Source organism: Micromonospora sp. NPDC051925, from assembly GCF_044548625.1.
Classification (GTDB): Bacteria; Actinomycetota; Actinomycetes; order Mycobacteriales; family Micromonosporaceae; genus Micromonospora.
This window is the reverse complement of record NZ_JBIUCH010000011.1, coordinates 174,029-231,699: the sequence shown is the minus strand read 5'-3', so window position 1 is coordinate 231,699 and position 57,671 is coordinate 174,029. Positions and strand designations below refer to the sequence as shown.

Below are 57,671 nucleotides of genomic sequence, written 5' to 3'. Positions count from 1 at the left end.
CCGGCCGGCCACGCTGAGCCAGTACGCGGCGTGGGCGGAGAGGTAGAGCCGGGCCTCCGGGTCACCCGGGGCGGCCCACTCCGGGGCGCTGCCGGCCAGCCTCGGATCCTCGTCCCAGCCGCCGTCGGGCAATTGCCGGGCGGCCAGCCAGTCCAGGGCGTGCCGGGCGGCCGGCCGGCCGAGCGCCCCGAGGTCGTCCAGCTCGGCGAGGCGGAAACAGGTCGCGTCGATGGACGGGACGTCACCGCCGAGGATGGCGGGCCAACCACCGTCGACGGTCTGCCCGACCTCGGCCGCGTCGAGCAGCTCCGGGGATACGGACGCGCCGGTGCGCAGCCGGGACAGCCGGGCGCGATCCACCGCGTCACCGTGCGCCACGACGAAGCCGATCGCGGCATCCAAGTCGACCACGGCGCAGACGCTACCGGCGCAGACACGATCCCGCCTCGGGGAATCGGTCGAGGTCGGGGGCGGTTCGTCGCCGCCCCCGACCCGGGCCGCCGGTCAGTACGCGGGCAGCGAGGGATCGATCTGCTTGATCCAGGAGAGCACCCCGCCCTGGACGTGCACCGCGTCGCGGAACCCGGCCGCCTTCAGCGCGGCGAGCGCCTCGGCGGAGCGGACCCCGGACTTGCAGTGCAGCACGAGCTGCCGGTCCTGTGGGAGCTTCGCCAGCGCCTCGCCGGAGATGATCTCCCCCTTGGGGATCAGGGTGGCGCCGGGAATCCGGACGATCTCGTACTCGGCGGGCTCGCGGACGTCGATCAGGAAGATGTCCTTGCCGGCGTCCTGCCACTCCTTCAGCTCGGCGGCGGTGATGGTCGAGTCGACCACCGCCTCCTGGGCCTCCTCGGAGACCGCGCCGCAGAAGTCCTCGTAGTCCTCCAGCAGGTCGGTGACCGTGGGGTTCTCCCCGCAGAGCACGCAGTTCGGGTCCTTCCGGACCTTGATCTTGCGGTACTCCATCTCCAGCGCGTCGTAGACCATCAGCCGGCCGACCAGCGGCTCGCCGATCCCGGCGAGCAGCTTGATCGCCTCGTTGACCTGGATCGAGCCGATCGACGCGCAGAGCACGCCCAGCACGCCGCCCTCGGCGCAGGACGGCACCATGCCGGGCGGCGGGGGCTCCGGGTAGAGGCAGCGGTAGCAGGGGCCGTGCTCGGCCCAGAAGACCGACGCCTGACCGTCGAACCGGTAGATCGACCCCCAGACGTACGGCTTGCCGAGCAGCACCGCCGCGTCGTTGACCATGTACCGGGTGGCGAAGTTGTCGGTGCCGTCGACGATCAGGTCGTACCCGGCGAAGATCTCCCGGACGTTCTCCCGGTCCAGGGCGGTGTTGTGGATCTCCACCTGGACCAGCGGGTTGATCTCGCGGATCGACGCGGCGGCGGACTCGGCCTTGGACCGGCCGATGTCGGAGACGCCGTGGATGACCTGGCGCTGGAGGTTGGACTCGTCGACGGTGTCGAAGTCGATGATGCCGAGCGTCCCGACACCGGCCGCGGCCAGGTACAGCAGGGCCGGCGAGCCGAGGCCACCGGCGCCGACGCAGAGCACCCGGGCGTTCTTCAGCCGCTTCTGCCCCTGCACCCCGACGTCGGGGATGATCAGGTGGCGGGAGTAGCGACGGATCTCGTCAACGGTCAGCTCGGCGGCGGGTTCGACGAGCGGGGGCAGCGACACGGTGGACTCCCCGGGATCGGCTGGTGGCGAACCGGGCCATTGTTGCTCGGCGGACCACCTCTCGGCCATGAGCAGGGACACCCCGTCCGACATGCGGGAGCGGGAATATCTCAGCTGCCGGGGACCAGGTCGCCGGAGTAGCGGAAGCCGTCGACGTACGGCCAGGCGTTCGCCACGCAGCCGTCCAGCCCGTACGTCTGCTGTTGCATCACCGGGGCCGGCTCGCCGGGGCCGGGGCAGGACTGGTGCTCCTCGCCGAGTTCGTGCCCGACCTCGTGGTTCACCACGTACGTCCGGTAGACCGCCAGCGGCGCCCCGTAGTCCGGCACGGCGTCCATCCAGCGCGCCAGGTTGATGATCACCCGTCCGGGTAGCCGGCAGGAGGTGTATCCCTCGGTGTCCAGCCCGCCCTGGGCGCACATCCGCTCGGAGGTGGCCGGGGTGGCCAGGTAGATGGTGAAGTCGGCGGCGGCGACCTCCGGCACCCGCTGGAACCGCAGCTCGCCGGAGCGGATCCAGCTGTTCGGGTCGCCCAGCGTGTCGTCGACGGCGGCGGCGAACGCGTCGACGTCCTGGCCGGTGTCCTGCTCCACCTCGATCCGGTAGCGGCGCAGCGGGCCGTCGAAGCCGTACACCTCGGAGCGGCCCTCGGCGGCGGTGAAGCGGCCGGGTCCGCGGCTCGGGTACCCGGCGGCGATCCGCGCCCCGGCCCCCGCCCCGTCGGCCATCCGCCCGGCGACCGGCGCCGGGGTGCTCGGCCGGTCGTCCGGGCTCGGCCGGTCGTCCGGGTGCAGCGTGACGAAGCTGCCCACGCCCACACCGAGCAGGGCAAGGCCGAGCAGGGTGGCCCGGCGGCGGCGACGACTGCGGCGCGATCCGGGGTGACACCGCTCGGCGCGTGATCCGGGGTGACGCGGCGCGGGCCAGTCGGCGGCCAGTTGCTTCGGGCGCTCGGCGGGCGACGGCTCCGGCCGGTCGGCGGGCGATGGCTCCGGGCACTCGGCGGGTGCGGTCGGGGTGTTCACCCGACCAGCATGGCAGACCAATCGGACATATGCCTGCTATTGCCGCAGATTACGAGAACATGTTTCACATCCCCCGGAAGTGCGCAGCGCGCCGGAAGAGGTTCAGAGCGCCGGCCCGGTGTACCGCCTCCCGTCCAGGTACGGCCACGGATTCGCCGTACAGCCCCGCAGGAACAGCGACTGCTGCTGCATCACCGGCGCCGGCCGGCCCCGCCCCGGACACCCCTCGTGGTGGTGCCCCAACTGGTGCCCCACCTCGTGGTTCACCACGTACGTCCGGTACAGCGACAGCGGCACCCCGGCCTGGACGAAGTGCGGCACCGACGTCCGCCACCGGTCCAGGTTGACGATCACCTTCCCCGGCGCTCGGCAGGACGTGTACGGCCGACCACCGACCCGGATGTCCACACCCCCGGCCCGGCACAGCCGACCCGCCGTGTTCCGGGTCGCCAACTGGACCGTGAAGTCGTACGGCGCATTCCCCGGCACCCGGCGCAGCCGCAACCGTCCGCTGTCCACCCAACTACCCGGCCCGGCCAGCGCCGCCTGCACCTGGTCGGAGAAGGCCCGGACGTCCTCGCCGGAGCCGTCCTCCACGGCCACCCGGTACCGCCGCAGCACGCCGGCCCGGCCGAGCGTCGCGCCGGCCCGGTCGTCGTACCGGAAGGTGCCCCGGCCGGTCGCCGGCACCGGCCCGGACAACGCCAACGGCGGCACCGTCGTCGTCGGGACCGAACCACCGGCCAACTCGGGTGCCAGCACGCCCAACGGCGTGGCAAGCCCGGCCGCGCCCGGCGAACCGACCGGCCCCGAGACGTCGGCGACACCGGACGCCCCGGGGTCGCCGGGGGCACCGGCCGACCCGGGGACGTCGGCGGCTCCCGGGGCGTAGGCGACACCGGAGGATGCGGCGGAGCCGGTCGGACCGCCGGACGTCGTCACCGGCCGGGCGACCAGCCGACCGGCACCCGGCCCGGACCGGGCGGTGACCGCCAGTCCGCCGGAGACCGCCAACAGCAGCACGACCGCCAGCACCATCGGACGCCACCGGCCGGAGCGGACAGCCCAGAGCCGGGGAGCGACGGACAGACGGCGGGTGACGCGGGCCGACCGCGGACCGCGACGCAGGAACGCAGACATCCGGCTCAGCTTGCCACGTCGGGCTGCCACGCCGCGTCACCACCGCACTCCGGCGAGTCGGCCACCTCGGCGAGCAGGTGCAGCACCGCGCGGGCCACCGTACGCGGCACCTCGAGCTGCGCCACGTGTCCGACGCCGGCCAGCATCATCAGCCGGCTGTCCGGGATGATCCGGGCCGTCTGCGGCGCCACCCGGACGTCCACCAACCGGTCCTTCATGCCCCCCACCACAAGCGTGGGCGCCTGGATCGCGGCGGCGATCCGCCACAGCGACCCCGGCCCCGGCAGGTACGAACGCAGGAAACTCGCGACCAGACCACGGAACGTGCGGACGTACGCGGCGGCGTAGTGGGTCGCCTCGTACCGGACCCGGATCTCCTCCAGCGCCTCCTGTCGACGCTGCTCGCTGATCCGGCTCAGGTCGGCGACGCACGCCTCCATCGCCTGCTGGGCCATCACCTCCGGGGCGAGCTGGGCGAGCCGCCAGGCGGCCAGCCGCTCCCCGCGCGGGATGGCCAGCAGCGGCAGCATCCGCCCCTGCAACGAGCGGCCGAAGTTCAGGAACGGCAGGGCCGGCGAGATCAGGGTGAGGGTACGCACCAGGTCGGGCCGACGACCGGCGACGTACACCGAGACCGCTCCGCCCAACGAGTTGCCGAACAGGTGCACCGGGCCCCGGCCGGAGTGCTCGATCCAGCGCACCACCCGGTCGGCGAAGGCCGGGATGGTGTACCGCAGCCCCGGCTCGCTGCGTCCGAAGCCGGGCAGGTCGATCGCCTGACCGTCCAGGCGACCGGCGAGCAGGCCGGCCAGGTCCGTCCAGTTCTGCGACGAACCACCCAGCCCGTGCACGTACAGGGCCGGCTCCGCGTCCGGCCCGGTGGCCGGGGTGTCCCGGACGTAGGTGATCGTGCCGTCGAGGCGTACCGGCCGGCCGGGCCAGGGTGGGGGCAGCGCGTGCGGGGGCAGGTGTTCATCGGGCCAGAGGGCGGCGCGCTTCATACCGGCAGTGTTCCCGCCCGTCCCCGTGCCGACAATCGGCCGTCAGGCGAGCAGCGCTTCGAGGCGGCGGTTGACCGCCGCCAGGGTCGCCCGGACCACCGCCTGGCGCGGATCCCCGGCGACCAGCGCCGAACCCGCCAACTGCTCCACCCAGCCGTCGCAGACCAGCAGCACCACCACGGTCGCCACCTCGCAGTTGCCGAACGGCACCACGGCGGCGTGCTCGACGAAGCAACGCCCCCGATCGGCGGTGCGCTCGGCGAGGCGCAACAGTTCGTCCACGGCCGCCGCGGCGGCCACCGCGCAGAGCCGCAGGACGTAACCGTCCACGGCCGGCCCGGTGGCGTGCCCGGCGGCCGGCTCACCGGCGGCGAGCAGGCGCACCTCGACGGTGGCGTCCAGGCCGAAGGTGCTCACCTGGACGTGGTCGATCACCACTCGGGGCCCCGGCACACCGCCGGTGTCCAGCGGTCGCGAGGGCGCGGTCTCCGTCGTGGTCATCTGCCCACCCGAGTACGACGCGTTGAGCGTCGCCGGGCTGCCGGTGGGCGGCAGCAGCGAGGTCGGGAAGGTCTCCTCCACGCTGGCCCGACCCCGGTGGGTGGTCGGCTGTCGGCGTCTCCGGGGCCCTCCGGACACCGTCGGTGACTGCTCGGCCGGCTGCTCCTCGCCCTCCCAGGCCGATCCGTCAGCGGGGGATTCCCCGTCGGCCCGACCCCCGGCGGCCGGTCGCTGCGGTCCGGGTCGGGCGGCCGGCCGCTCCTCGACGGGGGACGGCGGCGCGGCGGACGGCTCGGCGGCGCGGGCCCGGCCGGTCGGTGCGCCGCCCCGGTTCGTGTCCCGGCGTTCGGCCTGGATGCTCTCGTCACGGCCACGCGGGTCACCCGGGCGCGGCTCGCCGGTACGGCGGCGCAGCGGCGGCGGCACCGGGGCGCTCGGCTCACCGGCCAGGTTCTGCGGCGCCGCGGCGAGGCCCATCCGATCCTGGAGCAGGCGGGCCACCAACCGGCTCACCTCCGCCGGGTCGGCCCCGTCGGACAGGTCGAGCCGCAGGCTGTGCGCCCCGGCCGGGGTACGACGCAGCGCCGCGTCCCGGACCCCGGCCACCTCACGTACGGCGTCGAGGATCTCGTTGACGTCGAAGCCCTCGGGGCGTTCCCGCGGCGGGGCGGGCTCGTCGTCACGGCGCAGGTGGGTGGCGATTCGGGCGAGTTCCGGGGTCTCGGCGGGGGGCTCCACGGCTGGCGGCTCCGGCACGACGGGCACGTCCGGCTCGGCGGGGACGCGCTGCGGCAGCACCGCCGTGCCCCGGTCCGGCCTCCGCTCGTCCACCACCGGCTCGGCCGTGGTCTGCGGGTCAGGGGCGGATCGGCGGGCCGCGTAGGGGGGTGCGCTCGTCGGGGCGGGCGCGGGCGGGATGTGGTCCAGGCGGCGTGGCCCGCTCGTGGCGGGGGCACCGACGGCGGATACGGAGGTCTCCGGCGGGTGGCCGGGAAGGTCGGTGGAGGCAGCCGGCTCGGTCGGCACCGACCGGAGTCGGAACGGCTGCTCGGCGCGACCGGCCGGTGGGGCGACCGGTTCGTCCCGGGGGAGCCGGAACGGCTGATCGGCGCGACCGGCGGCCGGCAGACCGGTGCCCCGTTCGCCACCGGAGGCGGACGGCTGCCCGACCGGCTCGTCGCGGCGAGGCAGGGGCAGGGGCAGCACGCCGGCCGGCTGGTCACGGGGGGCGGGCGGCATACCGGACGACTCCTCACGGGACAGGGGCGGCATACCGGCGAACGCGTCGTGGGGCGAGGGCGGCATGCCGGGCAGTGTGTCGGCAGGTCGGCCGATGGTCCACCCGGGCTGTTCGGCCGGCCGGTCCGCCGCGCGCACCCGCTCCGGTGCGGGCAGCTCACCCACCGGCCGATCACGATCAGGCCGCTCGGCGCGGTCGGACCAGCCCCGCTCGGAGCGCTCCGGTCGACCACCGCGGTCCGACCAGTCCCGCTCGGACCGGTCAGCCCGATCGGACCAGTCCCGCTCCGACCGGTCGGTACGGCCCGACCAGTCCCGCTCGGGCCGGTCGGCGTGATCGGACCAGTCCCGCTCGGCCCGGTCAGGGCGATCGGACCGGCCCCGCTCGGGCTGTTCACGGTCGCGGTCGGGGCGGTCGGACCAACCGCGATCGGGGTGATCGGTGCCGGGGCGGCCCGGGACGGCCCGGTCGGCGGTCGGGTCGACGGTCGACCGCTCCCGACCGGGCCGACCGGCCGTCGGCGGTACGGGCTCCGGCGCAGCCGGTGAGGTGGCCGGTTCGGAGCGGGTCAGCTCGTACGGGCGGGGTACCTCCGAGCGCACCGGCTCGTACGGGCGGGCGGGCTCGGCGCGCACCGGCTGGTACGGGCGGGCGGGCTCGGCACGTACCGGCTCATAGGGGCGGGCGGGCTCGGCCGACCACTCGGCCGCGCGTTCGGCACGGGCCCGTCGGCCGGCCGACGGGTCCTCGTCCCGGGACCAGGAGGGCGCCCAGGTCCCGCCCCAGCTCGGCCGGTTCCAGCTCGGACCGGACCAGTCCGGCTCGTCCGTCGCAGCGGCCGGCCGACGCTCGGCGGACGGCTGCTCCCCGCCGCGCGGCTCGACACCGCGCTGCTCCCCTCCACGCTGCTCCACACCGCGCTGCTCCACTCCACGCGAATCGACACCGCGCTGCTCGACTCCACGGGGTTCCACACCACGGGGCTCGGCTCCACGGGGCTCGGTGCCGGCGGTCGACTCGCCCGGGACGAAGCGGTCGGAACCGGCGCGCGGTCCACCCTCGGCGGGAAAGCGGTTGCTCCAGTCGCCGGGTTCGTCGGTCGGGGACGGCTCGGCCTCGCCCCGGTCGGGGGCGTGGAAGCCGGGGGTCACCTCGAATCCGGAGGCGGCCGTGCCCACCGGGGGGACCTGTACCGCCGGTGGGGCCGAGGAAGGGATGTTCCCTTCGGCCCAGCGGCCGGGCCGGGTCGCGGCGGGATCGTCCGAGGAATACCGGGCGGTCTCCGGATCGTGCTGCGGTTCGGGCGAGGGCGCCGGCCGCTGGGCCGGGACGACCAGCCGGTCGCCGTCGGCCATCCGCGGGTCGTCGGCGGGGTAACGCGGCTCGCCGGGCGGGGCGCTCACCGGGCGACGCAGAGGGGTCGGAAAATCCGGTGCCGAGTCGTGACCATTGCGGTGGTCCCGACCGTTGCGGGGGGCGTCTCCGCCGGCTGGTGGGGTGGTGAACGGCGCAGGCAGGTCACCGTGCCGCGACGGCGGACCACCCCAGCCCGCAGTGGGGTCGGCCCGGTTCCACGGCGACGCGGCCTCCCGGTAACCCGGGGCGTCGGCCCCGCCGGACCACCCGGTAGCAGGTGCCCACCCACTGACGGAGCGGGCCAGGTCGTCCTGCTGACCCGTCCCGTCGTCATGCTCTCCCGGGGTGGCGGCACCGGGTTGCCCTGTTTCACTCACCGCGCGCTCCTTGGTCGCCCCCGCTGAGGCTACCGTGTGGTGACAGTGGCGATAAGTTACAGCGGCGGGCCAATTCCGGGGCCGGGGTGAGTGCCCTGACCGGTACGGGGTAGAAGTGCCGGCTGGAATGACGAAACTCGGAGGTTCCCATGACCGCTGTGGGGAACGGTGCGCAGACTGCCGGCCGGCCCACCCGGCTGCCCCGCTCAGCACGTCGTAAGCAGCTGCTCGCGGCGGCTCAGGAGGTGTTCGTAGCGCAGGGGTACCACGCCGCCGCGATGGACGACATCGCCGAGCGGGCCGGGGTTTCCAAGCCGGTGCTGTACCAGCACTTCCCGGGAAAGATGGATCTCTACCTGGCGCTGCTCGACACGCACTGTGACGCCATCGTCGCCAAGGTTCACGACGCGATGCGCGGCACCAACGACAACAAGGAGCGGGTCGGCGCATCGGTGCGCGCGTACTTCGACTTCGTCGACCACGAGAGCGAGGCGTTCCGGCTCGTCTTCGAGTCGGACCTGCGCAACGATCCGGCGGTCCGGCAACGGGTCGAACGGGTGGAGCAGGGCTGCATCGCGGCGATAACCGACACCATCATCTCGGACACCGGCGTCAGTCGGGCACACGCCGAGCTGCTCGCCTCCGGCCTGGTCGGCGCAGCCGAGACCGCCGCCCAGTTCTGGCTGGCCGGCGGCCGACAGGTACCGAAGGCCGAGGCTGAGGCACTGGTCGCGGCGCTGTCCTGGCGGGGCATCGCGAGCTTCCCGCTACAGGGTGAGTCGGCCTGAACATCCCGCCCCGAGATCGGATAGCCTTCCGATCGGCGGCTATCTCGCCCACCTGAGGAGGCACAGTGGAGGTCAAGATCGGCGTGCAGTACGCGCCGCGCGAGCTGGTTCTGGAGAGCGCGCAGTCGCCGGCCGAGATCGAGCAGATCGTGACCGACGCCTTCGCCAAGGCCGAGGGGACGCTGTCCCTGACCGACGAGAAGGGTCGACGGGTCATCGTGCCGGTCGGCAAGGTCGCCTACGTCGAGATCGCCGAGGCGTCCCCCCGCGCGGTCGGGTTCACCGTTCGCTGAACCGGTCCGGTCCCTGCGGCGGGTGATCCCGCCGCGGGCCGGACCCGGCCTGCGGTGGCCCGCCGACCGCCTCGTAGCCGGCCATTCTCCGCCTGCCCGCTCTCCGGCCGCCATTCGGCGACTCAGCGGTGACTCAGGTCACATTTATCACCCCCGGCGAAAAGCCGGTCATCCAGGTCAGGGGCGTGTGCCGGCCTGCTCAGGTAAGATGAGGGAGTTGCCGTGGGCGCCGATCTGATCGAAGTCCTGCCCACGGCGCGCGTGCGGCCCGGTCCGGCTCGGCGATTTTCCGCCGCCGATCGCGTGGCCCGCGCCATACCGATCGCGCCCTGAGGACAAGACGGGGCGCACCACGAGAGGGCACCCCCAGATCCAGATGAGCGAACAGATTCTCGACCAACTGGAGGGCCAGGAGCTGGTCCCCACCGCCCCGGTCCGCCCGGAGGCCCCCACGTTCGCCGCGCTCGGCGCGCGGCCCGAGACCGTCGAGGCCCTGGCCGCGGCGGGCATCACCCGCGCTTTCGCGATCCAGGAGTACGCGCTGCCGATCGCCCTGCGCGGCACCGACCTGATCGGTCAGGCGCCCACCGGCACCGGTAAGACCCTCGGCTTCGGCGTACCGCTGCTGGAGCGGGTGTTCGCCCCGGCCGAGGGAAGCGACGGCGTGCCGCAGGCGTTGGTCGTCGTCCCCACCCGGGAGCTGGGCATCCAGGTCGCCAAGGACCTCGCCGCCGCAGGCCGGACCCGGGGCGTACGGGTGCTGCCGATCTACGGCGGCGTGGCGTACGAGCCGCAGATCGACGCGCTGCGCAAGGGCGTGGAGATCCTGGTCGGCACCCCGGGCCGGCTGATGGACCTGCAGAAGCAGAAGCACCTGCGCCTGGACCGGGTTCGTGCGCTCGTGCTCGACGAGGCCGACCGGATGCTCGACCTGGGCTTCCTCGACGACGTCGAGAAGATCCTGGCGATGCTGCCGGAGGATCGGCAGACCATGCTCTTCTCGGCCACCATGCCGGACCCGATCGTCACCCTCTCCCGGCGGTTCCTGCGCCGGCCGGTGACGATCCACGCCGGGCACACCGCCGAGACCGGCCCGTCGCCGCAGACCCAGCAGCTGGCGTACCGCACCCACTCGATGAACAAGATCGAGATCGTGGCGCGGATCCTCCAGGCCGAGGGGCGTGGGCTCACCATGATCTTCACCCGCACCAAGCGGGCCGCCGACCGGGTCGCCGAGGATCTCGACTTCCGCGGCTTCGCGGTGGCGGCGGTGCACGGCGACCTGGGCCAGGGTGCGCGGGAACGGGCGCTGCGCGCCTTCCGGGCCGGCAAGATCGACACTCTGGTCGCCACCGACGTGGCCGCCCGGGGCATCGACGTCAGCGGCGTCACCCACGTCATCAACTACGACTGCCCCGAGGACCAGGACACCTACACCCACCGGATCGGTCGTACCGGCCGGGCCGGGGCGACCGGTGTCGCGGTCACCTTCGTCGACTGGGACGACATGCCCCGGTGGCGGATCATCGACAAGACGCTCGGCCTGGACATGCCGGAGCCGCCGGAGACGTACCACACCTCCGCGCACCTCTACACCGACCTGGACATCTCGTCCGAGATGACCGGCACCCTGCCGACCGCCGAGCGGACCCGTGCCGGGCTCTCCGCCGAGGTCGAGGAGGACCTGGGCGGCCGTTCCCGCCGGGGCGAGAGCAGTGGCCGGGGCACCCGACGGGGCGAGGGCCGGGGCCGCAGCGAAGGCAGCGGTCGCGGTGAGAGCAGCAGCCGGGGCGCAGGCAGCGGTCGCGGTGAGCGTCGCCGGGGTCGCCCCGGCACCGACGCGCCGGACGCCGCCGAGACGCCCGTGGAATCCGCCGAGGAGGGCACCCGTACCCCGCGCCATCGGCGTCGCCGCCGGGCCGGCGAGGTGGTCGCGGGCGAGCCGACCGCGGTGATCGCCGGGGAGTCCGCCGACACCGCGCCGGGCACGGCCACCGAGCCGGCCGCTGCGGCCTCCGGGCCGACCGCCGAGGGCGAGTCGACCCGGCCCCGTCGCCGTCGGCGTCGCCGTGGTGGCGGCTCCGGCGCGGACACGCCGGCCGAGGCCACCGCCGACTGACACCGCACCACCGACATCCCCCGGGCCGCACGACGGTCCGGGGGATGTCGCGTTTCCGCCGGGTACGAGGCAGTGCGCGGCCCGCCGCCGGCCGATCCGTTCACGTCATCAGCGCCACCGCGCCCGGACGGGCCGCCCCGCCGCCGGCCGACGCCCAGACCACCGGCTCTGTTCCCCGGACCCACCTCGACGCCCTCGGGTACGGCGGGATGTGGCACCCGGTGCGGCGCGCGGAGCGGGACACGTCCGGGACACCCGGTGCGGCGCGAAGTAGGGGCACCGGGACACCCGGTGCGGCGCGGGACACCCGGCGACGGCCCGGTCGCGGCACCGGTCGGGCGGAAAGGATGATGGGACGATGCCGGAATCGCTGGACGCCGCCCTGACCGAGGTCCGGGCGTTGCTGCTCGACCCCGCCCTGACCCGTGCCGTCGCCGCCGGCCGACGCCGGGGACAGCGCCCCTCCGTGGTCCGTGCCGAACTACGCCCGGTCGCGCTCAAGGCCGGCCCCCGGCTGCAGATCTCCACGTCCGACGGCGTCCGGCCGTACACCCGGAACGTGGTGCCGGGCGCGGAGGCCGACGCGGCGGTCGACGCGCTGCTCGCCGAGCCGTTCGGCAACTGGCACGTGGAGACGACCGGGGCGACCCTCCAACTTCGGGTGACCAAGTCCGGCGAGGCCCAGGTGCACCGGGCCACGGCCAGCCGTCCGGCGGCCGGACCGGACGGCCACGACCGGGCCAAGGAGTACCTGCTCGACCCGGGCGACCCGATCTTCACGACGATCGGTGGCAGCGCCGCCAAACGACGGCAGGTGGACGCCTTCCTGCGCGCGTTGGCCGCCACCCTCCCCGACGATCTCACCGGACGGCTGCGAGTGGTCGACCTGGGCTGCGGCAACGCCTACCTGACCTTCGCCGCGTACCGGTACCTGACCGGTCGCGGGCTGGACGTGGAACTGGTCGGCGTGGACGTCCGGGAGGATCAACGGCAACGCAACAGCGAACTGGCCGAGCGCCTCGGCTGGGCCGACCGGGTCTCCTTCGTGGCCGGCACCATCGCCGACGCGGTGGTGGAGCCCGCCCCCGACCTGGTGCTCGCACTGCACGCCTGCGACACCGCCACCGACGAGGCGCTGGCCCGAGCGGTGCGCTGGGACGCCCGGTGGATCCTCGCCGCGCCGTGCTGCCACCACGACCTGGCGACGCAGCTCCGCGCCCGGCCGACGCCGGCACCGTACGAGCTGCTGACCCGGCAGGGCATCCTGCGGGAGCGCTTCGCCGACGTGCTCACCGACGCGCTGCGGGCCGGGCTGTTGCGGGCGCACGGCTACCGGGCCGAGGTGGTCGAGTTCGTCGACTCCCGGCACACCCCACGCAACCTGCTGATCCGGGCCCGCCGCGCGGGCACGGGCAGCGGCACGGGCAGCGGCGGACAGCTCAGCGAGTACCGGCGACTTGTCGACCAGTGGCAGGTCACACCGCGCCTGTCGACCCTGCTGGACGACCGGCCCACGCCACCGGATGGTGCGTGAACCGGGCTCAGCGACGCCGGTCGCCGCCCCGACCGCCGGGTCGCTCCCCCGGTCCCCGGTCGAAGAGCGAGGAGACCCGCTCGCGCGCCCCGCGCTCGTCGTCGGCGGGCGAGGTGGGGAACGGCACCACCTTGCCGGGCGTCTCGGCGTTGCCGGCAGCGGCGAAGGCGTTCCAGGAGATGTCGACCAGGAGCCGTTTGAGTTCGGCGTGCCGCGTGGCGGCGCTGTGTTGCAGGGCCAGCCGGACGCCGAGGACCACCCCCACCAGCGTGGTGGTGACGGCACCGGCGGCGGCCAGGACGTACGCCCCGGTCACCTCGTCACCGGTCGACACCAGCACCAGCAGCCAGCTCCAAAAGCCCAGGGCGAAGACCCCCGCCTTGGCGACGAAGAAGAGACTGACCGCACCCGGGCGGTGCGGCACCGGACGGGCGGGCGCGGCCATGCTGCTCCTCATCGGTGGTACGGACCGGGTCGGCGGATCCGCCGAGTTTAGTTGATGGAGGGCAACTGCCACTGCTCGCGATCGGCGGCGAACCGGCCACGACCTGCGCCGCTGACCCACGGCGACCCCGTCGTGGGAACCGGACGGACGGTCGGGGAATTACACCGACCCGGCGTCGTACTACCCTCGAAGGGCACACCGGACACCCGGCTCCCACCAGAAGGGGACGATCTCACCGGCATGGGTTCGACAGAGGTTTCACCACAGATGGCGTTCGCTCGCTTCGTGCGACGGGCCATCGACGACGCCCGTGACGAGCGGGGTTGGACGGTGAGCGACCTCGCGGCCCACACCGGTGTCGGCCGGTCCACCGTCTTCCGCTGGCTCGCCGGCGACTGGCAGGACTACCCCGAGCTGGCCAAGGTGCGCGGCTTCTGCGCCGCCCTCGACCTGCCGGTCGCGGCGGCCTTCCGGGCGCTCGGCCTGCCCGACTCGGGGCCCACGCCCCGCCGTCGCGCCGACGACGGCCCGGTGGAGGCGGACGTCCGGGTGATCCTCGATCGGCTGGCCGACCCGTCGGTGCCCGCCGAGGAGAAGCACCACATCCGCGACCTGCTCCGCTACCTGGCCCGCCGCCCGGTCCGCCGCGCCGGCTGAGCCGGCCCGGATCGGCCCGCCGGGGTCAGCGGACGGTGAGGGTGAACTCGGCGGTCCGCACCACGCCCGCCACCTGGAAGTCCAGGTACATCCGGTAGCTGCCGGGGCCGGGCGCGGTCAGCCAGAAGGTCACCGTGTCGGCGGCCGGCCCGGGTCCGGGGTGCACGTGCAGGTAGCCCAGGTCCCCCTCGCGGAGGGCGACCAGATGCCCGTACGCGCCGAGATAGCGCTCCAGGGTGGCCGGCCGTCCCGCCTCGTCCCGGACCCGGAACCGCAGCGGTACGGCGGCACCCACCTGCGGGGTGCCCGTGTAGTCGACGGTGAACCCGGCCGTGGTCGCGACGGTGGCCGGGGCGGGCAGCGGGCGGGGCGCGTAGTCCCCCGGTGCGACCAGGTCCACGCCCAGCGTGGCGGCGGTCTGCTGGCCGTCGTCGGCGAGCGCGGTGAAATCCGTGTACGCCCGCCAGACGCCCGGCTGCGGCAGGGTCAGCGAAATCGACCAGGTGCCGTCGGCGGCCATCTTCGGGTGCAGGTGCTGGAAGCCGGTGAGGTCACGGCGTACCACGACCAGGTGCATCGGCTTGTCGTGCACGATCGCGAACCGGGTGACCGGTCGCCGCTGGGCGTCCCTGATCTGGAACCGCAGTTCACCCGCCCGCCCGGCGACGAACTCCCCACCCGACGGGGTGAGGGTGTATCCGCCGGAGGTGACCGACAGGCCGGTGGCCCCGTCGCCGGCGGACTGCCCGGCGGTGGCGTCGTGCTGGTGCGCCCCGGTGCCGGGAGCGTGGGTGTGGTCACCGGCGGCGGTCGCGGCGTCCGCCACCGTGAGGTTGGCCGGTTTCCCGTTGGCCCGGCCGAGGCCGAAGCCGAGCAGGACGGCAAGCACCAGGCCACCCACCACCAGCGCCAACCGCAGCGTGGCCCGATCCGGGCCGACCGGCGACGCCGGCTCCGCTGACGGTTGCCCGGTGGCCGCCCCGCCCCCGGACAACGACCATCCACCGGGCGACCCCGGATCCCGGCTGCCCGCCTCCGGAGCCGGCCCGCCGAGGGCTGCCGACTCCAGGGCAGCCTGATCGGAAACCGGCCCGCCGGGGGCCGGCGACTCCGGGACATCCGGGTCGGGAACCGGCCCGTTGGGGGCTGCCCCGGCCCGCCGGGTGACGGATCGCTGGTCGGCCATCCGCCCACCGTACCGTCGACCCGGCCGGCAACCGGGCGACGGCCGGACACCGTGGCGACTGTCGCATTCCGGTCGGCCGGGGAACTCCGCATCGACCCGGCCCGCCGTGCAGAAGGACGGCCAGTGCACCGGATCGGCGGGCCTCACCGGCTGGCCGGGCAGCCGCCCGGAGATGGCGACCCGGCCGGGAAGGCAAGCCGACCAGGAAGGCGACCCGACCGGGAAGGCGACGGGTCAGCCGGCGACGGCGAGGGCGAGCGGGAGCACGTCGGGAGCACCGGCCCGGCGCAGCAGGCGGGCCACCATCGTCATCGTCCAGCCGGAGTCGACCAGGTCGTCGACGAGCAGCACGGGACCGTCCAGCCCGGTCAACGCCCCGGCCACCTCGTCGGTGACGGTGAAGGCGTCGTGCAGGGTGCGTACCCGCTGGGCGCTGTTACCGCGCGGCCCGCCGGCCCCGGCCGGGCCGGTCGGGGTGACCAGGCCGAGCAGCGGCAACCGACCGACCGTGGCGATCCGCTCGGCGAGCGACCCGACCAGGGTGGGGTGGCTGCGGGAGCCGACCGCGACCACGCCGGCCGGGCGGCGCGGCCACGGGTCGTCGCCGTGCGCCCAGGCCCGGAGCACCTCCACCACCGCCGCCGCCACGTCGTCGGGGACCGGGCCGTCGGCCGTGTCCGGGCCGACCAGGCCGCGCAGCCGGCCACCCCAGCCCAGGTCGGACAGTCGTCCCACGGCCCGACCGGGCAGCGCCTGCTCCGTCGGGGGAATCCGCCCCTTCAGCGGTACGCCCACCGCGTCGAGCCCGGTCGGCCAGAGCTTCTTGGGGGCGATCTGCACCCCGGGGCGGCCGAGGAAGGTCTGCGCGGCGGTCAACGCGCGGTCGGAGACCTCGGCGGTGAACAGTGGCGCGGCGCAGCGGTCACACCGGCCGCAGTCGCCCGCCCCGCTGTCGTCCAGGCATTCCCGCAGGTAACGCATCCGGCAGCCGGGCGTGCTGGCGTACTCGCGCATGGCCTGCTGCTCGGCGGTGCGGGCCTGGGCGACGCGCCGCAACCGGGCCTCGTCGTAGGTCCAGGGCTCGCCGGTGGCGAGCCAGCCGCCGCGCACCCGGCGGACCGCGCCGTCGACGTCGAGCACCTTGAGCATCAGTTCGAGACGGGTACGGCGCAGGTCGACGACGGGTTCCAGGGCCTGGGTGGAGAGCGGTCGGTCGGTACGCAGGGCGGCCAGCACGGCCCGCACCTGCTCCTCGGGCGGGAAGGCCAGCGAGGCGAAGTACCGCCAGATTGCGGCGTCCTCGACGCCCGGCAGCAACAGCACCTCGGCGTGCTCGACGGCCCGGCCGGCGCGGCCGACCTGCTGGTAGTAGGCGATCGGCGAGGGTGGCGCACCGAGGTGCACCACGAAACCGAGGTCGGGCTTGTCGAAGCCCATCCCGAGCGCGCTGGTGGCCACCAACGCCTTGATCTTGTTGTCGAGCAGGTCCTGTTCGGCGGCCCGCCGGTCGGCGTCCTCGGCCTGGCCGGTGTACGAGGCCACCGACCAGCCGCGCGCCCGCAGGAACTCGGCGGTCTCGGTGGCCGCCGCGACGGTGAGCGTGTAGATGATCCCCGAGCCGGGGAGCGCGTCCAGGTGATCGGCGAGCCAGGCCAGCCGGTGCGCCGGACTGGGCAGGTCGATCACGCCCAGCCGCAGCGACTCCCGGTCCAGGGTTCCCCGGAGCACCAGCACCTCGGGGCGTCGCCCGGCGGGGTGCGGCTCGGCGGGGTCGGAGTGCTGCCCGGGGTGCGGCTCGGCACGGTCGGAGTGCGGCGCGAACACCTCTGCGTCGACGCCGGTCTGCGGGACGGCCGTCCCGGCCCGGCCGGTCGGCTCGGTGCCGAGTTGCTCGGCGACGTCGCGGGTCACCCGTTCGTTGGCGGTGGCGGTGGTGGCGAGCACCGGCGTCCGCTCCGGCAGGTTGCCGAGGAAGGTACGCAGCCGACGGTAGTCGGGCCGGAAGTCGTGCCCCCAGTCGGAGACACAGTGCGCCTCGTCGACGACCAGGAGCCCGGTGGTGGCGGCCAGCCTCGGCAGCACGGTGTCCCGGAAGTCGGGATTGTTGAGCCGTTCCGGGCTGATCAGCAGGACGTCCACCGTGCCGGCGTGGATCTCGGCGGTGATCTCGTCCCACTCGTCGAGGTTGGCGGAGTTGATGGTGCGGGCCCGGATGCCGGCGCGGGCCGCCGCCTCCACCTGGTTACGCATCAACGCCAGCAGCGGCGAGACGATCACTGTCGGCCCGTGCTCGCCGCGCTCGCGCAGCAGTGCGGTGGCCACGAAGTAGACCGCCGACTTGCCCCACCCGGTGCGCTGCACGCAGAGCACCCGACGCTGGTCCACCACCAGCGCCTCGATGGCCCGCCACTGGTCCTCGCGCAGTCGGGCGTGCTCACCGGCGAGTCGCCGCAGCACCCCCTCGGCCCGCTCCCGCACCCCCACCCGCTCCCGCACCCCCACCCGATCCCGCACCCCCACCCGCTCCCGCACTCCCCACACCCGCCCCTGATTCCCTCCCACCCGCCATTCCTACCACCCTCGCCGGACGCCACGACCATCCGCAGAGTTGACCAAGAGGTTTACGTCATGATCCGCCGCTACGGTGACACAAACCTCTTGATCAACACATGACGGTTCAGTGTGTGCTGTGGTGGGGGTGGGTGAGGCGGTGGTCGAGGAGTGCGTAGAGGATGCCGCCGAACAACGGGCCCTGCGGGTAGCCGGGCCACCGGGCACCACCGTGACCAGCAGTGACAGGGTCAGGCCGGAGGTGGTGACGTGCGGGCTCGCCCCCACCGGCGATCAGGGAGTAGACCACCCCACCGGCCGAGGCGAGCCCGCCGGCCAGGGTGAACGCGACCAGCTTGAACCGGTACGGGTCGAGCCCCAGCACCCCGATCCGCCGCTCGTCGTCACGCAACCCGGCCAGCACCCGCCCGGTCGGCGACCCGCCGACGCGGTCACAACGGCTCACCGCCCCGGCTCACCCCGTCGACGGGCCACAGTCGCCGTCGTGGTCGGCCGGGCGCGGACACCGCCGGCCAGTCGCCAGCCTCCGGTCGCAGTAGACCCAGTGGCGTACGGACTGGGCGTCCTCCCGGGACACGGTCGTACCGCCCCGGTCGATGTCGGCCAGGAACCCGAGTGCCCGGGTGATCACCCGGGCGAATCCCCGCGCGGCGGCCAGATCCTCGGCGACCACCGGCAGGTGGACGACGAACCGCTCCCGGCTCACCGCCACACCCCCGGCTGCTCGACCACGAAGCCCCTGCGGTCGACCACCGCACGTCCGAGGTGGTCGACCACGGAGCCTGTCCGACTCACCACCGCACGTCCGAGGTGAAGTGGGTCCGCCAGGAGCGCAAGGCGTGCTTGATCCGCTGGTTCTCCTCCCTGGCTATGGCGAGATCCCGCCGGGCCGTCGCCAGGTCGGCGGCCACCCGGTGCAGGAAGGCGTGCACCTCCACCGGATCGAGTCCCCGCTTGACCAGGCCGAACCGTCGTTCCTGGACCTGTCGGGCGGTCAGCGGCCGGCACACCTCCGAGCGGTACCAACCACCGTTGCGCGGACGCTCCGGCCAACGTCGTCCGGACCGGCGACGCTGCTGGCGACGCCAGGGAATGCGGCTCCAACGGCCGGGCCACGGGTGGCGGAACAGAGACAGCAGGATGCGCATGGGTCACCTTCCGGGATCGGGTCCGTTCGCTGAGGTGGAAGGTGACCCGGCCCGCCGACAGGGGACGCGGACCGGGTCACCGGCCTCGGAACCGCAGCCCTGTGCGGCGGTACGACCCCGAAGCCAACCCCTGGTGTCCGCCCCCCCGGGGTTTGCCGAACCAACCGGAACCGGACATCCACAACATACCCAAAATGTTTGTGTAGGTCGACCCCTTGTTTGCGCGACACGGCAGCTTGTTGCAGTTACTGGTGTAGGCCCGGCATGATCGGAGACGCCGAACCGACCGGAGTCTCACCATGCCCACAGCTGAAGCCCCATACCGCCAGATCGCCAATGACCTCGCCGCGAAGATCAAGAGCGGTGAACTCAAACCCGGTGACAAACTGCCCTCCACCCGGGAGCTTGCCGAGGCATATCAGGTGCACATGAACACCGCCTCACGTGCGCTCTCACTGCTGCACGACCGTGAGCTGATCACCGGGCAGCCCGGCCGTGGCACCTACGTCGCCGAATCCTCGACGGGGTAGCCGGACCCTGCGGCCACCCGGGCGGATGGATGGCCCTACCACCGAGGTGACCAGCATGGCGGCCATGGTCACGCCCCGGGGTGGCCGGGTCGGCGTGCGCCGCCGCGCCCAGTTGGCCGCCCCGGACCACCGTGCCGAGTTCGTCGGGCTGGTCGAGGCTGCCACGACGTACCTCGTGCAGAGCGGCCGTACACGCGCTGTGGCTCGAAGGTCGCCGCGTTGATGCGGCGGCCTTCGACGAGATCGCCGGCCTCATCCTGCGCTGCCGGGACCGGCTCCAGGCACCGCGTGACGACCTGGACCACCCGGCGTCCGCGCCACCCCGCGCCCGTCGACCCGCCCGAGCGGGCGTCCACCAGCTCGATCGTTGGATCGTGAAGAGTTGTTGCGGTCCTGGCGACAACAACTCTTCACGATCTGACGACCTGGGCCGCCCGGCGTCCGCGCTACCCCGATCGCGGTGGCAGCTTCCCCAGCGTGCGCACGGCGGTCGACGACATCGCCGCCAGTTCGGGCTGGGCGGGCAGGAAGACCGTGGCGACACCCAACGACTGGTTCATCGCGGCGAGCCGGCACTCGGCCTGGAGGTCGGTCGTGTTCCGCACGCCCCGGACGATCACTCCCGCCTCGTGGCGAAGGCAGTAGGCGGAGGTCAACCCACGCCAGGCGGCAACGGTGACGGAGGTCCATCCGGCCGGCAGAACGGCCCGGACAGCGGCGGCCCGCTCCTGTTCGTCCGCACCCGGATTCTTGCTGCTGTTCACCGCGACGAGCACGACCACTTCGTCGAACAGGGCGCGTGCCCGGTCCACCACGTCCAGATGCCCGGGGGTGAAGGGGTCGAAGCTGCCGGGGTAGACGGCGCGCACGCGTACGCGACCGGGGGCTCCTGCCGTCGGCGGCGGCCCGTCGATGCCCATGACCCGACTGTAGGCACCGGCTGCCGAACCCGCTGACCCCCGGGTACCGGCAGATGTCACACCGCCGTGGACACCACCGGGCACCCGCCCTGACCGGCGTCCCCTCGGCACGCCCGGATCGGCCGCCATCGGCTGAATCGTCTACGTCATCAGATCCAAAGGGTCTGCATGCATATGTGTCGTGCGGGCGAAACCGCTTTCACCCCACCGGCCGGGCTCCTGACCACGCCGGACGGGAGTCGCCGTCTTGATCCCCTCCCGTGGGCCGAGGTAGCGGTGTCCGGGGCGACCGGACACCGCTACCTCGGTGACATTGAGTCGATCAAGCGCCGCCCCCGGGCGGGAGGGTCAGCGGGTGGGTCAGCGGGTGGGTCAGCGGGTGGGTCAGCGGGTGGACAGGCCGGCGCGGGCGGCGACGGCGGTGTCGGGCTGGTCGGCGAAGACGCCGTCCAGGCCGAGGCCGAAGAAGAGCTCGTACTCGGCGGTGATGTCGCCGCGTCCGTTCGGGTCGGTGCCGATCCGGAAGTCGGTGGGGAGGAACTGGTTCTCGACCCGGAACGTCCAGGCGTGCACCACCAGCTTCTGCCGGTGCGCGTCGCGGATCACGGTGGTCGGGGCGAGCAGCTTGCCGGTGGCGTCCCGGGGGACGATCAGGTTCTTGTTCAGCCCGACCCCGTCGGCGTACCCGGCGATGCCGCGCAGGCCGGCGGCGGTGGCCAGGTCACGATAGGTGCGCGGGTCACCGGCGGCGGTGAAGTCGTACGGCTGGCCGGTGGCGTCGAGGAGCTGGACCAGCGGCACGTCGGTCATCCGGTCGAGCTTGCGCAGGTTGGCGGTCTCGAAGGACTGGATGAAGACCGGGTCGTTGCGGTGGGTCAGCTTGTTGCGGCGCAGCACCGCGACCAGCGGCTCCTCCAGCGGCAGCCCGATCGAGGCGAAGTAGCTGGGGTGCTTGGTCTCCGGGTAGACGCCGATGGTGCGGCCCCGGGCCTTCGACTCGGCGCGGGCCAGGTCCAGCACCTCCTGGAAGGTGGGCACCTCGAACCGGCCGTCGAAGGCGGTGTTCGCCACCCGCACCTGGGGCAGCCGCTCCTTGGCCCGCAGCGTCTTCAGCTCGGCCAGGGTGAAGTCCTCGGTGAACCAGCCGGTGACCGGCACGCCGTCGATGGTCTTCGTGGCCTTGCGGGCGGCGAACTCCGGGCGGGCCGCCACGTCGGTCGTACCCGAGATCTCGTTCTCGTGCCGGGCGACCAGCACCCCGTCCCGGGTCGAGACCAGGTCCGGCTCGATGTAGTCGGCACCCATCCGGATGGCCAGCCGGTACGCCTCCAGGGTGTGCTCCGGGCGGTAACCACTGGCCCCCCGGTGGCCGATCACGACGGGCCGGTGGGTGGCCCGGTCCGTGCGGTCGGCGCGGTCCGCGTCGTCCTCGCGGGCCGAGGCCGCGCCGGGGACGGCGACGGCCACGGCGAGCAGCGCGCCGGCCACACCGAGGGCGGAAAGGGTACGTCGCAACGCGGTCTCCTTCGTCGATGGGCACCCCGGCGGAGTCGCGGGCCGCCCCGAGCAGTCGATGGGTGCCCCCAGCAGACCGGGCGTGCCTGACCGCCAGTTGGTCGTCGACTTGCCGTCAGGTGAACCCTGCGGGATACGCGATTCACCGGCCCGATCCCGGGGAAATCGACAGGATTGTCTGGTGCGCCGGTTCCTTCGTCACCCCGTCCGGCTGGTGCCGTTCGGTTTCCTGGTGGCGATCGCGATCGGCACCGGCCTGCTGATGCTGCCCTGGGCCACCAGCGAGCACCGGATCACCCCGCTGGTCACCGCGCTCTTCACCGCCACCTCGGCGGTCTCGGTGACCGGCATGGCGGTCACCGACACCCCGACCTACTGGAACGGATTCGGGTTGGTGATGATCACCGTGCTCACCCAGGCCGGCGGGCTGGGCATCCTCACCGGCGCGGCCCTGATCAGCCTGGCCGTCACCCGGCAGCTCGGGCTGCGCAACCGGCTGCTGGTGCAGGCCGAGACCGCCGAGTACGGCTTCGCCGACCTCCGTCGCCTGCTGCTACGCATCGCCGGCACGGTGTTCGGCTGCGAACTCGCGATGACCGTGGTGGTCACCGGTCGGCTCTGGCTCGCCTACCACTATCCCCCGGGCCGGGCGCTGTGGTCCGGTGTGTTCCACTCGGTCCAGGCGTTCAACAACGGTGGATTCAGCCTCTACTCCGACGGTCTGGTCCGCTTCTCCCACGATCCGTGGGTGTCGCTGCCGCTGGCCCTCGGCGCGATCGTCGGTGGACTGGGCTTCCCCGCGCTGTTCGAGGCGTTCCGGCAGCGCCGCAGGCCGGCCCACTGGACGGCCGCCACCAAGCTGACCGTCTGGGGCAGCGTGGTGCTGCTGACGGTTGGCGTCGCCGGCCTGCTCGCCACCGAATGGCACAACCCGTTCACCATCGGCACCTACGACACCCCGGACAAGCTGCTCGCCTCGTTCACCCAGATCGCGCTGAGCCGTACCGGTGGCTTCGACGTGATCAACGTGGCGGCGTTGAGCGAGGAGAGCTACCCCCTGCTCATCGCCCTGATGTTCATCGGTGGTGGCAGCGCCAGCACCGCCGGCGGCATCAAGGTCGCCACGTTCTTCCTGCTCGGTTTCGTCATCTGGGCGGAGCTGCGCGGCGAGCCCGACGTCACCGTCGGTCGCCGCCGGATCGCCGCGCCCAGCCAACGCCAGGCGCTGACCGTGGCCCTGCTCAGCATCGCGCTGGTGACCGTCGGCACGGTCGGCCTGACCGTGCTCACCAACGGCGTCCGGTTCAACGAGTCGCTGTTCGAGGTGACGTCCGCGTTCAGCACCACCGGTCTCACCGTCGGTCTCGCCCGGCGACTGCCCGAGTCGGGCCAACTGGTGCTGACCACGCTGATGTACATCGGTCGGATCGGACCGCTCACCCTCGGCTCGGCGATCGCGTTGAACACCCGACGCCGGCTGTACCGCTACCCGAAGGAGCAACCCGTTGTCGGCTAGGAGCGAGGACGACGGCGACATCGCCGTGATCGGGTTGGGCCGGTTCGGCTGCCACCTGGCCGGGGCGTTGACCCGGCTCGGCCACCACGTGCTCGCCGTGGACCGCAACGCCGAACAGGTACAGCGCTGGTCGGCGTCGCTGGACCGGGTGGTGCAGGCCGACGCGACCGAGGAGCAGGCGCTGCGCCAGCTCGGCATCGGCGACTTCCGTCGGGTGGTGGTCGCCATCGGCGCCTCGGTGGAGGCCAGCGTGCTCACCGTGCTGGCGTTGACCGAGGTGGGCGTACCGCAGATCTGGGCGCGGGCCACCTCCCAGAAGCACGCGAAGATCCTGGCCTCGGTCGGGGCGCACCATGTGGTCTTTCCCGAGGCGGAGACCGGGGAGCGGGTCGCCCACCTGATCGTCAGCCGGATGCTCGACTTCATGGAGTTCGGTGACGACTTCGCGATCGCGAAGGTGCCGGTCCCGCCGCCGCTGGTCGGCCGACGGCTGCGCGAGCTGGCGTTGCAGGAGCGGTACGGGGTGATGGTGGTCGGCGCGAAACCAGCCGGGGAACGCTTCCGGTACGCCGACCCGGACACCGTGCTCGGCGTGGGCAGCATCCTGATCGTGGAGGGCGGGATCACCCAGGTGCAACGGTTCGCGGCGCTACGCTGATCACTTCCCCGCTTTCCCCTTGGCCGCATCCGGCCCCTTGCCCGCCGTGCCCGGCCCCTTTGCCGGCTTCTCGGCCTTCGGCTTCGGCTTCGCTTTCGGTTTCGCCGGGCTGGCCGCGCCGGAGCCGCCCTTGCCCGACGTCTTGCTGGACGTCTTCGCCGGCTTCTTCGCCGCCGGCTTCTTCGCCGCCGGGGGTTTCACCACCGGAGCGCTGCCGGCCACCCCGGAGACCCGCACCCCGCAACTCGCCTCGCCGAGGGTGAACTCCAGCGGCAACGGATTACCGCCGGTGTACCGGCCGGTCAGCGAGACCTTCTCCGACGCGCCCGGGGCCAGTGCGGCACGTCCGGCCGCCGGAGTGACCCGGACCGTGCGCCCCTCCTGGCGTACCTCGCGGGTGGCCTTGGTGACGGTCTGCTGGCCGGGGAAGGCGAAGCTCATCGTCCAGTCACGCAGTTCGCGGGGACCGGTGTTGGTCAGCGTGAGCTGGGCGGCGAAGTCCTTGCCGGAGTCACTGCGCAACGCGTACTCGACCTCGCACGGGGTGGGCTCGGTCAGCCCCATCCGGGCCTCGGTGGGCCGGTCGACGCCGCCGCTGGCCGGGCTGCGCGAGGTCACCCCCCAGATCGTCGCGGTGATCGCGAGCAGGCTCGCGGCGGCCACCCCGGCCTCGATCCGGCGGCGGCGGGTGGCGGCCCGGCGGCTGCGGGTCCGGCCCGAGAAGGGCAGCGCGTCGGTGTCGGCCGACCAGGGCAGGATCGTGGTGCCGGCGTTCGCGAGCAGGGCCGGGTCGCCCCGCCCGGGGGCCGGGGAGACCGGCACGGCCGCGACCATCCCGGCCGCCCCGGCGAGGGTACGCGCCACCTCGGTGGTCGCCGGCCGGTCCTCGGGGCGCTTGGCCAGGCAGCGGCCGACCAGCTCGACCACCTCGTCGGGCAGCCCCCGTACCGGGGGCATCGGCTCCGGGTCGTGGTACATGTGCGCCCGCAGCATCTGGGTGGTGGTGCTGGCCTGCCAGGGCAGCCGCCCGGTCAGCATCCGGTAGAGCAGCAGCCCGACGGCGTACACGTCGGTGGCCGGGGAGACCTGGCCGTTGTCGAGGCGTTCCGGCGCGAGGTAGGCGGGGGTGCCGAGCAGGGTGCCGTCCGGCCCCTTCTCGCTCTCCCCGACCAGCGCGGAGATACCGAAGTCGACGACCTTCACCCCGGTCGCGGTCAACATGACGTTGCCCGGGGTGACGTCCCGGTGCACCACCCCCCGGGCGTGCGCGGTGGCCAACGCCGAGGTCACCTCGGCACCGATCGTCACCGCCTCCCGCCAGGGCAGCTGCCCGTCGCGGCCGAGCCGCGCGGTCAGCGGACCACCGTCCACCAGCTCCATCACCACGTACGGCACGGTCAGCCCGACCTGCTCGGACTCGCCGTAGTCGTACACGTTGGTGATGTTGGGGTGGCAGAGCCGCGCGGCGGCCTGCGCCTCGATCCTGATCCGGTGCCGGAAGGCCCGGTCGCTGGCCAGCCGGGAGGCGAGCACCTTCACCGCGACCTGCCGGCCGAGCACCTGGTCGTAGCCGCGCCACACCACGGACATGCCGCCCGCGCCGAGCTGCTCGATCAGCCGATACCGCTCACCGAGGAGCTGGGAATCGTTCCGGACTCCTGCACCCATGGTCGACCGTGTTGCCCGAGTCGCCCCCGGCTACACCTCGCTGGTCGTAATCGGTCAGGAAAGTCACCCGATCAGGCGGTCGCGAGCAACTGGTCCACCGGGGCGTAGTCGTCGGTCAACACCAGCGCGCCGTCGACGAACCGGGTCACCTCGCTGCCGGCGAGCAGGTCCGGGATCTTCGCCACGGTGCCCAGCCGGGTCCGCAGCGCGTCCAGCGGCAGCGGCGCGTCCGAGGCGACGATCAGGAAGTTGCTGCCCTGCCGCCCGGCGATCGCCTCCGGCGGCGCGACCAGCGCCACGTGCTCGAACTCGGCGGCCACCGTGGCCAGCTCCGAGCGGATGAACCGGCCCGGCGGGTAGTCGATGACGTTCTGCACGTAGATCCCGCCGGGGCGCAGCACCCGGTCGACCTCCGCCGCCATCTCCCGGGTGGCCAGGTGCCAGGGCACCACCAGGTGCCCGAAGGCGTCCCCGACGACCAGGTCGCGGCTGTCCGCCGGCTCGCCGCCGACCAGCATCCGGGCGTCCCCCACCACCGCCCGCAGCCCCGGCCCGGTCCGGACGCCCAGCTCCCGCCGGTCCAGGTCGACCAGCTCACCGTCGATCTCGAAGACCACGTTGTCGGTGCCCGGCCGGGTGGCGCTCAGGTAGCGGGGCATGGTGAAACCACCCCCGCCCAGGTGCAGCGCGTCCAGTCGCTGCCCCGTCGGGGCGAGCACGTCGGCGACCGCGCCGATCCACTGGGTGTACTCGTACTCCAGGTGCGTCGGGTCGTTCAGGTCGACGTACGAGTGCTGGGCCGAGTTGAGGAAGAGGGTGCGCCCACCGGGCCGGGACGGGTCGCTCTCCACCCGGGCGCAGTGGTATGCGGTCTCCACGTCGCACGGGTTCGGCGCGACCGCGCTCAACCCCGCCGCGACCAGCCCGAGCACCGCCAGGGTGGCCTTCGTCCGGGCCGGGCCGGGCAGTCCACCGGCCTCCTGCCGGCGCAGGTAGACCCCGAGCGCCAGCCCGGCCACGCCGAGCGCCGCCGCCAACCCGATCAGGATCACCGTGCTGGGCAGCGCCGCCACCAGCACGAACCCGGTGACCAGGGTGGCGGTGATGCCGCCGAGGGTGCCGATGCCGGAGAGCCGGCCGACCACCTGCCCGGTACGCCGCAGATCGGCCAGTTGCAGCTTCACCACCAGCGGGGTGACCGCCGACAGCAGGGCCGCCGGCACGAACACGGCCAGCGCGGTGAGCAGCAGGATGCCGCTGACCGCGCCGCCACGCAGCAGCTCGCCGGCGTACCGGACCACCGGCAGGGTGACCGCGGCGGCGATGCCGGCCAGGATCAGCGCCGGGGCGAGCAGCCCGCGCGGATCCCGGCGGTCGGCCAGCCAGCCGCCCGTCCACGCCCCGTAGGCGATGGCGGCCAGCGCGATGCCGATCACCGAGCTGGTCACCTGGAGGGTCACCCCGACGTACGGGCCGACCAGCCGGAGCGAAACCGTCTCCAGCACCAGCACGGCACCGCTGGCGAAGAAGACCAGGAACGCGGCGAGCCCGTTGGGCAGGGCACGGGAGGGGGCCGGCGCGGAGGGCGTCGGAACGGTCGCGACATCGGACGATGAGCTGGTCACCGTCGAGATGGTACGTCCCGTTCCTGGGCCGGACGGTCAGTACATCGAAAGGTGAACATGGTTTGTGTGGTCGGCGGCCGGGCTGCCCGACCCGCTGTAGGCCCGCCAGCCGGTGTTCGGCATCCAGATCTGCCGGTACCAGATCACGTAGAGCACGCCGAGCCGGTTGGCGTTGTTCTTGAAGTAGTTGGCCAGGCTGTCGCCGTACGCCTTGTCCCCACCGGTGGCAGTCTCGTCCTTGAAGCCGCTGGTGGCGGCGGAGAAGTCGCAGGCCCGGCCCTTGGGGTGCTCGCCGCCCCCGCCACTGCGGTGGCAGGACACGAACCGCTTGTAGCCGGCGGCCTTGGCCTGCTGCATGGCGTGCAGGGTGCGCGGGGTGATGCAGCCGGAGGTGGTCGGGTCGTTCACCGAGCAGGACTCGCTCGGCCACGACCCGTCGGAGTTGCGCGGGGCCGGCTGTGCCGAGGTCGACCCGCCGCTGAAGCCGGCGCTGCTGCCCGAGCTGACCGTGGCCAGGGCCCGCTCCGCCTCCCGCTTCTTCTTCGCCAGCGCGGCGAGCTGCTTCTGCTGCTCCCGTACCTCGGCGTCGATGGCGATCGTGGCCTCGGCGGCCGTCTGCCGCGCCTCGGCGAGCGCCCGAAGCTGCTTGCTGTCCCGCTGGGCCATCATGTCCAGGTCGGCGGCGCGCTTGAGGAACGCCTCCGGGCTGGCCGTGTTGAGCAGCATCGACGTCGGCGTCAACCGGCCCACCCGGTACGACTGCGCGGCAACCTCGCCCACCTGGGCGGTCAACGCGCCCAACCGGCCCTCGACCTCCTTGAGCTGGCCGGTCAGCACGGTCTGCCGCCGTTTGGAGTTGTCCAGCTTGGCCTTGGCCTCGATGTGCCCCTTCGCCGCCGCCGTGAGCGCGTCCCGGAGCTTCTTGGTGCCGCCCTCACCGGGTTCCGCCGAGGCGGGCACCGCCCCGGCGCCGAGCAGCAGCGCCACCGTGGCGAGCAGCACGGTCATCGGCCGACGCAGGCGCGGCCGGGTCAGGCTGGTCCTGGGCACGGAGGTGTCCTTCCCTCTGCCGCCGACGCCCGGCCACAGGGCCGGTACGGCGGCGGTCCCGCCGGCCCCGGTTGGCGGCCTGGGGGCGGAGACCGCCGGTCACATTACCGCAACCGCGCCCGGTGACCAGGCCCCTGACGACACCGGACAGCGTCCCTCGACACGGCGTGTCGAGGCGGTCGCCGAGGGTCGGGAAACAGCCCGGTTCAGTCGCCGAGCAGGGCGGCACGGACCTCGTGCCAGGTCTGCTCGTCGGCGGCGACCAGCAGGCCCCGGTCGTCGTCGGCCGGGTGGTACTCGGTGCCGTCGAACCGGCGGGCCACCCCGCCCGCCTCGCGGACCAGCAGCACGCCGGGGGCATGGTCCCAGGGCAGGGTCCGCCAGAACAGGACGAACTGCTGGTCGCCGGTGAGCAGGTCGAGGTACTCCCGCCCGGCGCAGTGCTGACCGGGCAGCAGCTCCCCGATCCGGCCCTCGCCCGCCACCACCCGGTCCCGGGTGGCCGATGGCAGGTACTGGATCATCGCGGTGCCCCGCAGCCGCTCCGGCGGGACGACGTCAGCAGCCCGCACCGGTCGGCCGTCGACCCGGGTGCCGGCACCGGCACGGGCCACGGCCAGCATCCCGGCCAGCGGGTCGTACACCCAGGAAGCGGTCAGCTCGCCTTCGGTGAGCAGGGCCACCATCAGCGCGAACGGCCGGCGGCCGGCGGCGAAGTTCCCCGTGCCGTCGACCGGGTCGACCACCCACACGTCGCCGCCGCCGCGCAGGTGACGCAGCAACGACTCGTCCTCGGCCACCGCCTCCTCGCCGACGACAAGCGAACCCGGCAGCAGCCGGCGCAGCTCCGTCGAGATCCGCTCCTCGGCCCGCTGGTCGGCGATGGTGACCAGGTCACCCGGTGCCTTCTCGGTGACGTCGGCGTCGTCCAGCCGGCGGAACAGCGGCAACACCACGTCCGCCGCGGTCTCCCGCAGCAGCGTGCCGACGTCGTCGAGCAGTTGGTCAGCCACGAGGCGGCAGCTTGACCACGCTGACGAAGAACTCGTCGATCTGGCGGACCACCGAGATGAAGCGCTCGAAGTCCACCGGCTTGGTCACGTAGGCGTTGGCGTGCAGCTGGTAGCTGCGCAGGATGTCCTCGTCGGCCTGGGAGGTGGTGAGCACCACGACCGGGATGCGCCGCAGCACCTCGTCGTTCTTGATCTCCTCCAGCACCTCCCGGCCGTCCCGACGGGGCAGGTTCAGGTCGAGCAGGATCAGGTCCGGCGTCACCGCGTCCGCGTACCGGCCCTCGCGTCGCAGGTAGGCCAGCGCCTCGGCGCCATCGGAGACGACGGTCAGTCGGTTGCGGAGCTTGTGCTCCTCGAACGCCTCCTGGGTCATCAGCACGTCACCCGGATCGTCCTCGACCAGCAGGACCTCGATCGGGCTCTTGCCGTCCGCCGGCGCGGTCATCCCACCCTCTCCTTCGTACCACCCGTTGCACCGTGCCCCGGCGGCCCGCCGGGTAGGTCCTCGTCGTTCGCGCCGTTCGGCTGGCGGCCGACCGGCGCCGGTCGGTCCGCCGCATCGGCGTCCTCGGCCGCCGCAGGCGTCTCCTCCACCGGGTGGGACGCGGCGTCGTCGGTCGCCGCCTGCGTCGCCGCGGCGTCCCCGTCGGTCGCCGCCGCGGCGTCCGCCTCGGCTGCCGCCTGCGCCGCCTCGACGTCCGCCGGTCGGGCCGGGAGGGTGAACCGGATCGCGGTCCCCTCGGCCTGGTCGGTGTCCACCCAGACCCGACCGCCGTGGTACTCGACGATCTTCTTGACGATGGCCAGGCCGATGCCGGTGCCCGGGTAGGCGTCCTTGGCGTGCAGCCGCTGGAAGATCACGAAGATCTTGTCGGCGAACTCGGCCTCGATGCCGATGCCGTTGTCCTGGCAGGTGATCTCCCACTCGTCACCGACCAGCCGGGCCGAGACGCGCACCTTCGGCGCGACGTCCGGGCGGCGGAACTTCACCGAGTTGCTGACCAGGTTGACCAGCAGGTTGGTGAGCAGCGGCTCCTCGCCCCGGATCACCGGCAGCTCGCCCCAGGTCAGCTCGGCGTCGGCGTACTGGCGGCCCGGCTCGGTCTGGCTGGCCACGTCGCCCATCACCTTGTTCAGGTCGACGTCGACGAAGCCGGTGGTGAGCCGGCCGATCCGGGAGAACGCCAACAGGTCGTTGATCAGGCGCTGCATCCGCTGCGCGCCGTCGACCGCGAACGCGATGTACTGGTCGGCCCGCTCGTCGAGCTGCCCGGCGTAACGGCGCTGGAGCAGCTGGCAGAAGCTGGCCACCTTGCGCAGCGGCTCCTGGAGGTCGTGCGAGGCGACGTAGGCGAACTGCTCCAGGTCACGGTTGGAGCGGGTCAACTCCTCGGCCTGCTTCTGCAACTGGCTGTTGACCCACTCGATGTTCTCCCGGGCGGCCCGCACCTCCGCCAGGTCCTTGGCGATCTTCTGCCGCATCACGTCGACGTCGTCGGCGAGCCGACGGAACTCCGGCGGCCCCGACCCGGCGATGTGGTGCTGGTAGTCACCCGCGGCGACCTCCCGCACCTGCTGGGCCAGCCCGGTCAGCGGCCGGATCACCATCCGCTCCAGGGCGAGCAGCGTCAGGACGCCGGCGACGACCACCACCACCGCCGCGACGATCAGCAACGCCACCAGCAGGTTGCCGGTCCGCTCGATGTTCCGGGCGCCCTTCTCCCGCTCGACCAGGATCGCCGTCTGGAGATCACCCACCGCCGCCCGGACCTGGTCGAACTGCTGCCGGGCCTGGGCGGTGATCAGTGCCTGGCCGGCGGCCGTGCCGCTGCTCGCGGTGGTCGCTATCACCGGCTCGGCCACCGCCCGCCGCCAGGCGTCCGCCTGCTGCTGCGCCGCCCGCAACTCACCGGCGACCTCGGGATAGTCGCGGCTCAGCCCGGTGATCGTCGCGAGGATGTCCCGCTCCTGCTGCACCCCCTGCTCGTACGGGGCCAGGTCGGCGCGGTTGCCGCTCACCGCGTACCCGCGGATGCCGGTCTCCTGGTCGAGCAGCGCGTTCAGCAGCTCCTGCCCCTGCACCCGCAGCGGACCGGTCTTGCTGAGCAACGCGTCGGTGTACGCCCGGTTCTTCGCCGCCACCGCCGCCTCGGCAACGGCCAGCCCGACCAGCAGCACGCCGACCACGGCCAGCAGCGCCAGCACCCGACGGCGCAGGGTCCACCCCTGGCGGTACGTGTTCACCGGCCACCGCCCCGGGTGACCAGCAGCATGGCGACGTCGTCGGCGAGCGGCCCCCCGTTGATCTGCTCGGCCCGGCCGACCAGCCAGGCGGGCAGCTCGGACAGCGGCACCGCGTGGTTGGCGCGCTCCTGGAGCAGGCCGGTCAGGCCGTCGACGTCCAACCGGTCGTCGCCGTCACCCACCCGCCCCTCGATCAGGCCGTCGGTGTACATCAACAGGGACCAGTCATCGGTGTCGAACTCCAGATCGAATGCGACGGGACGGCGGGGTCGTACGCCGAGCAGCAGGCCGCCCCGGGCCGGGACCGGCGCGACCTTACCGCCGGCGAGCAGCAGCGGCGGCGGGTGGCCGGCCAGCCTGACGGTGGCCCGGTTGGCGGCCAGGTCGAGCCGGACGGTGGCGACGGTGGCGAAGATCTCCTGGAGCCGGCGCTCGCTCATCAACACCTGCTCCAGGGCGGGCAGCACCTCGTCGTCGGGAACCCCGGCCAGGATCAGCGCCCGCCAGGCGACCCGCAGCTCGACGCCGAGGGCGGCCTCGTCCACCCCGTGCCCGCAGACGTCCCCGACGATCAGGTCGACCCGGTCGGGACGGGTCTGCACCACGTCGAAGAAGTCCCCGCCGATCAGGGCCGCGTGCCGCCCCGGACGGTAGAAGGTGTGCACCGCCACCTCGTCGGTGGTCATCAGCGGCTGGGGCAGCAGGCCACGTTCCAGCCGGGCCGACTCGGCCTGGCGCAGCTCGACCTCGCGCAGCCGGCGGGCGTTCTCGTCGGCCCGCTTGCGCTCCACCGCGTACCGCAGGGCGCGGGTCAGCAGCACCCCGTCGACCTGCCCCTTGACCAGGTAGTCCTGGGCCCCCTCGGCGACCGCGACGATGCCGAGGTGCTCGTCGGAGCGGCCGGTCAGCACGCAGACCGCCGCACCGCTGGACATCTCCAGCACCCGGCGCAGCCCGTCCAGGCCCTGCGCGTCGGGCAGCCCGAGGTCGAGCAGGACGCAGTCGACCCCGGCGATCCGCTGCCGGGCCTCGCTGAGGCTGGTGGCGACCAGCAGGTCGATCATCGAGTTGGTCTCGGCGAGCAGCTCGCCGACCAGGAAGGCGTCGCCCTCGTCGTCCTCGACCAGCAGCACCCGCAGCCGTTCACCCGGCGGCAGGTTGGGGTGGGGCCCGAGCCCGCCGTGCGGGTACGGCGCGGCGGAGGGCCCGGCCGTGCCGGGCCCCCGGTGCGACCGGGTCACCGCCGCGAGATGCGGGAGTTCGCTGGTGATGTCGGGCTCCTTCCGAGTGCCCTGCTGATCCTGTATTAGACAACGGTCGCACACAACGCGGTCGGCGCGGTCCGGGCGTACCCGGGCAAGGCCGTCACCGGGTGAGCGTTCACTCAGCGGCCCGCGTCACGGTTCGGTCCCGGTACGCCCCGGGCGCTGCCCGCCGGGGCAGGATGGTGCACCACCCCCGCACCACCTCCGAGGAGTCCCCGTGGGCGTACCCCCCGCCTCCGCCGCCGACCGGGCGCTGACCCGGCCCCGGCGTCGTCCGCTCGCCGCCCTGGCCGCCCTGTCGGCGCTGGTCGCGGTGGGCGCGGCCATGCTGGTCACGTTGGCCACCCCGACACCCCGGCCGGCCGACGCCTCGGCCGACCGGTTCAGCGCCGGGCGGGCGTACCAGACCGTGCAGACGGTGGCGGCCCGCCCGCACCCCGCCGGCAGCGCCGCCAACGACCAGGTCCGCGAGCACCTCGTCGGGGTGCTGCGCGGCCTGGGCCTGGAGACCGAGGTGCAGGACACCGTCGCCCCGGAGGCCGGGCAGCTCAGCGGCGCGGCCGGTGGGGCCACCTTCGCCCGGGTCCGCAACGTGGTGGCCCGGCTGCCCGGCACCGCCTCCACCGGCCGGGTCTTCCTGGTGGCGCACTACGACTCGGTGCAGACCGGCCCGGGTGGCAACGACGACGCGGCCGGCACCTCCACCGTCCTGGAGGTGGCCCGCGCGCTGGCCGCCGGGCCCCGGCCCCGCAACGACGTCGTGTTCGTGCTGACCGACGCCGAGGAGGCGTGCCTGTGCGGCGCGTCGGCGTTCGCCGCGAGCCACCCGCTCGCCGCCGACGGCGGGGTGGTGCTCAACCTGGAGGCCCGTGGCTCGACCGGGCCCGTGATCATGTTCGAGACGTCCCGGAACAACGCCGAGCTGGTGGCCGCCTTCGGCCGGGGCGCTCCGCACCCGGTGGGCACCTCGTTCGCGGTGGAGATCTACCGGGCGCTGCCCAACGACACCGACTTCACCGCCTTCCTCGACCACGACTTCGTCGGGTTGAACTCGGCGTACATCGACGGGGGCGCGATCTACCACACCCCGCTGGACACCCCGTCGGTGATGGACCGGGGCAGCCTCCAGATGCACGGCGACAACGCGCTCGGGCTGGCCCGGGAGTTCGGCCGTACCGACCTGACGGCGTTGCGCTCCGGCCACGACGCCAGCTACTTCCCGGTGCCGGGCGGGCTGGTCCGCTACCCCGGCTGGCTGACCTGGCCGCTGGCCGGCCTGGCGGTGCTGGGCGTGCTGGCACTGGCCTGGCGGGTCCGGCGCACCGGCCGGGCCGGCGTCGGCCGCCTGTTCGCCGGGTTCGGGCTGGCACTGGTGCCGATCGTCGTCGCCCCGCTCGCCGCCCAACTGCTCTGGGCGGGGATCACCGCGCTGCGCCCCGGCTACGCCGAGCTGCTCGACCCGTACCGGCCGGTCTGGTACCGGTTGGCGGTGGTGGCGCTCGCCGCCGCGATCCTGCTCGCCTGGTACGCGCTGGCCCGCCGCTGGGCCGGCCCGGCCGCACTGGCCGTCGGCGGGCTGGGCTGGCTCGCCCTGCTCGGGGTGGTGCTGGCCGCGCTGGTGCCCGGCGGGGCGTACCTGGCCACCCTGCCGGCGCTGGCCGGTGCGGTCGCCGGCCTGGTGGCGCTGCGCACCCGGATCGACGGCCCGTGGCCGGTGGTCGCGGTGACCCTGGCCGGCGCGGTCGCCGTGGTGGTCCTGCTGCCCACGGTGGTGCTGCTCTTCCCCGCGCTGGGGATGGCGATGGGTGGGGTGGCGGCGCTCTTCGCGGTGCTGCTGGGGCTGGCCGCGCTGCCGGTGCTCGACCTGCTGCACCCGGCGGCGGGCGGGCCGCGCGGCCCGGCCGCCAGCGGTGAGCACGACCCGCACGACCCGGCCGCCAGCGGTGACCGCGACCCTCACGACCCGGCCGCCAGCGGTGAGCGCGGCCCGGTCGCCGTCCGCGCCCGCCGGCTCGGCTCGCTGCCGGCCGTCGCCGCCGCGCTCGCCGCCACGGTGTTCGCCGGGGTCGGCCTGGCGGTCGACCGGTTCGACGCCGCCCACCCCGTCCCCACCCACCTGATGTACGCCCTGGACGCCGACACCAACGAGGCGGAGTGGATCACCCGCGAGGAGGAACCACAACCGTGGACCAAGGCACACGCCGGTTCGCACTTCAGTGAGTACCTGGGGGGAGTGTTCCCCGGCCTGGGCGAGGAGTCGGTGCGTACCGGCGCGGCACCGGCGGCGAACCTGCCCGCGCCGACGGTGCAGGTACTGGCGGACACCACCGCCGGTGGGCTACGCACCCTGCGGCTGCGGCTGCTCCCCCAGCGCACGGTCCGGCTCGCCACCCTGCACGTGGACGCGTCCACCGCCGAGGTGACCCGCGCCGAGGTGGCCGGCCGGGAGGTGCCGGTGGGGCGGCAGCCGAGCGTCGAGGAGGCTTCGCTCGACCGGTGGGGCTTCGGGATCGTCTTCCACGCCCCGCCGACGGAGGGCGTCGAGATCACCCTGACCGTACGGCCCCGGGCGGGGCAGGTCTCGCTGCGGGCGATGGACGCCAGCGACGGGCTGGACGCGCTGCCGGGCTTCCGGCCCCGGCCGGCGGACGTGGGGGTGGTCGGCTCGCACAGCTCGGAGATGCTGGCGGTCGCCCGCACGTACCCGATCTGACCAGGTGATCGGAGGCTTGGCTCCATAGAGCCACGGGTAGTACCATCAGCGCGTGCCCTCGGTGAATCGGATCGTGGAAGCAATGCAGAGCAACCCGCAGGGCATCACCTACAACGATCTCAGGAAGGTGTGAGCACCACTTCGGGAAACCGCGACACGACGGCACTTCCCACGCGGTGTTCAAGATGCCGTGGGCAGGAGACCCACGCGTGAACATTCAGAACGACAAAGGCAGGGCCAAGGCGTACCAGGTGCGGCAAGTACTCAAGGCGATCGAGAAGAAGGAGGCCATGTGATGGAGAACGTTGCTCATCCCGACGTGACCCACTACACCTATCGCGTCACGTGGTCAGCGCAGGACAACGAGTTCGTCGCCACCTGCGCTGAGTTTCCATCTCTTTCCTGGCTGGCCCCCTCGCAGATCGAGGCGCTGCAAGGGCTCCAGAACCTGGTACGTGAAGTGGTCACGGACATGGAGCAGCAGGGCGAGGAAGTGCCGGAGCCGTTCGCCGAACGTAGCTACTCGGGCAAGTTCAACATTCGCGTCGGCGAAAGCCTGCACCGTGAGCTGGCGACTCATGCCGCCGAGGATGGGATGAGCCTCAACCAGTACATCGTACGGAAGCTGTCGGCAGCCTGATCACAGCAAGGTCCCCACGTCGGCGGATGGTCGCCAGCTTCACCCTACGGATCTACACGCACCTGTTGCGGGCAAGCGAAGACGGTACCCGGCGAGCAATCGACAACGACCAGGCCACCGACGACGGCCCGAATACCGGTGACGGCCTGGCGACGCCATGATCATGGCTCACTGGCCAGCGTGACCCTTGCAATGCAGGCCAGTAGCCATGTCGTCACTACTTCCAGCGGAAATGGACGAAGAGGCGGCCGAAGTTCTTGGAGTCCTTCTCGACCCGGTGGTAGAGCTGCTTGACGTCCTTCTGGTCGAGGAAGCGCAGCACCTTCTTCTTGAGCTGGCCGGAGCCCTTACCGGGAATGATCTCGACAAGGGTGGCCTTCTTCGCCACCGCCTCGTCCATGATCCCGCGCAGGGCGCGATCGATGTCGTGGCCCTTGTTGAAGATGTCGTGCAGGTCCAGCTTGAGCTTCATCCCGCCTCCCCCACCTGCGCAACTCCCATGGCAGGCCCCATGGTAGGCCCGCAAGCAGTCGGGGAGGACCTCAGGCTCGTCCAGCACCGATACCTGGATGCGCCTCGTCGCTCTTCGTCGCCGAGCGGGCGACGTACCCAGCCCCACCGAGCCGCGTGACCGATTCGTCGCCGGGACTCGACGGAGGTCGAACGTCTCCCCCGTGCATGCCCGCAAGGGTGGGGCGATTCGGCCACACATGCCGATGCGGCCGCTCTGGTTGTGCCGGGTGTGTGCCGCGCCGTGGCCGTGTCAGCCCGCCCGGCTGCTGCTGACCCTCGAATACCGGCGGGACAGGGTCGGGCTGTCCGTCTACCTGGCCGGACGGCTGTTCGACGCCACCGGCAACCTGATCACCCTGAACCCGAACGCCGTCCCGCCCCCGGCGGAGCTGTTCGAGCGGTTTCTGGCCTGGACGAGACGCAGAGCCGGGCCGGGGGAAGGGTAGTAGCTCCCCTCCCCCGGCCCGGCGCGGTCAGGACTCAGCGACCGTTGCCGACCCGGGTCTCCACCCGGCGCAGCGCGGTCACGTAGTCGTCGTTGGTCGAGTGCATGGCCGCCGCGATGCGCAGGTGCCGCAGCGCGTCCGGGTAGCGGTTCAGCCGCTCCAGCGTCCGGCCCAGCACGTGGTGGGCGTAGTGGTCGCTGGGATCCCGGGCGACCAGCTCCCGCAGCTGCTCCTCCGCGCGGCCGAGCTGGGCGGTCTGGAAGTACGCCCGAGCCAGCAGCTGACGCACGGAGGAGTTGCCGGGCTCGGCCGCCACGATCGGTTCGAGCAGCCGGACCGCTCCGCTCGGGTCACCCATCTCGAAGTACATGGTCGCCCGTCGGTACTCCGCCAGAAGATCCATCCCGACCCACCCCCTCGCGTCACGTCGCCATTGCTCCGACGCTGGCACAACACCGGGCGTACCGCGAGTGTTCCTGGGGGTCGACTTGTGGCTCAGGAGGCCGGGGCGTCCCGTTCGCCGGTCAGCTGCCAGGCGCGGACCCCACCGACGATCCCGGCCGTGTTGGGCACGATCACCACGTCGTCGCCCATCCGGGCCACCTGCTCGGGGCGGATCAACCGCGAGTTGCCGCCGCCGAGGTAGAGCCGGTCCCAGCGGAACACCGGGCGCAGCCCGTCCACCACCTGCCGGATCCGCCGGGACCAGAAGGCGTCGCCGAGCCGACGCCGCTCCGGCTCCCCGACGTACGTGTCGTACGTGGTGCCCCAGCGGACCGGGGCGTGCGACAGCTCCAGGTGCGGGGCGAGCCGACCGCCGTCGAAGAGCGCGCTGCCCAGCCCGGTGCCGAGGGTCAGCACCAGCTCGCAGCCCGTCCCGGCGACCACCCCGGCGCCGTGCACCTCGGCGTCGTTGAGCACCAGCGCCGGCATCCCGAAGGCTTCGGTGACCGCCCGACGGGCGTCGTACCCGGACCACTCGGCGAGCAGCTCCGGGTCGACCCGGCTACGCGGCCCGGACCGGGTCACGTAGTGCGGCGTTGCCACCACGACCCCGTGCCGGATCATGCCCGGCATCCCCACCGTCACCCGGTCCGCCCGGGGCAGCCGCCCACCCAACTCCACAAGCGTCTTCACGAACAACTCCGGCGGCAGCGGATAGGGGGTGTCCACCCGTACCACCGGTGCCCGCAGGTTCCCACCCCCGTCCAGCACCGACCCCTTGATTCCCCCGCCCCCGCAGTCCACCGCCAGCGTCATTCCCACGCCCCCACCTTTCCCCACCGGAGCCCTCGCCGCCTCGTCCCTCCAGCGGTTGTTCGAGGAGACGCCGGGCAACGGTCCGAGGAGACGCAACGCCCCGGCGGTACGTCAGCCCGACCGCCACCCATGCAAAGCCGTCGGGCGGGCACCGGTGGTCGTCGCGGCGACCCTCACCTTTGCAATCACCTTCGCAACGACGAGGAGAGCTATGAGGAGAGCTGGGGAGATCTCGGCCCCGGAAGGGCTGCCTCGGAAGGGGCGGCTGCCACCAGAATCTCCCCATGCCGGGGGTGAACCACGAACGCCCGGCCGTCACGCCAGTGGAACGCCCAGAATCTCCCCTTGCCGGGGGGGGTGAACCCGCACCCGCCTGATCGGCCTCGGGGCTCAGCACCCCGGCGGTGGGGTGCTGGTCTCTGTCGGCCGGGGATGCCTGCGCTTCGCCGGATGATCCGCTTCCACGCCGAGCTGCGACACCGGCGAGGCCCGCTGACGGGCCGCGTCGGTGGTCGCTGTGGTTTTGTGAAGAGTTGTTGGGGGGCGGGGGGCACACACAAGTGGCGAAACGGCCCCCGGGGGGCGGGGCGCCCCAGGCGGCACCCCCCCCCCCCCCCCCCCCCCGCCCCCCCCGGCCGGCCCCCCGGCGGGGGCGGGGGGGGGTGTGGGGGGGGGGGCCCCCCCCGGGGCCCCCCCCCCCCCCCCCCACAACTCTTCACAAACGGGCACGAGGATCGCAGCAACCGCATGATCACCCCGCCACCCAGCCCGCCCGCGATCCCGCCGGCCCGCCAACCCGCCAGTCCACCCGCCAGCCCCAGCCCGCCGCCCGCCAGCCCAGCCCGCCAACCCCGGGACCGCCCGGCCTGCTGGCCAGCTGGCCCGCAGGCCCACAGGCCAGCCCGCTGGTCGGCCCGCTGGTCGGCCAACCGCGCCAACCCCAACCAGAGAGCGGGGGACGCGGGGATCCCGACACGGCGTCGTCGCCCGGATGGACGGGCGATAGGCTCGGTGCCTCATGAGCGCCACGATGATCGTCAAAGGACTTGCCGCGGGGCACGGGGAGCGGGTGCTCTTCAGTGAACTCGACCTGGTGGTCGCGCCGGGGGACGTGGTGGGCCTGGTGGGGGTCAACGGGGCGGGGAAGTCGACGTTGCTGCGGACGCTGGCCGGGTTGCAGGGCGTGGAAGAGGGCAGCGTGTCGCTGAGCCCGCCCGGTGCGACAGTGGGTTACCTGCCGCAGGAGGCGGAGCGGCGGGCGGACGAGACGGTACGGGACTTCCTGGCCCGGCGTACCGGGGTCACCGAGGCGCAGGCGGTGCTGGACGCGGCCACCGAGGCGCTCACCGCGGGTGCGGCCGGGGCCGACGACGCGTACGCCGAGGCGTTGGAGCGCTGGCTCGACCTCGGTGGGGCGGACCTGGCGGAGCGGGCCGCCCAGGTCGCCGCCGAACTGGGGCTCACCGTCGACCTTGACCACCCGATGACCGCCCTCTCCGGCGGCCAGGCGGCCCGCGCCGGCCTGGCCTCCCTGCTGCTCAGCCGGTACGACATCTTCCTGCTCGACGAGCCCACCAACGACCTCGACCTGGCCGGCCTGGACCGGCTGGAGCGGTTCGTCACCGGCCTGCGTGCCGGGACGGTGCTGGTCAGCCACGACCGGGAGTTCCTGACCCGGACGGTGACCCGGGTGCTGGAGCTGGATCTGGTGCAGCAGCAGGTCCGGCACTACGGCGGTGGCTACGGCGCCTATCTGGAGGAGCGGGAGGTGGCCCGCCGGCACGCCCGCGCCGACTTCGAGGAGTACGCCGACACCCGGGCCGGGCTGGAGGCCCGCGCCCGTACCCAGCGCGCCTGGATGGAGAAGGGCGTGAAGAACGCCCGGCGCAAGGCCACCGACAACGACAAGATCGGCCGGAAGTTCCGGGCCGAGTCGACGGAGAAGCAGGCGGCCAAGGCGAAGCAGACCGAGCGGCTGATCGAACGCCTCGACGTGGTCGAGGAACCACGCAAGGAGTGGGAGCTGCGGATGGAGATCGCCGCCGCACCTCGGGCCGGTGCGGTGGTGGCCTCGCTGCGCGACGCGGTGGTCCGCCGGGGCGGCTTCACCCTCGGCCCGGTGACCCTCCAGATCGACTGGGCCGACCGGGTGGCGATCACCGGGGCGAACGGCTCCGGCAAGACCACGTTGCTCGGTGCGCTGCTGGGTCGGCTGCCGCTCGACGCCGGCCACGCCGCGCTCGGGCCGGGGGTGGTGGTCGGCGAGGTGGACCAGGCCCGAGGGCTGTTCCTCGGTGACCAGCCGCTGCTGGAGGCGTTCGGTGCGGCCGTACCCGAGCTGACTCCGGCGGACGCGCGGACGCTGCTGGCCAAGTTCGGCCTGCGCGCCGCGCACGTGCTGCGGCCGGCGGCGACGCTGTCGCCCGGCGAGCGGACCCGGGCGGCGCTGGCGCTGCTCCAGGGTCGGGGGGTCAACCTGCTGGTGCTGGACGAACCGACCAACCACCTCGACCTCGCGGCCATCGAGCAGTTGGAGTCGGCGTTGGCCGGTTACCCGGGGACGCTGCTGCTGGTCACCCACGACCGCCGGATGCTGGAGGCGGTCAGCGTCAACCGGCGGCTGCGGGTGACCGACGGGCGGATCGCCGAGGACTGATCCCGGCCCACCGGTAACGGCGGGGCGACAATGGGTCATGCTCAAGTGGGAGTACGCGCTGCTGGTCCGGCGTCGCCAGCCGACCGCCTCCGACCTCAACTGGGAGGTCGTCTTCGTCTGGTACGGCCCGGACGGCTCGATGGCCGACGTGACCCCGTACGGCGACACCGCGCTGGCCCACCTGAACCGGGCCGGTGACCAGGGTTGGGAACTCGTCGGGATGAGCGAGGACCCGTCGCTGGCCGGCCACAACGAGTTGCACCGCTACCACCTCAAGCGGCCGAAGGCGGCCGGCACGCCCCGGCAACGCTTCCGGGCCGCCGGCCGGCCCGCCCGCCGTACCGGCACCGGCTGACCACCGACAAGCGTCGCGCCCCCGGAACCGACCGGACCTGAACGGACACAGCGGCCCAGGCCCGCGACCCAGGCCCGGCGGAGCCACGGGAGCGGGCAGCGGTCCGGATCGGACGGGTGTGCCGGGCCGGATAGCGGGTAACGGCCGGCGGGAGGTGGCCATGGTCGCGCTGGCGCAGACACCGCCCTCGGCCGAACGGCTGCGGGCGCTCGACGGGTTCCTCGGCGAGGCCTGGGCCGAACAGGCCCGCCACGACGAGCGGGTACGCCGGCTCGCCGTCGAGGTGCGGTTCGACCGGGGGGTCGCCCACCTGACCGGTGAGGTGGCCGAACCGGGTGAGTTGCGGCTGGTCCGCGAGCTGGTCGGCCGGTTGGCCGGGGTGTACGGCGTGTGGGGGCGGGTGCGGGTCGACGGCCGGGATCCGGTGGTCGTGGACCTGGGCTGCGGTGGGCAGAAGCAGTACCCGGCGAACCTGGGGCTGGACATCTTCCCGGCGCCCGGGGTCGACGCGGTGGCGGACCTGTCGGGGTCGCTGCCGCTGGCCGACGACTCCGTCGACGTCATCTTCACCGTGCACATCCTGGAGCACCTGATCGACTTCCTGCCGCTGGTGGACGAGTGCCACCGGGTGCTCCGGCCGGGCGGGGTGCTGCACGTGATGAGCCCGTGGTGGGGGCACGTCAACGCGGTGGCCGACCCGACCCACGTACGGCTGCTCGACGTGCAGACGGTCAAGGGCATCTGCGGCCAACGCCCACCGGGCACCCCGCGCTGGTATCCGCTGCACGCCGGCTGTGACGGTGCCTCCATCTTCGCCGACCTCACCCCGCTGCCCGCCGAGGCTCCACCCGTCTCCCCCACCCACCTGGCCCGGTTCTTCGACTGACCCGCCCCGGTCACCTCCGCACCCCGCCGTCCCAGGCGCGGACGCCGCCGCTCCCGGCCGACACCCGGACGCCGCCGGTCCCACCCACAACAGGACGCCGCCCCGTCGGACACCCGGACGTCACCGATCCCGCCCTACACAAGGACGTTCGCGTGAGGATCGCGCGGGCGTCACCGGTCCCGACCGGGGCATGGACGTCGACGACGTGGTCGACGGACGGGTCAGGAGGTGCTTTCCCGGGGGGTCAGGTGGTGGGGGGCGGTGAGTTCCCGTGGGGGCGCGTCCCGGTCGCCGGCGAGCCGACCGGCGAGGAGGTCGACGGCCAGTCGGGCGATCCGTTCCTTGTCCGGGGTGACGGTGGTCAGGGTGGGGACGCTGAACCGCCCGTCCTCGATGTCGTCGAAGCCGGCGACGGCGACGTCCCCGGGAACCCCCAGTCCGGCCTCGTGCAGGGCGCGGAGCGCGCCGAGGGCGAGGGTGTCGTTGAAGCAGAAGACCGCGTCGGGGCGGGCCCCGGAGGCGAGCAGGTGGCGCATGGCGGCGGCCCCGTCGGCGCGGTGCCAGGTCGGGGCGGGCGCGACCAGGCGTTCGTCGTACCCGAGTTCGGCCTCGGCCAGGGCGGCGGTGTAGCCGGCCAGGCGGAGTCGGGCGCTCGCGCCCTCGGGGGCGCGTTGGGCACCGATGGCGGCGATCCGGCGGCGACCGAGGCCGATCAGGTGGGCGGTCATCTCCCGGGCGGCGGTCACGTCGTCGATCACCACGTGGTCGGCGGGGCCGTGGTCCAAGCGCTCGCCGAGCAGCACCATCGGCATGCCGTCCAGGCCGGCGAGGTCGTCGGCGTTCAGCGACAGCGGGCTGAGGATCAGACCGTCGATCATGTGGTCACCGAGGTCGGCGGCCACCCGTTCCTGTTCGGGGCCGCCGCCGGTCTGGTCGATGAGCACGGTCCAGCCGTGGTCGGCGGCGGCGGCGACCACGTGCCGGGCCAGTTCGGCGAAGTACGGGATGTCCAGCTCCGGCACGGCGAGGGCGATCACGCCGGTACGGCCCTTGCGCAGGTTGCGGGCCGACAGGTTGGGCCGGTAGTGAAGTTCGGCGATGGCTGCCTCGACCCGGGCCCGGGTGTCCGGCCGGACGTGCTGGTAGCCGTTGACCACGTTCGACACCGTCTTGACCGACACCCCGGCCCGCTCGGCCACGTCCTTCAGCCTGTGCCGCACGATTGGGCCCCTCCCCGCTTCCGGCTTCGGACTCTATCGTGGAGCGGGCTTCTCACCACGTTGGTTACAACGTTGCAAGAACGCCGGGTAGGCGTGGCCGCAGGCAATGGAGCAGGTCGAGGAAAGGTGGCACCCCGGTGCGTACAGCTCGGTTGACGATCGATCCGGCCTTCACGATCGGCCCGGTGGACCGACGACTCTTCGGCTCCTTCGTCGAGCACCTGGGGCGCTGCGTGTACGGCGGCATCTACGAGCCGGGCCACCCCGACGCCGACCCGCTCGGCCTGCGCCGGGACGTGCTGGAGCTGACCCGGGAGCTGGGCGTCTCCGTGGTCCGCTACCCCGGCGGCAACTTCGTCTCCGGCTACCGCTGGGAGGACGGCGTCGGGCCGACCGCCGACCGGCCCCGCCGACTGGACCTGGCCTGGAAGACCATCGAGACCAACGCGTTCGGCCTCGACGAGTTCATGGCCTGGGCCGCCGCCGCGGACGTCGAGCCGATGATGGCGGTCAACCTCGGCACCCGAGGCATCCAGGAGGCCTGCGACCTGCTGGAGTACACCAACCACCCGGGCGGCACCGCGCTGTCCGACCTGCGTCGCAGGCACGGCGCGGAGCAGCCGTACGGGGTGCGGCTGTGGTGCCTCGGCAACGAGCTGGACGGCCCCTGGCAGGTCGGCCACAAGACCGCCGACGAGTACGGCCGGCTCGCCGCCGAGACCGCGCGGGCGATGAAGTTGATCGACCCGTCGATCAGCCTGGTCGCCTGCGGCAGCTCCGGCCGGCAGATGTCCACCTTCGCCTCCTGGGAGGCGACCGTGCTGGAACACACCTACGAGCAGGTGGACTACATCTCCGCGCACGCCTACTACGACCCGTCCGACGGTGACCGGGCCAGCCTCCTGGCCTCGGCGGTCGACATGGACAACTTCATCACCGAGGTCGTCGCCACCGCCGACCACGTGGCCGCCCGGCAGCGGCAGACCCGCAAGCTGAAGATCTCCTTCGACGAGTGGAACGTCTGGTACCAGTCCCGCCTCCAGCAGGACCTGGACCGGCGAGGCTGGGTCGAGGCGCCGGCGCTGATCGAGGACGACTACACCGCCGTCGACGCGGTGGTGGTCGGCGATCTGCTGATCACGCTGCTCCGGCACGCCGACCGGGTCGGCGTCGCCGCCCAGGCCCAGCTGGCCAACGTGATCGCCCCGATCCGCACCCGCACCGGCGGGCCGGCCTGGCGGCAGAGCATCTTCCACCCGTTCGCCCTGACCGCCCGGTACGCCCGGGGCACCGTGCTGCGTACCGAACCGGTCTCGCCGCGCTACGAGACGAAGCGGTACGGCGACGTGCCGGTGCTGGACACCGTCGCGCTGCACGACGAGGAGTCCGGGGAGCTGACCGTGTTCGCGGTCAACCGGGGCGTCGAGGACCTCCCGCTGGACCTCGACCTGCGTGGCCTGGCGGGGCTGCGCCCGGTGCGGCACCTCAGCCTCGCCGCCGGTGACGACCCGGAGGCGGTCAACACCGAGGCCGAGCCCGACCGGGTGACGCCCCGGGAACTGCCCACCACCACCCTCGACGGCGGGCGGTGCACCGTACGCCTGCCGGCGGTCTCCTGGAACGTGCTGCGCTTCGCGCCCCAGCCCTGACCAGCCTCCCGAGCAGCCCGACGGGCAGGGCAGCACCGACCCCGGCCGGCACCCGCCCGGTCGGGGCGCGGGTGCCGGCCGGGAATCGGGCGGGCCGGGTGCCGGCCGGCGGAACGGCGTGGCCGGCACCCGGCCCGGACGGTCAGGCCGAGGCGGGTGCCGCGGCGCGGTCCTCGGCGGCTTCGCGGGTGGCGAGGCGGTTGCGGCGGTAGCCGTAACCGAAGTAGATGAGCGCGCCGAGCGCCATCCAGACGAGGAACCTGATCCAGGTCTCGATCGACAGGTTGAGCGTCAGGTAGAAGCAGGCCAGCGCGGTGAAGATCGGCAGCACCGGGGAGAACGCGACCCGGAACGGCCGCTCCAGGTCGGGACGCTTACGACGCAGGATCGGCACCGCGATGGAAACGATCATGAAGGCGCAGAGCGCGCCGATGCTGACCAGGTCGGCCAGCGCGGACAGCGGCAGGAACCCGGCGAGCAGCGCCACCGCCACGGTCATCACGGCGGAGATCCAGGGCTGCCGTCGCTGCCGTCGGCCTCACCCTGGGCCACCACGTCCTTGATCGGTTTGGTTCGCAGCACGGACACCGCGCTCACCCCTCCCACCGCGCGACCACCCTGCTGGCGGCCGGTGCCGCGCGTTGCTACCCCACGCGAACCCTCGTCAATCACCCCGTTCACCCCGAGGGGAAGATGACCACACGTGCACCCGTGACCACTTTCGGTCAATCCGGCGACCGACAGGCCGACCGCCGGGCGGACCGGATGCGGACACCCGGGCCAGCCCCTTGCGCCCGGCCCACAGGTGTGAAAATTTCCTACCACCACCAGATAGCCACCGATAAATGTCGCCAGCGGCGACCTGTTGATCAAGAGGATCACGTCGCCTGGTCCACCGGCAGAAGCTCTCCCCCGGGAGCCCGACGAAGGGATACGGCGCATGAGGACGACGACGAAGGGACACCGCGCATGAGGACGACTCGGCTCGGCGTCGCCGGGCTGGCCATGGCACTGCTCGTCGGCACCGCCCCGGCACCGGCCGCCGCCACCCCGGCCACCGCTTCCGCACCAGCCACCGCGCTACCGGGGACGACGGGTACCGACGTCGCCTGCGACGTCGACCCGGCAGCCCCGAAGCGGCAGTTCCGGGCCATGTGGATCTCGTCGGTGGTGAACATCGACTGGCCGAGCAGTGCCTCCCAGAGCGCCCCCGACCGGGTCGCCGCCCAGCAGGCCGAGTACCGGGGCTGGCTCGATCTGGCGCAGCGGCTGCACCACAACGCGGTGGTGGTCCAGGTCCGCCCGACCGCCGACGCGTTCTGGCCGTCGCGGTACGAGCCGTGGTCGGAGTACCTGACCGGGGTGCGCGGGCAGGATCCGGGCTGGGATCCGCTGGCCTTCCTGGTCGCCGAGTCGCACGCACGGAACCTGGAGTTCCACGCCTGGTTCAACCCGTACCGGATCTCGATGCCGGCCCCGGGCGGCGCGGGCGCGGACCTGACCGCGCTGGCGGCGGACCATCCGGCCCGGCAGCATCCCGAGTGGACCTTCGCCTACCCGCCGGCCGGCGTCGCCGGCAGCCGGCGCTACTACGACCCCGGCGTCCCCGAGGTCCGCGAGTTCGTCCAGACCGCGATGATGGACGCCGTCACGCGGTACGACGTCGACGGCGTGCACTTCGACGACTACTTCTACCCGTACCCCTCCGGCACGTACCAGGTGCCGGACGACGCGACGTTCGCCGCGTACCACCGGGGCTTCACCGACCGGGCCGCCTGGCGGCGGGACAACATCGACCTGCTGATCCAGGAGATGAGCGCGAAGATCAAGGCGGCCAAGCCGTGGGTGAAGTTCGGGGTGAGCCCGTTCGGCATCTGGCGCAACGCCGCCGCCGACCCGAACGGCTCGGACACCACCGGCAGCCAGTCGTACGACATCATCTCCGCCGACACCCGCAAGTGGGTACGGCAGGAGTGGATCGACTACATCGTGCCGCAGCTGTACTGGTACATCGGCCAGTACCCGGCCGCCGACTACGCCCGGCTGGTGCCCTGGTGGGCGCAGACGGTACGCGGCACCCGGGTGCAGCTCTACATCGGCCAGGCGGACTACAAGAGCGGTGACCCGGCCTACGGCACGTACTGGATGAACCCGCAGGAGCTGTCGGACCACCTGACGCTCAACCGGGCGTACCCGGAGGTGCTCGGCAACGTGCACTTCTCCGCCGTCCAGGTGCGGGCCGACCGGCTCGGCGCGACGAGCACCTACGCCGCCGCGCACTACTCCCGTCCGGCGCTGGTGCCGACCATGCCGCACCTGCCGGCGAAGCCGCTGCTGCGTCCGGTGCTGACCCGGGCCGAGCGGACCGCCGACGGGGTACGGCTGCGCTGGCACCAACCGGCCGACGGGAAGGGCCCGCTCGGCACCGCCACGTCGTACGCGGTCTACCGCTTCGACTCAGCCGGTCGGCTCGACGGGTGCGACCGGGCCGACGCGGCACACCTGATCGGCACGGTCCGGGCCACGCCGGGGCAGCCGCAGTCCTGGGTGGACGGCACCGCCGAGCCCGGCCGGACGTACACCTACCAGGTGACCGCGCTGGACCGGTTGTGGAACGAGAGCGCCGCCTCGACCGCCCGGGTGGTGCGCTGATCGACCACGCCTGACCGACCACGGACGCCCCGGGTGCCCGACCACCCGGGGCGGTTCAGGCCCACTCCTCCCGGCGGTCCACGTCCCGAGGGCCGGCCGGTCGGGGCGCCGCCGACCCGGTGGTACGGAACCGGACCGAGTCCGCTGCCAGATCCGGGTGCTCCACCGCGAACGCCAACGCGGCCGCCTCCTCCAGACCCAGCTCACCGCCCTCGCCGTACGCGGCGTCGAAGGCCGCGTCGCCGAGGGTGCGCCGCAGCTCGGCCTGCCGCTCCCGCCAGTACGTGCCGAAGATGCCCGGGGTGCCCCGCAATCGGGCCCGGGTGGCCTGGGCCGCGCCGAAGAGTCTGGCCGCCGTCAACGGTTCCCCGCCCAGCGCGCAGCGCACCGCCACCGCGTTCACCGTGTCGCAGGCCCGCCCGTGGTAGCCGTGACCCATCCGGGCCCGCAACGCCACCAGCAGGTGCTCGTGCGCGGCCACCAGGTCACGCCGGGCCAGCGCCACCATGCCCAGCAGCATGTCCACCGACCGACGACCCCGCTCCACCGGCCGGGCCGCCTCCACCGGCCGGGCCGCCCCGAGCAGCTCCGCCGCCTCCGCCAACGCGCCCCGCCGCCACAGCAGCTCGGCCAGGTTGTAGATGGCCAGCAGCGCGTCCCCACTGACCTCCTGCTCGTTCGCCCAGTCGATGACCTCCCGGCAGACCCGCTCCGCCTCGGCGAACTGCCCCATGTCGACCAACGGCGCGGCCCGTCCGGCGAGCACCCGGGCCAGCAGCCCCGCGTCGCCGGCCTGCCGGGCCGCCGCCTCCGCCCGCTGCGAGAACCGCAGCTCCTCGGCGAACTCCCCGTCCGCGCCGGCGTGCAGCGAATGCAGGTGGTACGCCGCCGCCAACTCCGCCTCGGGGATCGCCTCGCCGGTCTCGGCGATCCGCCCGTACAGCCGGAACAACCACAGCCGGGCCTCCCGGGACAGCCCCCGCTCCCGCCACCACTGGTCCAGCCCACCGGCCAACCGCAGCCCGGCTCCGGCGCTGCCCCCGGTGGCCGACCAGCGCAGCGCCGCCCGCAGCTCGCCGGCGAGCGGGTCCAACGCGTAGAGCGACAGGGTGACCGGGCGGCCGTCCGCCCCGAGGTGCGCCCGTTGCAACGCATGCTGGGCCCAGGCCACGTGTCGATCCCGGGCGGCCTGCTCCTCACCGGTCTCGACCAGCCGCCGCGCCGCGTACGCCCGGATCGGGTCGAGCATCCGGTAGGTGCTGCCGGAGGCGTGCGGCTCGGCCAGCACCATCGACTTGTCCACCAGCACCGACAGCGGGTCGAGCGGATCGTCGCCGAGCAGCCACTCCACCGTGGCCAGGTCCACCGGCCCGGTGAAGACCGCCAACCAGCGCAACAGCCGGGCCGCCCGTGGCCCCAGCGTCCGGTACGACCAGGTGACCGTGGCCTGCATGGTGAGGTGCCGCTCGGTGGCGGACCGCTGCACCGCCCGGTGCGCCGGGCTCGGCGGAGTCTGACCGGCGGCGGCGGCGACCAGGTCCACGGTGTCCTGCTGGTTGCCCGCCCAGCCCAGCTCGGCGGGCGGCTCCGGAGCGCCCCGACCGGCGTCGAGGGTGCCCAGCACGTCGTCCAACCGGGCGGCCAACTGGCCGGCGGAGAGCACCCGCAACCGGGCCGCGGCCAGCTCGATGGCCAACGGCAGCCCGTCCAGCCGCTGCACCACCCGGCGCAGGTCGGCGGCCTCCGCCCACTCCGGGGGGCGACCACCCCGGGCCGCCGCCGTGCGGTCCAGCAGCAGCGCCACCGCATCGCTCTCGCTACGCCCCGGCTGCGGGTCGACCGCCAGCGGCGGAATCCGCCACACCACCTCGCCGGGGAGACCGAACGCCTCCCGGCTGGTGGCCAGCACCCGCACCCCGCTGCCGCCCGCGAGCAGTCGGGAGATCACCTCGGCGCAGGCCGCCGGCTGGGCGTCACAGGTGTCGAGCACCACCAGCATCCGCCGGACGGCCGCGTACTCGACCAGGGTGTCCAGTATCGGGCGGCCCGGTTCCGGACGCGGCCCGAGCACGGCGGCGACCGCGAACGCCACCAACCCCGGATCGGTGACCGCGGCGATGTCGACGAACCACACCCCGTCCGGGTACGCCTCCACCTGGCCGGACGCCACCTCGATGGCGAGTCGGGTCTTGCCCGCGCCGCCCGCGCCGACCACCGTGACCAGCCGGTGCCGGCGGATCAGCAGGTCCAGCTCGCCCCGCTCGCTCTCCCGGCCGACGAACGAGGTGACCTGGGTGGGCAGGTTGTGCGCCAGCGCCTCGGCGGTGCGCGGACGGGGGAACTGCCGCTCCAACCCCGGCGCGACGAGCTGGAACAGCCGTTCCCGGTCGTCGAAGCCCCGTAGCCGGTGCAGGCCCAGGTCGAGCAGGGTGGCCCCGGAGGGCAGCGGGTCGGCCAACCGCGCGGTGGACGCCGAGCACAGCACCTGTCCACCGTGCGCGGCGGCGGCCACCCGGGCTGCCCGGTGCACCTCGGGGCTGGCGTACTCGCCGTCACGGGGTTCCGCGTAGCCGGTGTGCAGGCCCATCCGTACTCTCGGCGCGGCCTCCGGGTTCGGCCAGTCGTGGGTGGACAGTGCGCGCTGCGCGGTCAGGCAGGCGGTCAGCGCCGCCGACGCGTCCGGGAAGGCGAGGAAGAAGGAGTCCCCCTCGGTCAGCAGCTCCGCGCCGTCGGTCGCGGCGAGGGTGTCACGCAACAGCCGACGATGTTCCCAGAGCACCGGGCGGTAGTCCGGCCCGAGCAGCTGGGCCAGCCGGGTGGACCCTTCGATGTCGGTGAACACGAAGGTCACCCAACCGCTCGGGAGGTGTATCCGTGGCGACATGCGTGGCACCTCCGCCCCTGACGTCGGGTTCATGCTGCCCTATGGTCAACCGGTCACGCATCGTGAGAACGGTCGGGCGATATCGGCCCCAAGGTGACACTGATGCAGGCGTACCGGCGCACCGCAGCGTTACACCGGACGGAGTCCGGGCCACTCAGCAGCCGCAGCCGCCACCGCAGCAGCCACCACCGGCGGGCGCCGCCGGGGCGGAACCGGTCGCGGAGCCACCTCCACGGCCGGTGACAGCCACGGTGGAGAGGAGTTTGACCGTGTCGGCGTGACCCTGGGGGCAGTCGGCCGGCGCACCGGCCTCGGCCATCGGTCGGTTGACCTCGAAGGTGTCGCCGCAGGCGCGGCAGCGGAACTCGTACCGGGGCATGTGTCCACCCTACGGCCGGACCTGACTCCCGGACCGACATGGGTGATACTCAAACAGTGGTGAGCGGCGAAGATTCGACGGTCCGGCCCCTACGAGCAGCGGCCCCGCCCGAGGACGTGCCCGCCGCCCCGCGTCGCGGCTGGCTCCCCCGGCCCCGCCGACCCCGGCACGACCCCTCGACCCTGCCAGCTTCCTCGACCCTGCCAGCTTCCTCGACCCCGCAGGTTTCCTCGGCCGCCGGTGCCGCGACGGTGGACACCTCCGCCGGAGGTCACCTGCCGGCCCCCGACACCCGCCCGGACCCGACGGACCGCGAGAACAGACCGGCCCCGAACACCGATACCGGCGGCGAACCCGAGCCGACCGCGAAGACCGACACCCAAGCCCCGCCCGCCCCGAAGACCGACGCCGACAACGCACCCGAGCCCACCGCGAAGACGGAGGCGGGCGGTGGGGTCGCTGGTGGTGCGGTGGTGGGTCGGCGGCGGCGGATCCCGTTCGCGCACGCCGTCCGGCTGCCGCCGCCCCGGCAGGCGGTGGGGGCCGCGACCCGGGCCACCCGGGCCTGGTCCCGCCGTCCCAGCGGTCGACTGACCCTGCCCGGTCTGTTCCTGTTCGCGCTGGTCGCGGCGACCGCCGCGGTCGGTGCGGTGGTGGTGCCGGCCGCCGTTCGGGCACCCCGCCCGGTCGCGGTGGACGACACCGCGACCGCCGGCCTCGGGATCCCGTCGGGCGGGGCCACCGGGGTGCCGGTGGTCCCGGGCGTGACCGCGCCCGGCATGCCGTCGGGCAGCCCGCTGGCCGGCGGGGTCACGCCGACCGGGCCGGTCGCCCCGACCGGCACCGGCCGACCCGCCGACGCGCTGGCCGAGTGGGCCCGGGTCACCGGCGGCCGGGTGGGCATCTCCCCGATCGCCATGCAGGCGTACGGCTACGCCGAACTGGTGCTCGCCCAGACGAACCGGAGCTGCCAGCTGAGCTGGACCACCCTCGCCGCGATCGGCTACGTCGAGTCCCGGCACGGGCAGGCCAACAACGCGACGCTCGGGCCGGACGCCCGCGCCGTGCCGGAGATCATCGGTGATCCGCTCGACGGCAAGGGCGGGCGTTCCCTGATCAGGGACACCGACGGCGGGCTGTTCGACCGGGACACCACCTACGACCGGGCGATCGGGCCGATGCAGTTCATCCCCACCACCTGGGAGCAGGTCGGTGCGGACGCCGACAACGACGGCCGCAAGGACCCGCACGACCTGGACGACACCGCGCTCGCCGCCGGGAACTACCTGTGCCAGGGCGGCCGGAACATGACCATCCCCGGCGACTGGTGGGGTGCCATCCTCGCCTACAACGACGTACGCCGGTACGCCCAGGACGTCTTCGACAAGGCCAACGAATACGGACGTGCAAGTCGTACGTGAGGTGATCGTTCGCATACATTGGCGGACCGGACACTTCCCCCGAGAAGCCGTTGACGGCAAGCTAGACGGGTGATGGTGCGCGAGTGGGATCCCCGAACCGCGTCGTCCGCCGAGATCGGCTCCGTGCTGGACACGCTGAACGCGGTCCTCGCGGCTGACCTCCCGCAGGACCCGCCCTGGCGGGAAGATTCCCTGCGGGAATACCTCTCCGAGGTGATGCCCGGCGAACGACGCATCTCCTGGGTGGCCCAGGCCGATCCGCCGGCCGGGGGCGGCCCCGGCCCGATCCTCGGGCACGTGCACGTGCTGCTGCTCGGTGACATCGGCGTGCTGGAGGTGCTGGTGCACCCGGCGGTGCGCCGTAGCGGGCTCGGCCGTGAGCTGGTGCTGATCGCCGCCCGCCGGGTCTACCAGGAGGGTTTCCGGTCGATCGGGGTCGAGGTGGTCGGCGACACCCCGGCGATCGGCTTCTACTCGTCGCTGGGCTTCACCCGGGAGTACGTCGAGACCCGCAGCGTGCTCGACCTGGACACGGTCGACTGGACGGCGCTCACCGAGATGGCCGCCGGCGTCGGCTCGGGCTACCACCTGGAGTTCTGCCCCGGCGGGCCGTCCGACGACCTGATCGAGGCGTACGCGCGGGCGAAGGCCGAGGTGCGTGACGTCGACGACGGTGAGCTGCGCCCCAGCTCGTACGACCCGCAGCGGCTGCGGGACAGCCTCGACACGCTGCACCGCCGGGGCATGAAGCCGTACATCGTGCTCGCCCTGCACGAGCAGACCGGCACGGTGGCCGGCCTGACCGAGGTGGTGGTGCCGGCCCAGCACCCCACCCGCGCCGACCAGTACGACACCATCGTGGGGCAGGATCACCGGGGCTACGGCATCGACCGGGCGATGAAGGCACGGATGCTGCTCGAGCTGCGCTCCGCCGAGCCGGAGCTGGTCGAGGTGCAGACCTGGAACGCCCAGGCCAACGAGGCGATGCTCAAGGTGAACGCCGAGCTGGGCTACCAGACCGATCGGGACTGGTGCGAGTACAGCGTGGACGTCGCCGAGCTGGTGCACCGGCTCGACGCCCAGCGCTGACCGGCCCCCGGGCCGGCGCAGCCGACCTCCGTACGCCACAAGTGCGACGCTGAGCAGCGCTGTCGCAAATTCACCACATCGCCGCCCGGGGGATGGACGGCGGACAGTGACGCACCTTAACGTGCGTTGGTTCCCGTCCACCCATCGTGGAGGCCCCATGCGCCTGCGCCGCAGATTCGCCGCGCTCGCCACCGTCGCCGTCGTCGCCGTACCGGTGCTCGGCGTCGCTCCCACCGCGGCCACCGCCGCGCCCACCGACCTGTTCATCTCCGAGTACGTCGAAGGCTCGTCGAACAACAAGGCGATCGAGCTGTACAACGGCACCGGCGCCCCGGTCGACCTGACCGCCGGCGGTTACCAGCTCCAGCTCTACTTCAACGGGTCCACCACGGCCACGAACATCGCCCTCACCGGCACGGTCGCCACCGGGGACGTCTTCGTCCTCGCCGCCGCCTCGGCCGGGCCGGCGATCCTCGCCCAGGCCGACCAGACCACCTCTGCCAGCCTGTACAACGGCGACGACGCGATCGTGCTGCGCCGGGGTGGTGCCGTGCTCGACGCGATCGGTCAGGTCGGCGTCGACCCGGGCACCGAGTGGGGCAGCGGGCTGACCAGCACCGCCGACAACACCCTGCGCCGGCTGCCGTCGGTCTCCACCGGGGACACCGACCCGACCGACGCCTTCGACCCGGCCGCCCAGTGGGCCGGGTTCGCCACCGACACCTTCGACGGGTTGGGCGCGCACACCGTCGACGGCGGCGGCCCGGTGGACCAGCCGGCCGTGTTGAGCTGCGGCGGCGCGTTGACCGTCGAGGCCGGTGCGACCGCCACCCGCGAGGTGACCGGCACCGACCCCGACGACACGATCACCGAACTGGCGGTCACCTCGGTCAACCCGGCCCCGGCGAGCGGCACGATCAGCCGTACCGCGTTCACCCCGGCGACCACGGTGGGTGGCACGGCGACCGCGACGGTCACCGCCACCGGCCTGCCCGGCGGCACGTACACGGTCACCCTGACCGCGACGGACGCCGACGGTGGCACCGCCACCTGCCCGCTCACCGTGCAGGTGAACTCGGTGCTGTCGGTGGGCCAGGTGCAGGGCCCGACCCGGGACGACGAGAACCCGCGCACCGACCGGTCGCCCCTCGCCCCGGCCAGCGGCAACGGCACCAGCGCGACGCTGTACGACGTGCGCGGCGTGATCACCCAGAAGTCGCTGGCCCGCACCTCGGCCGGTGCCGACCAGTACGGCTTCTACCTGCAGAGCCGCACCGGCAGCGAGGACGGCGACCCGCTCAGCTCGGACGGCGTCTTCGTCTTCATGGGCTCGTTCACCACGCTGATCGGGGGCTACGCGCCGACCGTCGGCGACGAGGTGGTGCTGCGCGGTCGGGTCTCGGAGTACTACGACCAGACCCAGCTCTCCGGCGCCTCGCTGGTCCGCAGGCTCGACTCGGGGCTGGACGTGAACACCGCCGTGGCGGTGGACGACGCGATCCCGCCGGCCGACGCGACGGCGGCGGACCGGTTCTGGGAGCGGCACGAGGGCTCCCGGCTGCGGGTGCGCAGTGGTTCCGGCGTCACCGGCCCCCGGGACGTCTTCGGCTCCACCGCCGACTCCGAGGTCTGGGTGGTGGACCGGGACGACCCGCTGATGAAGCGCACCGACCTGTACGCCCGCCGGGTGTTCCGGGACACCCACCCGCTGGACGACGTGCCGGGGCAGCTCTTCGACAACGGCAACGGCCAGCGGATCCTGCTCGGTGGTGGCGGGGTGAAGGCCACCGCCGATGACTCGACGACGCTGCTCCCGCCGGCCCGCACCTTCGACACCCTCACCGCCGACGCGTTCGGCGCGGTGTCGTACGGCTTCAGCAAGTTCAGCGTGCAGCCGGAGGCGCTCTCCCTGGCCGCCGGGGTCGACCCGGCGACGAACAACCCGCCGCGCCCGGCGGACCGGTCCCGGGAGGTCGCGGTGGCGACCTACAACGTGGAGAACCTGTACGACTTCCGCGACGACCCGTTCGACGGCTGCGACTTCACCGGCAACTCGGGCTGCCCCGGGGTCTCCCCGCCGTTCGACTACGTGCCGGCGAGTGAGGCCGACTACCGGGAGCACCTGACCGAGCTGGCCGCCCAGATCCGCACCGACCTGCACGCCCCGGACCTGATCCTGGTGCAGGAGGCCGAGGACCAGGACATCTGCGCGGTCTCCGGAGGCAGCCTGGTCTGCGGCGGCACCGACAACGCCGACGGCGCCCCGGACACCCTCCAGGACCTGGCGTTGGCGATCAAGGCGGCCGGCGGCCCCGCCTACGCGGCGGCGTACGACCGCACCGGCGCGGACGCCCGGGGCATCACCTCGGCGTTCCTGTACCGCACCGACCGGCTGTCGCTGGCCGGGGCGACCGCCACCGACCCGCTGCTCGGCTCCTCCCCCATCGTGCGGTACCGGTCGGCGGGGCTGGCGTCCAACGCGGACGTGCAGAACCCGAAGGCGCTCAACGCGGTGCTGCCGGCCGACACCGACACCTCGACCGGCAAGGACGGCGACAACGTCTTCACCCGGGCCCCGCAGCTCGGCAAGTTCGTGGTGCAGTCGACGCCCGGCGGGTCGGAGTCCTACCTGCTGTACGCGCTGAGCAACCACTACTCGTCCGGCCCGGACACCCGGGTCGGGCAGCGCACCGAGCAGGCCGGGTACGGGGCGGCGATCGTCACCGCGATCGAGACGGCCGACCCGAACGCCCGGGTGGTGTACGGCGGGGACCTGAACGTCTTCCCCCGGCCGGACGACCCGATCGCGACCGGGGCGAACCCGACCCCGTCGGACCAGCTCGGCCCGCTCTACCGGGCCGGCCTGCACAACCTCTGGGACGACCTGGTGGCCGACGTGCCGTCGGCGGCGTACTCGTACAGCTACCAGGGGTCGGCGCAGACGCTGGACAACCTGTTCGTCAACGACGCGCTCCACGACGACCTGGTGCAGATCCGGGCGGCGCACGTCAACGCGGACTGGCCGGCGGACTTCACCGGGGACGGCTCGCGCGGGGCCAGCGACCACGACCCGCAGGTGGCCCGGTTCCGCAGCCAGCCGTCGCTGCGGGTGGCGGACGTCTCCGTGGTGGAGGGCGACCGGGGCACCAGCACGCTGACCTTCCAGGTCACCGTGTCCCGCCCGCTGTCCCAGCCGACGCGGCTCTGCGCCGCCACGGTGGGGCTGACCGCGACCGTCATGGTGGACTTCGCGCCGTACGTCGGCTGCCGGACCCTGGCCGCCGGGCAGACCTCGCTGGCCTTCCCGGTGACCGTACGCGGTGACCGGAAGCGGGAGGCGGACGAGAAGATCGCGTTCGCGGTAGCCGGTCCACTGAACCTGCGGTTCGCCGACCCGTTGGCGACCGGCACCATCGTCGACGACGACTGACGGCCCCGCACGTCCGACGGCCCGTCGGTCCGGCTTCCCGCCGGATCGGCGGGCCGTCACCATTGCGGGCGCACCACCCGGGGCGGGGGTGGCACGTTGCGGTACTTCGCCACCCGCACCTCCCACTGGCTCCGTCGGCGCATGGCGTCCCGGACGGCCCGGTTGCGATAGAACGTCTCCGGCGGTCGGGCGAGCCCGTAGACGTCTGCCCACCACTCACCCGGTTCCGGGTCGAGAATCGTGTCCAGGTGGGAGGGGTAGCGGCGCTCCGCACCGTCCCGGGCATCGTCGCGGTCCCGCATCGGGGTGAGCACCCGGCCGAACTCGTCTACCACGGCCAGTCGGAAGCCGGCCGCCGCGATGATCCGGCGCAGCAGGGCGATACTCGGAGTGAGCGCGCCCGCCTC

Annotated in this window: 49 protein-coding genes and 1 pseudogene (2 of these 50 running past the window's edge); 21 read left to right on the top strand and 29 right to left on the bottom strand. The window is 73.3% G+C overall.

Annotated features, from left to right (window positions below):
- The 6 genes and pseudogenes from ACIG87_RS17395 to ACIG87_RS17370 form a co-directional block, all read right to left on the bottom strand.
- Window positions 1–508 (bottom strand): annotated as a pseudogene (locus ACIG87_RS17395) (prenyltransferase/squalene oxidase repeat-containing protein) (its annotated part extends 408 nt beyond the left edge of the window); the annotation flags it as partial.
- Window positions 505–1,686, bottom strand: a complete 1,182-nt coding sequence (gene moeZ, locus ACIG87_RS17390) for an adenylyltransferase/sulfurtransferase MoeZ (RefSeq protein WP_396851508.1) — start codon at window positions 1,684–1,686, stop codon at window positions 505–507. The gene moeZ and the pseudogene ACIG87_RS17395, both read right to left, overlap by 4 nt.
- A gap of 110 nt (window positions 1,687–1,796) precedes the next feature.
- The gene (locus tag ACIG87_RS17385; protein WP_396851507.1) at window positions 1,797–2,711 is read right to left on the bottom strand and encodes a DUF3152 domain-containing protein; all 915 of its coding nucleotides are present in this window, start codon (window positions 2,709–2,711) and stop codon (window positions 1,797–1,799) included.
- Between the two features lie 102 nt (window positions 2,712–2,813).
- Window positions 2,814–3,749 (bottom strand): DUF3152 domain-containing protein, encoded by a 936-nt coding sequence (locus ACIG87_RS17380; protein ID WP_396851506.1) that lies wholly within the window; start codon window positions 3,747–3,749, stop codon window positions 2,814–2,816.
- Window positions 3,750–3,856: 107 nt separating this feature from the next.
- On the bottom strand, window positions 3,857–4,852 hold the full coding sequence (locus ACIG87_RS17375; RefSeq protein ID WP_396851505.1) for an alpha/beta fold hydrolase: 996 nt from the start codon (window positions 4,850–4,852) through the stop codon (window positions 3,857–3,859).
- Between the two features lie 42 nt (window positions 4,853–4,894).
- On the bottom strand, window positions 4,895–6,592 hold the full coding sequence (locus tag ACIG87_RS17370) for a hypothetical protein (RefSeq protein ID WP_396851548.1): 1,698 nt from the start codon (window positions 6,590–6,592) through the stop codon (window positions 4,895–4,897).
- A gap of 1,883 nt (window positions 6,593–8,475) precedes the next feature.
- Here ACIG87_RS17370 and ACIG87_RS17365 point away from each other — a divergent pair.
- From ACIG87_RS17365 to ACIG87_RS17350, 4 genes are all read left to right on the top strand, one after another.
- On the top strand, window positions 8,476–9,114 hold the full coding sequence (locus ACIG87_RS17365) for a TetR/AcrR family transcriptional regulator (RefSeq protein ID WP_091242199.1): 639 nt from the start codon (window positions 8,476–8,478) through the stop codon (window positions 9,112–9,114).
- 65 nt (window positions 9,115–9,179) lie between these two features.
- Complete coding sequence (locus ACIG87_RS17360; RefSeq protein ID WP_396851504.1) at window positions 9,180–9,407, top strand: DUF3107 domain-containing protein; 228 nt, start codon at window positions 9,180–9,182, stop codon at window positions 9,405–9,407.
- Window positions 9,408–9,783: 376 nt separating this feature from the next.
- Window positions 9,784–11,526 carry a DEAD/DEAH box helicase gene (locus tag ACIG87_RS17355; protein ID WP_396851503.1) on the top strand — a complete coding sequence of 581 codons (1,743 nt, stop codon included), beginning with the start codon at window positions 9,784–9,786 and terminating at the stop codon, window positions 11,524–11,526.
- 358 nt (window positions 11,527–11,884) lie between these two features.
- Window positions 11,885–13,060: a class I SAM-dependent methyltransferase gene (locus ACIG87_RS17350; RefSeq protein WP_396851502.1), complete on the top strand. Its 1,176-nt coding sequence runs from the start codon at window positions 11,885–11,887 to the stop codon at window positions 13,058–13,060.
- A 7-nt stretch (window positions 13,061–13,067) separates the two neighbouring features.
- Here ACIG87_RS17350 and ACIG87_RS17345 read toward each other — a convergent pair whose 3' ends face one another.
- A complete protein-coding gene (locus ACIG87_RS17345) occupies window positions 13,068–13,505 on the bottom strand; it encodes a hypothetical protein (RefSeq protein ID WP_396851501.1) in 438 nt (145 codons plus the stop codon).
- Between the two features lie 240 nt (window positions 13,506–13,745).
- On the opposite strand from ACIG87_RS17345, the gene ACIG87_RS17340 reads away from it, so the two are divergent.
- Window positions 13,746–14,162, top strand: coding sequence for a helix-turn-helix domain-containing protein (locus tag ACIG87_RS17340; protein ID WP_396851500.1), 417 nt, complete (start codon window positions 13,746–13,748; stop codon window positions 14,160–14,162).
- A gap of 25 nt (window positions 14,163–14,187) precedes the next feature.
- Here ACIG87_RS17340 and ACIG87_RS17335 read toward each other — a convergent pair whose 3' ends face one another.
- From ACIG87_RS17335 to ACIG87_RS17315, 5 genes are all read right to left on the bottom strand, one after another.
- The gene (locus ACIG87_RS17335; RefSeq protein WP_396851499.1) at window positions 14,188–15,348 is read right to left on the bottom strand and encodes a hypothetical protein; all 1,161 of its coding nucleotides are present in this window, start codon (window positions 15,346–15,348) and stop codon (window positions 14,188–14,190) included.
- 234 nt (window positions 15,349–15,582) lie between these two features.
- Entirely contained in the window at window positions 15,583–17,832 is a 2,250-nt protein-coding gene (locus tag ACIG87_RS17330; protein ID WP_396851547.1) for a DEAD/DEAH box helicase, read from the bottom strand.
- Between the two features lie 193 nt (window positions 17,833–18,025).
- On the bottom strand, window positions 18,026–18,364 hold the full coding sequence (locus ACIG87_RS17325; RefSeq protein WP_396851498.1) for a hypothetical protein: 339 nt from the start codon (window positions 18,362–18,364) through the stop codon (window positions 18,026–18,028).
- A 9-nt stretch (window positions 18,365–18,373) separates the two neighbouring features.
- On the bottom strand, window positions 18,374–18,625 hold the full coding sequence (locus ACIG87_RS17320) for a hypothetical protein (protein ID WP_396851497.1): 252 nt from the start codon (window positions 18,623–18,625) through the stop codon (window positions 18,374–18,376).
- Between the two features lie 85 nt (window positions 18,626–18,710).
- Window positions 18,711–19,067, bottom strand: coding sequence for a DivIVA domain-containing protein (locus ACIG87_RS17315; protein WP_396851496.1), 357 nt, complete (start codon window positions 19,065–19,067; stop codon window positions 18,711–18,713).
- Between the two features lie 299 nt (window positions 19,068–19,366).
- On the opposite strand from ACIG87_RS17315, the gene ACIG87_RS17310 reads away from it, so the two are divergent.
- Both ACIG87_RS17310 and ACIG87_RS17305 read left to right on the top strand, forming a co-directional pair.
- Entirely contained in the window at window positions 19,367–19,597 is a 231-nt protein-coding gene (locus tag ACIG87_RS17310; RefSeq protein WP_396851495.1) for a GntR family transcriptional regulator, read from the top strand.
- A 55-nt stretch (window positions 19,598–19,652) separates the two neighbouring features.
- Window positions 19,653–19,820, top strand: a complete 168-nt coding sequence (locus ACIG87_RS17305; protein WP_396851494.1) for a hypothetical protein — start codon at window positions 19,653–19,655, stop codon at window positions 19,818–19,820.
- Window positions 19,821–20,043: 223 nt separating this feature from the next.
- On the opposite strand, the gene coaD is transcribed toward ACIG87_RS17305, so the two are convergent.
- Together coaD and ACIG87_RS17295 are read right to left on the bottom strand one after the other, a co-directional pair.
- Window positions 20,044–20,517, bottom strand: coding sequence for a pantetheine-phosphate adenylyltransferase (gene coaD, locus ACIG87_RS17300; RefSeq protein WP_396851493.1), 474 nt, complete (start codon window positions 20,515–20,517; stop codon window positions 20,044–20,046).
- 384 nt (window positions 20,518–20,901) lie between these two features.
- Window positions 20,902–22,032, bottom strand: coding sequence for a glycerophosphodiester phosphodiesterase (locus ACIG87_RS17295; RefSeq protein ID WP_396851492.1), 1,131 nt, complete (start codon window positions 22,030–22,032; stop codon window positions 20,902–20,904).
- A 181-nt stretch (window positions 22,033–22,213) separates the two neighbouring features.
- On the opposite strand from ACIG87_RS17295, the gene ACIG87_RS17290 reads away from it, so the two are divergent.
- Window positions 22,214–23,548, top strand: a complete 1,335-nt coding sequence (locus tag ACIG87_RS17290; protein WP_396851491.1) for a TrkH family potassium uptake protein — start codon at window positions 22,214–22,216, stop codon at window positions 23,546–23,548.
- On the top strand, window positions 23,538–24,206 hold the full coding sequence (locus tag ACIG87_RS17285) for a potassium channel family protein (protein WP_396851490.1): 669 nt from the start codon (window positions 23,538–23,540) through the stop codon (window positions 24,204–24,206). The genes ACIG87_RS17290 and ACIG87_RS17285 overlap by 11 nt, the downstream gene beginning before the upstream one ends.
- On the opposite strand, the gene ACIG87_RS17280 is transcribed toward ACIG87_RS17285, so the two are convergent.
- The 7 genes from ACIG87_RS17280 to ACIG87_RS17250 form a co-directional block, all read right to left on the bottom strand.
- Window positions 24,207–25,874: a protein kinase gene (locus tag ACIG87_RS17280; protein ID WP_396851489.1), complete on the bottom strand. Its 1,668-nt coding sequence runs from the start codon at window positions 25,872–25,874 to the stop codon at window positions 24,207–24,209.
- A 71-nt stretch (window positions 25,875–25,945) separates the two neighbouring features.
- A complete protein-coding gene (locus ACIG87_RS17275) occupies window positions 25,946–27,499 on the bottom strand; it encodes a fused MFS/spermidine synthase (protein WP_396851488.1) in 1,554 nt (517 codons plus the stop codon).
- Window positions 27,500–27,535: 36 nt separating this feature from the next.
- A complete protein-coding gene (locus ACIG87_RS17270) occupies window positions 27,536–28,507 on the bottom strand; it encodes a coiled-coil domain-containing protein (protein ID WP_396851546.1) in 972 nt (323 codons plus the stop codon).
- A 248-nt stretch (window positions 28,508–28,755) separates the two neighbouring features.
- Complete coding sequence (locus ACIG87_RS17265) at window positions 28,756–29,562, bottom strand: inositol monophosphatase family protein (protein ID WP_396851487.1); 807 nt, start codon at window positions 29,560–29,562, stop codon at window positions 28,756–28,758.
- Window positions 29,555–30,007, bottom strand: a complete 453-nt coding sequence (locus ACIG87_RS17260; RefSeq protein ID WP_357019509.1) for a response regulator — start codon at window positions 30,005–30,007, stop codon at window positions 29,555–29,557. The genes ACIG87_RS17265 and ACIG87_RS17260 overlap by 8 nt, the downstream gene beginning before the upstream one ends.
- Window positions 30,004–31,806 (bottom strand): ATP-binding protein, encoded by a 1,803-nt coding sequence (locus ACIG87_RS17255; protein ID WP_396851486.1) that lies wholly within the window; start codon window positions 31,804–31,806, stop codon window positions 30,004–30,006. The genes ACIG87_RS17260 and ACIG87_RS17255 overlap by 4 nt, the downstream gene beginning before the upstream one ends.
- Complete coding sequence (locus ACIG87_RS17250; protein WP_396851485.1) at window positions 31,803–33,047, bottom strand: PP2C family protein-serine/threonine phosphatase; 1,245 nt, start codon at window positions 33,045–33,047, stop codon at window positions 31,803–31,805. Before ACIG87_RS17250 ends, ACIG87_RS17255 begins: the two co-directional genes overlap by 4 nt.
- 241 nt (window positions 33,048–33,288) lie before the next feature.
- Here ACIG87_RS17250 and ACIG87_RS17245 point away from each other — a divergent pair, with 241 nt between their 5' ends.
- The 3 genes from ACIG87_RS17245 to ACIG87_RS17235 all read left to right on the top strand — a co-directional run bounded on the left by ACIG87_RS17245 (window position 33,289) and on the right by ACIG87_RS17235 (window position 36,585).
- Window positions 33,289–35,784 (top strand): M28 family peptidase, encoded by a 2,496-nt coding sequence (locus ACIG87_RS17245; protein WP_396851484.1) that lies wholly within the window; start codon window positions 33,289–33,291, stop codon window positions 35,782–35,784.
- A gap of 295 nt (window positions 35,785–36,079) precedes the next feature.
- Complete coding sequence (locus ACIG87_RS17240) at window positions 36,080–36,424, top strand: type II toxin-antitoxin system HicB family antitoxin (protein WP_396851483.1); 345 nt, start codon at window positions 36,080–36,082, stop codon at window positions 36,422–36,424.
- Between the two features lie 26 nt (window positions 36,425–36,450).
- Window positions 36,451–36,585, top strand: a complete 135-nt coding sequence (locus ACIG87_RS17235; RefSeq protein WP_396851482.1) for a hypothetical protein — start codon at window positions 36,451–36,453, stop codon at window positions 36,583–36,585.
- A gap of 56 nt (window positions 36,586–36,641) precedes the next feature.
- On the opposite strand, the gene ACIG87_RS17230 is transcribed toward ACIG87_RS17235, so the two are convergent.
- On the bottom strand, window positions 36,642–36,896 hold the full coding sequence (locus ACIG87_RS17230; protein ID WP_067315484.1) for a Smr/MutS family protein: 255 nt from the start codon (window positions 36,894–36,896) through the stop codon (window positions 36,642–36,644).
- 238 nt (window positions 36,897–37,134) lie between these two features.
- Between ACIG87_RS17230 and ACIG87_RS17225 the strand changes: the two genes are divergently transcribed.
- Window positions 37,135–37,383, top strand: coding sequence for a hypothetical protein (locus tag ACIG87_RS17225; RefSeq protein WP_396851481.1), 249 nt, complete (start codon window positions 37,135–37,137; stop codon window positions 37,381–37,383).
- A gap of 34 nt (window positions 37,384–37,417) precedes the next feature.
- On the opposite strand, the gene ACIG87_RS17220 is transcribed toward ACIG87_RS17225, so the two are convergent.
- Together ACIG87_RS17220 and ACIG87_RS17215 are read right to left on the bottom strand one after the other, a co-directional pair.
- Complete coding sequence (locus tag ACIG87_RS17220) at window positions 37,418–37,786, bottom strand: tetratricopeptide repeat protein (protein ID WP_396851480.1); 369 nt, start codon at window positions 37,784–37,786, stop codon at window positions 37,418–37,420.
- A gap of 92 nt (window positions 37,787–37,878) precedes the next feature.
- Complete coding sequence (locus ACIG87_RS17215; RefSeq protein WP_396851479.1) at window positions 37,879–38,649, bottom strand: ROK family protein; 771 nt, start codon at window positions 38,647–38,649, stop codon at window positions 37,879–37,881.
- A gap of 1,012 nt (window positions 38,650–39,661) precedes the next feature.
- On the opposite strand from ACIG87_RS17215, the gene ACIG87_RS17210 reads away from it, so the two are divergent.
- From ACIG87_RS17210 to ACIG87_RS17200, 3 genes are all read left to right on the top strand, one after another.
- Complete coding sequence (locus ACIG87_RS17210; RefSeq protein WP_396851478.1) at window positions 39,662–41,299, top strand: ABC-F family ATP-binding cassette domain-containing protein; 1,638 nt, start codon at window positions 39,662–39,664, stop codon at window positions 41,297–41,299.
- Window positions 41,300–41,336: 37 nt separating this feature from the next.
- The gene (locus ACIG87_RS17205; RefSeq protein ID WP_396851477.1) at window positions 41,337–41,654 is read left to right on the top strand and encodes a hypothetical protein; all 318 of its coding nucleotides are present in this window, start codon (window positions 41,337–41,339) and stop codon (window positions 41,652–41,654) included.
- Between the two features lie 160 nt (window positions 41,655–41,814).
- Window positions 41,815–42,540, top strand: coding sequence for a methyltransferase domain-containing protein (locus tag ACIG87_RS17200; protein WP_396851476.1), 726 nt, complete (start codon window positions 41,815–41,817; stop codon window positions 42,538–42,540).
- A gap of 221 nt (window positions 42,541–42,761) precedes the next feature.
- Here ACIG87_RS17200 and ACIG87_RS17195 read toward each other — a convergent pair whose 3' ends face one another.
- Window positions 42,762–43,760, bottom strand: coding sequence for a LacI family DNA-binding transcriptional regulator (locus ACIG87_RS17195; protein ID WP_396851475.1), 999 nt, complete (start codon window positions 43,758–43,760; stop codon window positions 42,762–42,764).
- Window positions 43,761–43,897: 137 nt separating this feature from the next.
- Between ACIG87_RS17195 and ACIG87_RS17190 the strand changes: the two genes are divergently transcribed.
- A complete protein-coding gene (locus ACIG87_RS17190; RefSeq protein ID WP_396851474.1) occupies window positions 43,898–45,409 on the top strand; it encodes an alpha-N-arabinofuranosidase in 1,512 nt (503 codons plus the stop codon).
- A gap of 142 nt (window positions 45,410–45,551) precedes the next feature.
- Here the strand turns inward: ACIG87_RS17190 and ACIG87_RS17185 are convergent, their stop codons facing one another.
- On the bottom strand, window positions 45,552–45,908 hold the full coding sequence (locus ACIG87_RS17185; RefSeq protein ID WP_396851473.1) for an amino acid permease C-terminal domain-containing protein: 357 nt from the start codon (window positions 45,906–45,908) through the stop codon (window positions 45,552–45,554).
- A gap of 470 nt (window positions 45,909–46,378) precedes the next feature.
- Between ACIG87_RS17185 and ACIG87_RS17180 the strand changes: the two genes are divergently transcribed.
- A complete protein-coding gene (locus tag ACIG87_RS17180) occupies window positions 46,379–48,061 on the top strand; it encodes a glycoside hydrolase family 10 protein (RefSeq protein ID WP_396851472.1) in 1,683 nt (560 codons plus the stop codon).
- 55 nt (window positions 48,062–48,116) lie between these two features.
- On the opposite strand, the gene ACIG87_RS17175 is transcribed toward ACIG87_RS17180, so the two are convergent.
- A complete protein-coding gene (locus ACIG87_RS17175; protein ID WP_396851471.1) occupies window positions 48,117–50,945 on the bottom strand; it encodes an ATP-binding protein in 2,829 nt (942 codons plus the stop codon).
- 154 nt (window positions 50,946–51,099) lie between these two features.
- On the bottom strand, window positions 51,100–51,324 hold the full coding sequence (locus ACIG87_RS17170; protein WP_396851470.1) for a zinc ribbon domain-containing protein: 225 nt from the start codon (window positions 51,322–51,324) through the stop codon (window positions 51,100–51,102).
- 56 nt (window positions 51,325–51,380) lie between these two features.
- Here ACIG87_RS17170 and ACIG87_RS17165 point away from each other — a divergent pair, with 56 nt between their 5' ends.
- From ACIG87_RS17165 to ACIG87_RS17155, 3 genes are all read left to right on the top strand, one after another.
- Window positions 51,381–52,745 (top strand): lytic murein transglycosylase, encoded by a 1,365-nt coding sequence (locus tag ACIG87_RS17165; protein WP_396851469.1) that lies wholly within the window; start codon window positions 51,381–51,383, stop codon window positions 52,743–52,745.
- A 72-nt stretch (window positions 52,746–52,817) separates the two neighbouring features.
- Window positions 52,818–53,834, top strand: a complete 1,017-nt coding sequence (locus ACIG87_RS17160; RefSeq protein ID WP_396851545.1) for a GNAT family N-acetyltransferase — start codon at window positions 52,818–52,820, stop codon at window positions 53,832–53,834.
- A 157-nt stretch (window positions 53,835–53,991) separates the two neighbouring features.
- Window positions 53,992–57,264 carry a lamin tail domain-containing protein gene (locus ACIG87_RS17155; RefSeq protein ID WP_396851468.1) on the top strand — a complete coding sequence of 1,091 codons (3,273 nt, stop codon included), beginning with the start codon at window positions 53,992–53,994 and terminating at the stop codon, window positions 57,262–57,264.
- A 56-nt stretch (window positions 57,265–57,320) separates the two neighbouring features.
- Here ACIG87_RS17155 and ACIG87_RS17150 read toward each other — a convergent pair whose 3' ends face one another.
- On the bottom strand, window positions 57,321–57,671 hold the 3' portion of the coding sequence (locus ACIG87_RS17150) for a helix-turn-helix transcriptional regulator (protein WP_396851467.1). The gene runs 273 nt beyond the window's last position; 351 of the gene's 624 nt are visible here — the last part of the coding sequence; its start codon lies off the right edge, out of view — the gene reads right to left on this strand; the stop codon is at window positions 57,321–57,323.

Bases quoted from the DNA above. Each gene is read 5' to 3' on its own strand.
- ACIG87_RS17380 (WP_396851506.1), bottom strand. From the start codon at position 3,749: ATGGTGCTGGCGGTCGTGCTGCTGTTGGCGGTCTCCGGCGGACTGGCG.
- ACIG87_RS17375 (WP_396851505.1), bottom strand. From the start codon at position 4,852: ATGAAGCGCGCCGCCCTCTGGCCCGATGAACACCTGCCCCCGCACGCG.
- ACIG87_RS17370 (WP_396851548.1), bottom strand. From the start codon at position 6,592: ATGCCGCCCGCCCCCCGTGACCAGCCGGCCGGCGTGCTGCCCCTGCCC.
- ACIG87_RS17365 (WP_091242199.1), top strand. From the start codon at position 8,476: ATGACCGCTGTGGGGAACGGTGCGCAGACTGCCGGCCGGCCCACCCGG.
- ACIG87_RS17355 (WP_396851503.1), top strand. From the start codon at position 9,784: ATGAGCGAACAGATTCTCGACCAACTGGAGGGCCAGGAGCTGGTCCCC.
- ACIG87_RS17350 (WP_396851502.1), top strand. From the start codon at position 11,885: ATGCCGGAATCGCTGGACGCCGCCCTGACCGAGGTCCGGGCGTTGCTG.
- ACIG87_RS17345 (WP_396851501.1), bottom strand. From the start codon at position 13,505: ATGGCCGCGCCCGCCCGTCCGGTGCCGCACCGCCCGGGTGCGGTCAGT.
- ACIG87_RS17340 (WP_396851500.1), top strand. From the start codon at position 13,746: ATGGGTTCGACAGAGGTTTCACCACAGATGGCGTTCGCTCGCTTCGTG.
- ACIG87_RS17335 (WP_396851499.1), bottom strand. From the start codon at position 15,348: ATGGCCGACCAGCGATCCGTCACCCGGCGGGCCGGGGCAGCCCCCAAC.
- ACIG87_RS17315 (WP_396851496.1), bottom strand. From the start codon at position 19,067: ATGCGCATCCTGCTGTCTCTGTTCCGCCACCCGTGGCCCGGCCGTTGG.
- ACIG87_RS17310 (WP_396851495.1), top strand. From the start codon at position 19,367: ATGCCCACAGCTGAAGCCCCATACCGCCAGATCGCCAATGACCTCGCC.
- ACIG87_RS17305 (WP_396851494.1), top strand. From the start codon at position 19,653: ATGGCGGCCATGGTCACGCCCCGGGGTGGCCGGGTCGGCGTGCGCCGC.
- coaD (WP_396851493.1), bottom strand. From the start codon at position 20,517: ATGGGCATCGACGGGCCGCCGCCGACGGCAGGAGCCCCCGGTCGCGTA.
- ACIG87_RS17280 (WP_396851489.1), bottom strand. From the start codon at position 25,874: ATGGGTGCAGGAGTCCGGAACGATTCCCAGCTCCTCGGTGAGCGGTAT.
- ACIG87_RS17270 (WP_396851546.1), bottom strand. From the start codon at position 28,507: ATGACCGTGCTGCTCGCCACGGTGGCGCTGCTGCTCGGCGCCGGGGCG.
- ACIG87_RS17260 (WP_357019509.1), bottom strand. From the start codon at position 30,007: ATGACCGCGCCGGCGGACGGCAAGAGCCCGATCGAGGTCCTGCTGGTC.
- ACIG87_RS17240 (WP_396851483.1), top strand. From the start codon at position 36,080: ATGGAGAACGTTGCTCATCCCGACGTGACCCACTACACCTATCGCGTC.
- ACIG87_RS17235 (WP_396851482.1), top strand. From the start codon at position 36,451: ATGGTCGCCAGCTTCACCCTACGGATCTACACGCACCTGTTGCGGGCA.
- ACIG87_RS17230 (WP_067315484.1), bottom strand. From the start codon at position 36,896: ATGAAGCTCAAGCTGGACCTGCACGACATCTTCAACAAGGGCCACGAC.
- ACIG87_RS17225 (WP_396851481.1), top strand. From the start codon at position 37,135: ATGCCGATGCGGCCGCTCTGGTTGTGCCGGGTGTGTGCCGCGCCGTGG.
- ACIG87_RS17220 (WP_396851480.1), bottom strand. From the start codon at position 37,786: ATGGATCTTCTGGCGGAGTACCGACGGGCGACCATGTACTTCGAGATG.
- ACIG87_RS17210 (WP_396851478.1), top strand. From the start codon at position 39,662: ATGAGCGCCACGATGATCGTCAAAGGACTTGCCGCGGGGCACGGGGAG.
- ACIG87_RS17205 (WP_396851477.1), top strand. From the start codon at position 41,337: ATGCTCAAGTGGGAGTACGCGCTGCTGGTCCGGCGTCGCCAGCCGACC.
- ACIG87_RS17200 (WP_396851476.1), top strand. From the start codon at position 41,815: ATGGTCGCGCTGGCGCAGACACCGCCCTCGGCCGAACGGCTGCGGGCG.
- ACIG87_RS17185 (WP_396851473.1), bottom strand. From the start codon at position 45,908: ATGACCGTGGCGGTGGCGCTGCTCGCCGGGTTCCTGCCGCTGTCCGCG.
- ACIG87_RS17180 (WP_396851472.1), top strand. From the start codon at position 46,379: ATGAGGACGACTCGGCTCGGCGTCGCCGGGCTGGCCATGGCACTGCTC.
- ACIG87_RS17175 (WP_396851471.1), bottom strand. From the start codon at position 50,945: ATGTCGCCACGGATACACCTCCCGAGCGGTTGGGTGACCTTCGTGTTC.
- ACIG87_RS17170 (WP_396851470.1), bottom strand. From the start codon at position 51,324: ATGCCCCGGTACGAGTTCCGCTGCCGCGCCTGCGGCGACACCTTCGAG.
- ACIG87_RS17160 (WP_396851545.1), top strand. From the start codon at position 52,818: ATGGTGCGCGAGTGGGATCCCCGAACCGCGTCGTCCGCCGAGATCGGC.
- ACIG87_RS17155 (WP_396851468.1), top strand. From the start codon at position 53,992: ATGCGCCTGCGCCGCAGATTCGCCGCGCTCGCCACCGTCGCCGTCGTC.